We start from the raw sequence: 57,671 nt of genomic DNA on the forward strand, positions 1-57,671 counted from the left end.
ACGGTGCTGATGGGCATCGCCGTGGGCATCCCCTTCGAGCTGCCGGTGTGGCAGTTCTTCTCCACCGCGCTGGATCTGCCGGTCCCGACAGTGCGCGACTTCATGGTGAAGCTCTTCCCGTTCGCCCTCGTCGCCGCCCTCGCGTTCGTCCTCGTCGAGTCCCGCCGGCGCGGCACCGAACATGCCTGGTCGCTCAAGGCCGTCGACTCCTCCGGCACGAAGCCTCGTTCACGGCGCGCGGAGCTGGGCGACGCGCCCTGGTACGCGCTGCTCGCCCCCGCCGTCCCGCTCGTCCTCGCCCTGGGCTTCGAACTCGCCATCATCCCCTCGCTGTCGGCGGGCGTCCTGTACGCGCTGGCCACGACGACCCGGCCCGGCGAGATGAACAAGCGGCTGCTGCGCACCCTGTACGGCGGCTTCGAGGTGGCCGCCCCGCCGATCGCCCTGTTCATCGCCATCGGCATCCTGCTCGCGGCGGTGAAACTGCCCGGCACCGTGGACGCCCTCGAACCGCTCGTCAAGGCCGTCAGTCCGCAGCACCCCGTGCTGTTCGTCCTCGTCTTCACCCTTCTCGTCCCGCTGTGCCTCTACCGCGGCCCGCTCAACGTGTTCGGGCTCGGCGCGGGTATCGCCGGCGTCCTCATCGCCGCCGGCATCTATCCCGCGGTCGCCGTCCTCGGCATGGCCACCTCGTACAACCAGGTCTTCGGCGTCGCCGACCCGACCAGCACCCAGACCGTGTGGAGTGCCCAGTACGCGGGCGTCACTCCCCAGCAGGTCATGGCGCGCACGCTGCCGTACGTGTGGGCGGTCGCCCTGGGCGGCCTGTGCGTCACCGCCGCCACCTACCTCTGAGCGGACCTCTGAGCAGACCTCGGGGCCGACGGGACCCTTCCGGGCCCGCGGGGCTGCGTGAGCCGCGATCCCTCAAGTCATCGGAGCCCACCATGCACGAGCCACACCTCGACCGGCGGCTCTTCCTGCGCGCCGGCGCCGCCACCGGAGCCGCTCTCACCGTCGGTACCGTGCCGGGTGCCCAGCCCGCGGCCGCGGCGCCCGGCGGATTCCCCGACTACACCTACGTCCGCACTCTTCTGACGGCGTCCCAGCTCGAGTACAACCCCACCGGCGAGATCATCTTCCCCTGTGTCCGGGGCGTCTACGACAAGCTGAGCTCGCCCCTCGGCCGCTACTACCTGTACTACGCGCCGCACGACGCGCCCGGTGGGATCTGCCTGGCGTACGGCAACTCGCTGGAGGGGCCGTTCACGGAGTACCCGGCGAACCCGATCGTCTCCAACAAGTGGTCAGGGCACTACTCCGTCAGCCATGTCTCGTCGCCCCATGTGCTGTGGAACCAGGACGCCAAGGAGTTCTGGCTGTACTTCCACGGCGAGAACACCACGACCCGCCTCGCCCGCTCGGCCGACGGGATCCGCTTCACGTACGACAAGGTCGTGCTGTCGACGTCCATGCTCCCGGCGGGCACCACGGAGACGTCGTACGCCCGGGTCTTCCGCCACGACCTGCCCGCACGCGGCGCCCGCTACGTGATGGTCTTCATGCTCAACAACACCACCGACCACCGTGACATCCACTGGGGCTGGTCCGCCGACGGCCGCACCTGGAGCTACGACCAGCAGCCGCTGATCCGGCACGGCGATGTCGGCGCCGTCAACGTCGGCGGTCCGCACCTCCTCCACCGCGACGACAGCACCTATGTCGTCTACAACAAGGACAGGTCGAGCGGCGGCGACATCATGATCACCGAAGTCGGCAACGACTTCGGCATGCGCACCCACCTCGGCGTCTTCTACAGCTCACGCGGCGCCGCCCCGGAGAACGGGCGTGCCGCCGCACCCTCCTTCGGCACCGACGGCGGAGTCCCCTACATGATCTACGAGGCGGGAGAGCGGCTCGCGGGAGCCATCGCCGTGGCCCGGGGGTGACCCGACAGGTCGACTCGTGCCGGGCACCTCACCTCGGGACGGCCGACGAACGAGCGGGATGGACGGCGGGTTCGGCCCGCCGTCCGGCGCCCCGGTCAGGACGGCGGGGCCTGACCGGCGGCTCCGGGCGCCCCGGGCGCCCCGGCGCGCAGTCCGTCCATGACGAGGTCGAAGAGGCGGGCGGCACGCGGGCGCCAGTCGTCCGTGGGCGCCATCTGCCACAGGCCGCCGATGGCGAGGACCAGGTCGTCGGGGGTCATGCCCGGCCGGATGGCGCCCACCGCGTCGTTGGCGCGCAGGAGGAGTTCGGCCGCGTCGGTGACGGGGGTGTGCGCCGGCCTCTCGGGGCCGCCGGGCGTGCTGGTGGCAAGACGGATGGCGTCGGCGAGGCCGGCCTTGGTCATGGCGAACTCGGCCAGTCGGTCCATCCAGGCGCGCAGGGCCCGCTCCGGCGGCAGCCGGTCGAGCAGCTGGGCCGCGCTGTCGGCGACCTGGCGCATCTCGTGGCGGTAGATCTCCAGGACGAGGGCCTCGCGGTTGGGGAAGTTGCGGTAGAAGGTGCCCTGTCCGACGCCCGCCTTCTTGGCGATCGCGCTGAGCGGGGCGTCGGGGCGCAGCGTCAGCTCGGCGAGTGCCACCTCGAGAATGCGCTCACGGTTTCGCTGTGCGTCCGAGCGCAGGGGCGCGTCCTTCTTGTGCTGCACTCGACTCTCCTCGGGAGTGCGGGGCCGAACCCCACCCTTGCTAAGCGGACAGCTGTCCGTTAAGTTTGCCGGTAGCGGACGACTGTCCGGTTGGGTTCACCATAGCCCCGGCCGGGTCCGCGCGGGAGTCCGCGAACACCGTCAGCGCCGTCCCGTGCGCCCACCCCCGCCACCACGAACGACGCACCTCGGCAGTCGTCAGGCACCGGCCGCCGCCGCCCCAGGTTCCGGAAGCGCGAAAGAAGCTCTCATGGCCTTACCGACGTCCAGCGTCATCACCCTGCACATCAACGGCGAGCGGCACACGCTGCCCGTCGACCACCGCACCACCCTGCTCGACGCCCTCCGCGAGCGACTCGACCTCACCGGCACCAAGAAGGGCTGCGACCAGGGGCAATGCGGAGCCTGCACCGTTCTGGTCGACGGTCGCAGGACCGTGGCCTGCCTCCAGTTCGCGGTCGCCGCCGAAGGACGTGAGATCACCACCATCGAGGGCGTGGCGGACGGCGACCGGCTGCACCCGGTACAGCAGGCCTTCCTCGATCTAGACGGCTACCAGTGCGGCTACTGCACTCCGGGACAGATCTGCTCGGCGATCGGTGTGCTCACGGAGCACGCCGCCGGATGGCCGAGCGCCGTCTCGGCCGACGTACGGCCCGCGGCCGGACCACCACCCCTGACCGCGGACGAGATCCGTGAACGCATGAGCGGCAACCTGTGCCGCTGCGCCGCCTACCCCTCGATCGTCGAGGCGGTCACCCGCGCCGCGGAATCCGGGGCCGTGGCGCGCACGGGTGCCGCACCGGAACCGAAGGAGCCCGCGGCATGAGGGAGTTCGACTACCGGAAGGCCTCCGACGTACCGGGCGCCGTCGCGCTGCTCGGCTCCGACCCGGACGCACGCTACCTCGCCGGCGGCACCAACCTGGTCGACCTGATGAAGACCGGCGTCGAACGTCCGGGACGGCTGGTCGACGTACGCGGCCTGCCGCTGGACCGCGTCGAGCCGACCCCGGCCGGCGGCGTACGGATCGGCGCGACCGTCACCAACAGCGACCTCGCCGCCCATCCCCTCGTCCGCACCCGCTACCCGGTTCTGGCGCAGGCGGTGCTCGCCGGCGCCTCCGGCCAGCTGCGCAACATGGCCACCGTCGGTGGCAACCTGCTCCAGCGCACCCGCTGCGCCTACTTCACCGACACCACCGGACCCTGCAACAAGCGGACCCCCGGCAGCGGCTGTCCCGCCGTCAGGGGCGAGAACCGCAACCACGCGGTCCTCGGCGCCTCCACGCACTGCGTGGCCGTGCACCCGTCGGACATGGCCGTCGCGCTGGCGGCCCTCGACGGCGTGGTGCACTACGAGACCGCCGAGGGACCGGGCGAACTGCCCCTCGGCTGGTTCTATCTCCCGGTCGCCGACACCCCGCACCGCGAGACCGCACTGCCGCCGGGCGCGCTGATCACCGGCGTCACCCTGCCGCCCGCTCCGGTCGCCGCCCGCTCTCGCTACCGCAAGGTGCGCGAGCGCGCGTCCTACGCGTTCGCCGTCGGCTCGGTCGCCGCCGCGCTCGACGTCCGCGACGGTGTCGTGCGCGAGGTGCGCCTTGCGTTCGGCGCGGTGGCCTCCCGGCCCTGGCGGGCCCGCGCCGCCGAGCGGATCCTCACCGGGGCGCCCGCCGAGGCGGAGTCGTTCGCGGCCGCCGCGGACGCCGAACTGGCCTCCGCCCGGCCCTTGTCGCACAACGGATTCAAGGTGACCCTGATGCGCAACCTGACCGTGGCCGTGCTGAGCGAACTCGCCGAGGAGTCCGCCCGATGACGACGACCGAGGCGCCCCTCGCCGCCGTCCGCGCCGTCGGCACCGGTCACGTCCGCGTGGAGGGGCGGGACAAGGTCACGGGTGCGGCCCGGTACGCGGGCGAGATTCCCTTCGCCGAACTCGCCTACGGCTGGCTGGCGTTGTCCACCGTGGCGCGCGGCCGGATCCGGGACGTCGAGGCGGACGCCGTCCTCGCGCTGCCCGGCGTCCTCGCCGTGCTGGACCATCGCAACGCCCCGGCGCTGAAGACCGACTACGTCGGCCTGCTGGGCACCGTCCCGGACCCGACGTGCGCCGTCTTCCAGAACGACCGGGTGCCCCATCTGGGCTGGCCGGTGGCGCTGGTGGTCGCCGAGACGTCCGAGCAGGCGCGCGAGGCCGCCGAGGCCCTTGTCGTCCACTACGAACAGGACCCGCACGACGTCGGGTTCACCGGCGGCCACCCCGACGCCCACCCGTCCGACGGCCATATGCCGGCCGTGACGGAGAAGGGTGATCTGGAGGCCGAACTCGCCGCGTCCGCCGTCGTCGTGGACGCGACGTACACCACACCGGAAGAGCACCATCACCCGATGGAGCCGCACGCGGCCACCGCCCGCTGGGAGGCCGGCCGGCTCGAGGTGGTGGACTCCAACCAAGGCGCCACCTGGGTCGTCGCGGAACTCGCGAACCTCTTCTCGCTCGATCCCGCGTCGGTGCGGGTGCGTTCGGAACACGTCGGCGGTGGCTTCGGCAGCAAGGGCGTGCGCGCCCATCAGGTCGCCGCCGTGATGGCGTCCAGGACGGTCGGGCGTCCGGTACGGGTCGTCCTGACCCGCCGCCAGATGTTCACGCTGGCCGGCCACCGCAGCCCCACGATCCAGCGGGTCAGGCTCGGGGCGGACACCGACGGGCGCCTGCGCGCCCTGGACCACCGCTCGCTCAGCCGCACCTCCACCGTGCACGAGTTCGTCGAGCCCAGCGCCGGCGTGGCCCGGGTGATGTACGACGCCGACGCGCACCGCACGGAGAACCAGGTCGTACCGCTCGACGTCCCGAGCCCCACCTGGATGCGCGCGCCGGGCGAGGCGCCGGGGTCCTTCGCGCTGGAGGCCGCGCTCGACGAACTCGCCCACGGATGCGGCATCGACCCGATCGAGCTCCGGCTGCGCAACGAACCGGACCGGGGGCCCGTCTCCGGCCTCCCCTTCGCCGGCCGCAATCTGCGTGCCTGCTTCGAGGAAGGCGCCCGCCGCTTCGGCTGGGACCGGCGCGATCCGCGGCCCGGAGTGCGCCGCGAGGGGCGCTGGCTGCTCGGCACCGGTACCGCGGCGGCTTCCTTCGGCGCCGGGGCCGCCCCGTCCACGGCCTCGATCACCGCCGAGGCCGACGGCCGCTTCACCGTACGGATCTCGGCGGCGGACATCGGCACCGGCGCGCGGACCGCCCTCACCCTGGTCGCCGCGGACGCCCTGGACGTCCCGCCGGAACGCGTACGGGTGCGCCTCGGCGACAGCGCGTTCGGGCCCGCGATGATCGCGGGCGGTTCCATGGGCACCCGGTCCTGGGCATGGGCCGTCATGGCCGCCGCGGGCGAACTGCGCGACCGGCTCGTGCCGGGCGCGGCGATCCCGGCCGAGGGCGTCACCGTGCGCTCCGACACCACCCAGGCGGTCGCCGCCCTCGCGCAGAAGGAACGGCACTCCTTCGGCGCGCAGTTCGCCGAGGTCGCCGTCGACATCGCCACGGGCGAGGTGCGGGTACGGCACATGCTCGGTGTGTTCGCGGCGGGACGCATCGTCAACCCCCTCACGGCGCGTGGGCAGTTCACCGGCGGCATGATCTGGGGCATCTCCATGGCCCTGCACGAGGAAGCCGCGCGCGACGCGGCCTCCGGTGGGCCCGTCGGAGCGGATCTCGCGGGCTACCACGTGGCGACGCACGCCGACGTCTCGCGCGTCGAGGCGCACTGGGTGGCGGACGACGACCCCGACGACCCGGTCGGCATCAAGGGCATCGGCGAGATCGGGATCGTCGGCGCGGCCGCCGCCGTCGCCAACGCCGTGTGGCACGCGACCGGCGTACGCCACCGCAGCCTGCCCATCCGTCCCGACCGTGTCCTGGCGGGCGGCCTCGATGCTTGACCTCGCGCCGCAGCTGGGCGCGTGGCTGGCCGAGGGCCGCAAGGCCGCCGTCGCGACCGTCGTGTCCGTCGGCGGCAGCGCGCCACGCGGTCCGGGCGCCGCCCTCGCCGTCGACGGGGAGGGAATCGTCATCGGGTCGGTGTCCGGCGGCTGCGTGGAGGCAGCGGTCTACGACCTGTGCGCCCAGGCACTGCAGACCGGCGACAGTGCGCTGGAGCGCTTCGGCTACAGCGACGAGGACGCTTTCGCCGTCGGGCTGACGTGCGGCGGGGTCCTCGACGTCCTGGTCACCCCGGTCACGGCGGACGGTCAGGTCGGTGCGCTGCTGCGTTCCGCCCTGGACGCTTCGGCACAGGGCGGACCCGTCGCCCTCGTGAGGGTCGTCCGCGGTCCTGACTCTCTTGTCGGCGCCGCGATGCTCGTGCACGCCGACGGCTCCCGCGAGGGCCGGCTCGGCGGGCACGAGGACCTCGACCGCGCTGCCACGGCGCAGGCCCTCGCCGCGCTCGACACAGGCCGTACCGGCACGGTCGAGCTGTCGCAGGACGGCTCGCACTGCCCCGGCGGCCTCACCCTGCTCGTCGAGACGAGCGTGCCGCCGCCCCGGATGATCGTGTTCGGTGCCGTCGACTTCGCGGCGGCCCTGGTCCGGGCCGGCCAGTTCCTCGGCTATCACGTCACCGTGTGCGACGCCCGGCCCGTCTTCACCACCCCGGAGCGCTTCCCCGAGGCCGACGAGGTGGTCGTGGACTGGCCGCACCGCTATCTGCGGGGCACCCGGACGGACGCGCGCACCGTGGTGTGCGTGCTCACCCACGACGCCAAGTTCGACGTTCCGCTGCTGGAGGTCGCGCTGCGGTTGCCGGTGTCGTTCGTCGGCGCGATGGGTTCCCACCGCACCCACGCCGACCGGGACCGACGGCTGCGTGACATCGGCCTCCAGGAGCACGAGTTGGCGCGGCTGAGGTCGCCCATCGGGCTGGACCTCGGGGGGCGTACGCCGGAGGAGACCGCTCTGTCGATCACGGCGGAGATCGTCGCCGCCCGCCGGGGCGGGACGGGCCTGCCGTTGACCGGTTCGGACAGGCCGATCCATCACCGCCGCTCCGCCTGACGGGCGGCACGCTTCCTCGGCGGGGGCGCGCAGCCCGTCCGGTGGCCCCTTCCCCAGCGCGGACCGGGCCGTCGGGCGAGCCCGGACCCGGGCCGCGGCGGTCGTCCGGTACCGGTCGGCCGCCACCGGACCGGTGCGCCGGGCCGCCACGCCCGACGCGGACGGCCGCACGCGCCTGCCGGGGCTGCGGGACGATTCAGAGGCGCGTCGGCGCGTAGAAGGTGCTGATCCAGGCGTCGCCGGAGGAGTTGACCGCGACCATGGTCGCGTGCTGGTTGACGATGCCGAAGTAGTAGGTGCGGGTGGTGCCGGTCTGCGTCAGGGCACTGGTGACCGATACCGCTCCGGTGGCGTTGATCTTGTCGCGGGCATCCTGGAGGTACGTGGCGATCAGGCCGTTCACGCCGGCCTGATCGCCGGGAATCTGAGCCGTGGTGCGCAGGATGTGCTTGAGGGCGTGCCCGGCCAGGGCGTTGGGCGTACGGAAGTTGAGCCGCGCCCTCGCGGCCTGGATCGTCGGGGCGAATCCCGGCCGGTGGGTCTCCCAGTCCGCTTCCACGCCCAGCCGTACCGGTCCCGCGGCCGCGGCTGCCGGTGAGCCCACCGCCAGGGCGTACATCGCGTCCACCCGTCCCGGATACGTGTTCGCGTCGTAGGCTCCGCCGAAGTTGCTCACGGCGGCCAGGAAGAACGCGTGCAGCTGGGTGAAGTCGAGCACCGTGGCCGCCTGCTGCCGGTCGGCGAACGCCGTCCCGGCCGCGGCGACCACCGGGTTCGCGCCGCCCGGCTGGGACCTCGCGGACTCGTGGTACCGCAGCAGCGCGATCTGCTCGTCCAGAGTGGTGAAGCGGTCGGCGGCGAGCCCGAGGGCGGTGCGCGCCTCCGGTACGTCCGCCAGGTGACGGTCCAAGGTCACCCGCAACCTCCCGAGCGCGGCGGCGAACGTCCCGTCGGTCGCGGTCACCAGGGCGGGCAGCGCCCCGGCGACCCGGACCCCTTCCAGGAACGCGGGGTGCGCGCGGAAGGACTCGCCGTTCGCCCCCTTCACCGTCCACACAGGATCGGCCTGCGCGTACACGGCCTGCTGCGCGGTGAGTGCCTGCTTGAGCTCGTCCCACGGCATGTGCGTATCCCCCTCGGTGACATCCGCCCGCCTCTGCTGCCGCCGGGACTCTCCCCTGCCCGAACGGCTACGAACGGTCGCCAATCGGCGCGTCCCTCACTCTTTCGTGGCAAATCCGGCGTGCCAACCCGGCGGCCGGGGCGCGCGGGAGCAGAAAGGGCGCACGCAACGCATACCGACGGGGAGCCGGTACCTCCGAGCCGGCAAATCGGGCGGCCACCGCGATCACCGCGGGCGGCCACCGTCGCCGACCCGGGGCCGGTGCTGGTCGTCTGCACCGCCGTCGGGGGCGGCCCCGACGGCGAGGCTCCGACTGCTCGCCGGCCTGCTCGACACCCGCTGACCCGGGGCACGTTCCTCGTCCCGGTCTCCGGGCGGACGGAGCCGGCTCGCACCGGATCCGGGACGGCGCCGCGGGCGACCCGCGCCCGGCCACCGTCCCGGACCGCCTGGTGCCAGGCCGGTCAGGGACCGGTACGGCCCGGGAGATCGGCCGGATCCACACCGAGCGCCGCCAACAGCCGCACACTCCGGTTGTCCGGCTCGCTGAGCAGCCGGGCAAGGAGGTCGGAGGTACCGCCGGCCATCGTGTCCCTGAGCAGCTCCCGGGGCGGCACCGCGTCACGGCCGAGGTCGGTGCTCGCCATCACCGCGCCCATCTGTTCGTGTTCCACCCCGACCGCGACCAGGGCCTCGGCCCCGTCGTAGTCGCCCTTCGCGTCCTTCGTCAGGTGCGGATAGGCCCGCGCGACCGCGTACGTCCTCATCATGCCCAGGAGGACGTCGTCGGTGCGGACCTTCCCACCGTGCCGTCCGGCGAGTTCCCCGGCTTCCAGGCGCGCCCACAGCACCGGGTGTATCGCGGCGTTGAACGGGGCCGTCCGGACGAGGAGCGTCGTCCAGAACTGCCCGAGCTCACGCGGCTTGTAGCGGCGGCGGCCCACCAGGGCGTCGCGGGTGGAGCGCAGCTCCGGCGGAACGGTGTCCTCCTGGGCAGGGGGCTGCCCCGACCGTACGGCCTGCCGCAGTGCGATGACGTCGACCCCGGACTCGTTCAGGTAGCCGACCGCCCCGCTGGACGGGTCGCCCAGGAGGGCCGCCAGCAGATCGGCCGGCGTGCGCTCCGCGCCCTGACCGGTCACGGACGGCTCCTCCTGGCACCGGGCGAGCGCGGTCGCACCGGCCGTGCTGAGCGTGAGCGAGCGGTCCGCCTTTCCGGCCAGGGACACCTCGGCCTCACCCGACTCCTCGTCCATCGCCGCGACGCCCCTGCGGACCACCTGTGCCGTGAGGCCGTACGGTGCGAGGAACTCCTGGACCCGTGGGTCCTTGCTCACGCAGGCCAGCAGGTCATGGGTGTTGACGTGGCGGCCGGCGTAGACCGGGCGTAAGGCGGTGAGCAGGCTGTGGTCCGCGTGGAACTCTGTAGTCATGGGGAGATTCTGGCCGAGTCGCGGGGAGGCCCGCTGTCCAGGGCCGCGTGCGAAGTGACTCAGCCGTGCAGCGAGCGGTACGCCGCGACCGCGCCGGGGTGCAGTGCGATGCCGCCCGTACCGGTCAGGCTGCCGACGTCGAGGAACTGAGTGCCGACGGCGTTGCCGGGAACGAGGGCGCTCGCCCGCAGGACCAGCAGGCGGGTCAGCGCGTCGGCGACGCCGCGGGGGAGGTCGGGGCGGCACACCAGCAGGTTGGACACTCCGATGGTGCCGACTCCGCCCGCCGACCGGTACGCGCCCTGCGGCAGGGACACCTCCTCCAGGCCCGACCCGGCCAGGCCGTCGCGGCCGCCCAGCCGGGGCAGCAGACCGGCCAGCGGCAGGAACCGCAGGCCGACCCGGTCGTCGAGGTCGGTCAGGGTGGGCAACGGTACGCCGCCCGCGACGAGCAGGGCGTCGACCGAACCGGTCCGCATCGCGTCGGCCGCGTCGGCCAGCGGGAGGTGGCGCACGGGCGCGTCGGTGCCGGTGCCGGTGCCCGGGGACAAGCCCGCCGCGCGCAGGATCCTGTCGCCCAGTACGGCCGCACCTGATCCGGTGGCGCCGAGCGAGACGGTGTGTCCGGCCAGGTCGGACACCGTGCGCACGGGCGAGTCGGCGCGCACGACGAACTGCAGGTAGGTCTCGTACACCCTGCCGAGCGCGCGCAGGGGCACGGGGTGCGGGAAGAGGCCGGCGCCCTGGGCCGCCAGTGCGGTGTCGGTGAGGACGAGTGCGAGGTCGGCGCGCCGGTCGCGGAGCAGTTCGATGTTGGTGACGCTGCCCGCGGTGGTACGGACGTGGCAGCGCAGACGGGGATACGCCGCTTCGAGCTCCGTGGCGAGGAGGTGGCCGAAAGCCGCGTAGAACGCGGTGGGCTCTCCGGTCGCGACGCGCAGCACCCCGCTCGGGCCGGGCAGCTGCCGGGAGGCGTCGGCCGTGAGCGCGCCTCCGAGGACGGCGGCGGCCGCCGTGCCGAGGGCGGCGCGGAGAAGGGCGCGGCGGTCGACGGGACGGGTCATGGGGCGCCCCCGTCGCCCGGCGTGCGCGGCAGCACGGCCCTGGCCCGCAGTCCCCGCGGCCGCGCCGGTTCCAGCTCCAGTCGGCCACCCCGCCCCGCCAGCAGTTGTTCGGCGATGGCCAGGCCCAGTCCCGTACCCGCCGTGCCGTCCTGTCGTTGCCGGCCCGAGCGCCAGAACCTGGTGGTGGCCAGTGTGAGTTCCTCCGTGCCCAGGCCGGGGCCGTCGTCGGTCACCATGAGGACCGCCAGCGGGCCTTCGGTGGTGCAGCGCAGCGAGATCTCGGCGCCCGGGCCCGCGTACTTGATGGCGTTGTCCACGAGGATGTCCGTGATCTGGGCGAGTTCGCGGTCCGTGCAGGCGGCCATGGTCCGGTCCGCGGCGGCCCGGAGCGTGAGGCGGACGCCGGCTCGGTGGGCGACCGGCTCCCACAGACGGTGCTGGGCGACCGCCACGGCCGTGATGTCGCAGCGGGCGTCCGAGCCGTCGGTCACCGTCAGTTCCCCGGCCCGGTGCTCCGCGGCGGCGAGGGCCAGCATGTCGTCGAGGAGGGTCTCCAGGCGGTCGAGCTCGGTGGTGACCCCGGTGTAGGTGCGGCTCGCCGACGCGGGCAGGTGGGTGTGCAGGGCGTCGACGCGGAGCCTCAGCGCCGCCATGGGGTTGCGCATCTGGTGGGACGTGTCGGCGACGAGTCTGCGCTGCTGTTCCAGAGCCGCCGTGACCGTGCGCGCCATACGGTTGAAGCCGATCGCGAGCTGGCGCAGTTCGGGCGGGCCGCCGGCCCGGGTCTGTTCGGGCGGGAGTCCCGCGGCGAGCTGGCCGACGGCACGGTCGAGGCGGCGCAGCGGGCTGACGACCCAGCCCGTCGCGGCCCGGGCGAGGACCGTGCAGGCGACGGCGACCAGCGCGGCGCCCGCGAGGACGGCGGCCCAGCGCCGGGTGATGTCCTCGGCCGCGGTCCCGACCGAGGCCCGCAGTACGACGGCCCCGGAGACCCGGGTCCCGGTGCCCGCGGGCTCGGCGAACATCCGGGATCCCCGTGACCAGGGGCGCAGCGCCCCCGTGGGGTGCGCGGTCTGGTTGCGCAGCGCCGCGTCGAGCAGCCGCGCGACGTCCGGGTCGGCGGCCCGCATGCCGCCGGTCTGGACGACGGGGTTGCGGCGCGTGTCGGTGACGACGAGGGGTTCGCCGTACAGCTGTGTGTAGCGCCGCGCCTCGGCGGCGACGGCCGAGGTGTCGCCGGTCGACGCGGCCTGGTCCATGAGAGAGGCGAAGCGGTCGAGGTCGGCGCTGCGGGCGAGGACCAGCTGCTGGGTGCGGTCGGACGCGGTGAACAGCAGCAGCGGAACGGCGAACGCGGCCACCGCGATCACGACGAACAGCAGGAGTGCGGCCTGGACCCGGGTGCGCATGCGTCGTCCCCTCAGTCCTCGAGGTCCCCGAAGCGGTAGCCGAAGCCCCGGATCGTGGTGAGCAGCTCGGGGCGGCGCAGCTTGGCGCGCAGTTGCGTGAGGTGGACGTCGAGGGACCGGGACACGGCGTGGCGGGCGTCGCCCCACACCTCGTCCAGGACCTGTTCGCGGCTGACCGCCGTGCCCGCACGCCCGGCCAGCACGGCGAGGATGTCGAACTCCTTGGTGGTCAGTTCGACCTCCGACCCGGCGACCCGGACCCGCCGCGCGTCGAGGTCCACCTCGACGTCACCGGCACGGGCCGTCCGTGCCGAGGAGGCGCTCTTCGCCGCGTTCCGCCTGGTGACGGCGTCGATCCGGGCGAGCAGTTCGGCGAGGCGGACCGGCTTGACGAGGTAGTCGTCGGCCCCGAGCCGCAGGCCGCGCACGACCGAGCGCTCGTCGCCGCGGGCGGTGAGCACCACCACCGGCATGTCGCTCACCGCACGCAGGGCGCGCAGGACGTCCAGTCCGTCCGTGTCGGGCAGGCCCAGATCGAGAAGGAGCAGGTCGGAGCTGCGGTGGTAGGTCAGCACCTCCCGGCCGTACCGGACCCGCCGGGTGACATGACCGTGGTCGTACAGGACCTCGACCAGCGCCGCGGCCACACCGTCGTCGTCCTCGGCCAGCAGGATCTGCACCCTGACCACCTCCTTTCGGCCACTCCCGGCCACTGCCTCCAGCCGAATGTAGACCACACCGACCGCGCACCCGGCGGAGTGTTAAGGGGAGGTTAGTTCTGTGTTCGGCCCCCTCGTCCGCCGGTGCGGGGCGGAGCCAGGCTGCACGGCACCCAGCAGCCCGAGAAGGACGCCGTAATGATCATCGACTGTCACGGTCACTACACGACCGCCCCGCCGGCCCTGGAGGCATGGCGCCACCGGCAGATCGCCTCCCTGACCGACCCGTCGGCCGCCCCCGCCCGCGCGGACCTGCGCATCGACGACGACGAGCTGCGCGAGACCATCGAGCCGAACCAGCTGCGGCTGATGGACGAACGCGGCATCGACATGACGGTCTTCTCGCCCCGCGCGTCGTTCATGGCGCACCACGTCGGGGACTTCGAGACCTCCGCCGCATGGACGGCCATCTGCAACGAACTCTGCTTTCGGGTGAGCCGGTTGTATCCGGAGCGCTTCGTGCCCGCGGCGATGCTCCCGCAGTCGCCCGGTGTCGACCCCGCCACCTGCGTACCGGAACTCACCCGCTGCGTGCGGGAGTACGGCGCCGTCGCGGTGAACCTGAACCCGGACCCGTCGGGCGGTCACTGGACCGCGCCGCCGCTCACCGACCGCTCGTGGTACCCCGTCTACGAGAAGATGGCGGAGTACGACATCCCGGCGATGGTCCATGTCAGCACGAGCGTCAACCCCGCCTTCCACACCACGGGCGCGCACTACCTGAACGCCGACACCACGGCGTTCATGCAGCTGGTGCAGGGCGACCTGTTCGCCGACTTCCCGACCCTGCGCTTCGTCATCCCGCACGGCGGCGGCGCCGTCCCCTACCACTGGGGCCGCTTCCGGGGCCTGGCGATGGCGCTCGGGAAGCCTCCGCTGGAGGAACACGTCCTGGGCAACGTCTTCTTCGACACCTGCGTCTACCACCAGCCCGGCTCGGATCTCCTCTACGACGTCGTCCCGGCCCGCAACATCCTCTTCGCCTCGGAGATGATCGGCGCCGTCCGCGACATCGACCCGTGCACCGGCCACCACTTCGACGACACCCGTCGCTACGCGGAGGCGGCCGGGCTGCCCGCGGACGACCTGGCGGCGATCCAGGAGCACAACGCCCGCGCCGTGTACCCCCGCCTGGACGCGCTGCTGAAGCGCCAGGGGCGGTGACCCGCGTGAGTGCTCCCGCCCCCAAGTCCCCCGGCTGGCTGGACTGGTACCGGAACCCGTCCAGGCCTGCCTTCCGGCTGCCGCCGGGGGCCGTCGACACCCACTGTCACGTCTTCGGCCCGCAGGCCGACTTCCCCTTCGCGCCGGAACGGAAGTACACGCCCTGCGACGGCGGCAAGGAGGAGTTGTTCGCCCTCCGCGACCACCTGGGCGTCGACCGCAACGTCATCGTGCAGGCCACCTGCCACGGCGCGGACAACAGCGCCATGGTCGACGCCGTCCGAGCCGCGGGCGGCAGGGCGCGCGGCATCGCGACGGTCCGTCCGGACATCAGCGAGGGCGAGTTGCTCGAACTCGACGCGGCGGGCGTGCGCGGAGTGCGGTTCAACTTCGTACGGCGTCTGGTCGACAGCTCGCCCGAGGACGACCTGCACACGATCGCCAAGAAGGTCGCTCCGCTGGGCTGGCACGTCGTCCTCTACTTCGAGAGTGCCGACCTGCCCGAACTGGAGGGATTCTTCGGGTCGTTGCCCGTTCCGCTGGTGGTGGACCACATGGGACGCCCGGACGTGACCCAGCCGGTGGACGGGCCGCAGTTCACCCGGTTCCTGCGCTTCGTCGACGACAACGACGTCTGGGTGAAGGTGAGTTGTCCCGAGCGTCTCAGCGTGACGGGACCCGCCGCCCTGGACGGCGAACGGCACGCCTACACCGACGTCGTCCCCTTCGGCCGCCGCGTCGTCGAGGAGTTCCCCGACCGGGTGCTGTGGGGCACCGACTGGCCCCACCCCAACCTCACCGGCCACATGCCCGACGACGGACTCCTCGTCGATCACCTGCCGCGGGTGGCGGTCACCGAGGAGCAGCGGCACAAGCTCCTCGTCGCCAACCCGATGGGCCTCTACTGGCCCGGCGAGCACATCTGACGTCCCCGACTCCCCCGTACTCCCCTCCACTTCGACAAGGGCCGCTCATGAAACACGCCAACGCGCTGAACCGGCTGGACAGGCTTCCGGTCTCCCGGTTCCACAAAGTCACGCTGCTCGCCGTCGCCTTCGCCTACTTCTTCGAGTTCGCGGACATCAACAGCTTCGCCACCACCGCGCCGAAACTGATCAAGCTGTGGGGCCTGACGGTCGACCAGGTCGCCTACGTCACCTCGCTCTCGTTCGTCGGGATGTTCCTCGGGGCGATCGTCGCCGGGTCCATCGCCGACCGGTGGGGCCGCAAACGGGCACTGCTGTGGACGACGCTGTTCTTCGGGATCTCCTCGTTCGCGGCGGTCTTCTCCTGGGACCTCGTGTCCCTGGGCGTGTTCCGCGTGCTGACCTCGGCGGGGCTGTCGGCGATGACCGTCGTGGGGGTCGTCTACGTCAACGAGATGTACCCTTCGGCGATCCGCGGCAAGTACCAGGCGTACGCCATCGCCATCGGTATCTGCGGAACGCCCGTCACCAACCTCATCGCCAGCGCCGTCGTCCCGCTCAACGACTGGTCGTGGCGGCTGGTGTACCTCTGGGGATCCCTGGGCATCCTCCTCGTCCTGTTCACCCGGCACCTCAAGGAGTCGCCCCGCTGGCTGGAGAGCAGGGGCGAGCACGCCGAGGCGGACGCGGTCCTGAGGGAGATCGAGGCGAGCGTCGCCGCGGAGAAGGGCCCCCTGGCCGAGCCCGCGCCCCCGGTCGACGAAACGCCGTCGACAAGGGCGCCGCTGCGGCTGCTCCTCCAGAGGAAGTACCTGTTCCCGACGCTGCTGCTCACCGTGCTGTGGATGACACAGACCATCGGCTTCTTCGGCTACTCCAGCTGGGCGCCCACCCTGCTGGCCAAGGAGGGCTTCAGCGTCGAGAAGTCCGTCTTCTACGTGGCCCTGACCACCGTCGGCGCACCGCTCGGCTGCTACCTGGCGTCCCTGGTCACCGATCGCTTCGAGCGCAAATGGTGTCTGGTCGCCTTCGGCACGGTCATCGCCGCCTGCGGCCTGCTGTACGGGCTCACCTTCAACCCGGTCCTCATCATCGTGTTCGGCTTCCTGGTGAACCTCTTCGAGCGCGGCTACACCGCACTCGCCTACGCCTACTCCCCCGAGCTCTTCGACACCCGCAGCCGCTCCCTGGGAACGAGCGTCTCCTACGGCCTCGGCCGGCTGTCGAACGCCGCCGGTCCGCTGATCGTCGCCGCGCTCTACAACGGCCACGGCTACCGGAGCGTCTTCTACTTCATCGCCGGCACCTGGCTGCTCGGCGCCCTCGCCCTGGCCGCCTTCGGCACCCGCACGCGTTCGGCACGCCTCGCCGAGGCGGACCGGCACCGTGTGAGCGTCCCCGCCTGAGGCGGACCGGGGCCCGCACGCGCGGATACTGCGGGCTCAGGAGGGCCGTACTGCTGTTTCAGTAGGTGAAGTGTCGGCAGGCGCAGGCAGACGTGAGCGGCCCGAACGGACAGCCTGAGGAGGTACCCGAATCAGATGTGGAGACCTCCGTCCCGTGGCTGCTCTTCTCTACCGACTGGGCCGTACGGCCTTTCGACGACGCCGGCTCGTGACCGCCCTGTGGGTGGTCCTGCTGGGCGCCGTCGGGTTTGCCTCGACCATGGCGCCCGCGCCTCCCGACGACACCGCCTCGATGAACGGCATCGAAGCGCAGAGTGCCTACGACCTGCTGCAGAAGCGATTCCCCGGCACCTCCGACAACGCCGACACGGCATCGGCCAGGATTGTCTTCGTCGCTCCGAAGGGGCAGAAGGTCACCGCTTCCGACCACCGCGCCACGATCGAGAAGCTGGTCGACGAGGCCGGCGAGGGCAGTCAGGTCGAGAGCGCGGTCAGCCCCTTCAGGTCGGGTGCGGTCAGCAGGAGCGGTTCCACCGCCTACGCGATCGTCACCTACACGGCGAAGTCCAAGGACATCACCGACTCCACCGAACAGCACCTGCGGGCGGCCGTGGAGGAAGCCCGCGAAGCCGGTCTGACCGTGGACGTCGGCGGCCCGGTGCTCGCCGGTCAGCCCGCGGCCGGCGGTTCCAGCGAGGCGATCGGCATCGGCATCGCCGCGCTGGTGCTGCTCGTCACCTTCGGTTCCCTGACGGCCGCCGGACTGCCGTTGCTGACGGCCGTCCTCGGGGTCGGCATCAGCATGGTGTCGATCACGGCCCTCGGCAGCACGTTCGGGCTGTCCACGACGAGCAGCAGTCTGGCGTCCATGCTGGGCCTGGCCGTCGGCATCGACTACGCGCTGTTCGTCGTGTCCCGGTACCGCGAGGAACGGGCCAGGCACCGCAGCCCGCAGGAAGCCGCCGGTCTCGCCGTGGGAACGGCCGGTGCGGCGGTGGTGTTCGCCGGGCTGACGGTCGTGATCGCGCTGGCGGGGCTCTCGGTCGTCGGCGTTCCGACGCTGACGAAGATGGGTCTGTCGGCGGCCGGGGCCGTCGTGATCGCCGTCCTGGTCGCGCTCACTCTCGTCCCCGCGCTGCTGGGTCTGTTCCCCGACGCCGTTCTGGCCCGCCGGATCCGCAAGGGCAAGCAGAAGGGCGGCGGCACACAGCGCAATGCCGGAACCCGCTGGGCCCGGTTCGTACTGCGCCGCCCGGTTCCGGTGCTGCTGGCCTCGGTCGCGGTGCTGGGGGCACTGGCGCTGCCGGTGGCGGACATGCAGCTGGGCATGCCCGGGGACGAGTCGAAGTCCACGGCGACCACGGAGCGCCGGGCCTACGACGAGCTCGCCGAGGGCTTCGGCCCCGGCTTCAACGGTCCGCTGACCGTCGTCGTGGACGCGAGGGACGCACAGGACCCGGAGTCGGCGGTCGCGGCGATCACGGAGAAGATCGCCGACACCGCGGGAGTCGTGTCCGTCTCGACCGCGAGGTTCAACCCGGCCGGTGACACCGCCCTGTTCACCGCCACCCCCTCCACCGCGCCCACCAGCGAGCAGACCAAGGACCTGGTCCGCACGATCCGCGGCGAACGCGAGGGTCTGCGGTCCGCAACGGATGCGACGTTCCTGGTCTCCGGCACCACGGCGGTGAACATCGACGTCGCCCAGAAGATGCAGAGCGCGTTGGTCCCCTATCTGGCGGTCGTGGTGGGACTCGCCTTCCTGCTGCTGCTCGTGATCTTCCGTTCGGTGCTTGTGCCGCTCAAGGCCGCCGTCGGGTTCCTGCTGTCCGTGCTCGCCGCCCTCGGCGCGGTCGTGGCCGTCTTCCAGTGGGGCTGGGCAGCCGATCTGATCGGCTTGCAGCAGACCGGGCCGATCATGAGCACCATGCCGATCATGATGGTGGGCATCGTGTTCGGTCTGGCCATGGACTACGAGGTGTTCCTGGTCTCCCGGATGCGGGAGGCGTACGTCCGCGGGGAGCGGCCCGCCGATTCGATGGTCAGCGGGTTCCGGCACAGCGCCCGTGTCGTGGTGGCCGCCGCGCTGATCATGATCGCTGTCTTCGCCGGGTTCGTCGGGGCCGGCCTGTCCATGATCAAGATGATCGGTTTCAGCCTGGCCGTGGCCGTGCTGTTCGACGCCTTCCTGGTCCGGATGGTCTTCGTCCCGGCAGTCCTGGCCCTGCTCGGAGAGAGGGCCTGGTGGCTGCCGCACTGGCTCGACCGGCGCCTGCCCCACGTGGACATCGAAGGTGAGGCCCTCGCCGAGCGGAGGACCGGCACCCGGGAGCCGACCGCCGACAAGGAACCGGCATCCGCATCCGTGCCGGCACCGGCACCGGCACCGGCACCGGCACGGAACTGAACCGGCGTCTCCGTGCGCGGCCCGCAGGGCTTCCCCCGGCTTCACGGGAAGCCCTGCGGGTGTCGCGGCGCCGTGTGACCGATCATGGACGGAACACCCCCCGACCGGAGCACCTCATGACCAGCCGCCGGCAGCACTACGCGCAGAAGCATCCGCACGCCGTCGACGCGACGCTCGTCGCGGTGCTGTGCGTCCTTTCCGGACCCGTGGCCCTCTACAGCAGCGACAGCCGTGCCGAGGCACTGGGCTGGTGGTCCACCCTGCCCCTCGCCGTCGTGGCCTCCTGCGCCCTGCTGTGGCGGCGGGCCCGTCCCCGGACCGTGGTCGTCGCCACGGCGGTGTGCGCCGCCGCCGCCGGCGGAATCGGCTACCTGCTCACTCCCATGCTGCTGGCGCCGGTGATCGCGGCCCTGTACGAGCTGGCCGTGCAGGTTCCGCGCAGGACCGCCTACGGGTGGTGCCTCGCCATGACGGCGGTGATCGTGCTGCCGGTGGTCTTCGGTGACCGCTACGGCCATCCCTGGCACCTGGCCGTCGTCAACCCGATCCTGTGTCTCCTGCTGCCGGTGGCCCTGGGGACGGCGGCGCAGGCCAGGCACGCCTATCTCGATGCGGTCAAGGCGCGGGCCGAGTACGCCGAACGCAGCCGTGAGGAGGAAGCCCGGCACCGCGTCGCCGAGGAGCGCGTGCGTATCGCCCGCGAGCTGCACGACGTCGTCGCCCACCACCTGGCGCTCGCCAACGCGCAGGCCGGCACCGCCACCTTCCTCGCGCAGACCAGCCCCCACAAAGTCGCGCCCATGGTCGCCCAGCTCGCCTCCACCACCTCCTCGGCGCTGCGGGAGCTCAAAGCCGCCGTCGGATTCCTGCGCCGGCCGGACGACCCCGACTCGCCCACGGAGCCGACCCCCGGCCTGCGCCAACTGCCCGGCCTCGTCGACTCCTTCACCGCGGCCGGCCTCGAGGTCCAGGTCGTCGTCGACGGTGAGGAGCAGCAGTTGTCGCCCGGCGTCGACCTGACCGCGTACCGGATCGTGCAGGAGGCCCTCACCAACGTCACCAAACACGCGCCGAACAGCACCACGCAGGTCAGGCTGGCCTACGGCAGCGACAGGCTGACCGTCACCGTCACCAACGAGCCCTCCGCCCGCGAGCCGGCCCCGGCCGGTCCCGGCGACGGCTTCGGCCTGATCGGCATGCGGGAACGCGCCCGCTCCGCCGGCGGCCGCTTCGACGCCGGCAGACGGCCCGACGGCGGCTTCACTGTGACCACCGAACTGCCGATCCTCCACTGACTCCGGAGAGCACACACATCCATGACGATCCGCATCCTGCTCGCCGACGACCAAGAACTCCTGCGCACCACCTTCCGGATCCTCATCCAGGAGAATCCCGACATGGAGGTGGTCGGCGAGGCGTCCGACGGAGCGCAGGCCGTCGCCCTCGCCCGCACGCACCGTCCCGACATCGTCCTGATGGACATCCGCATGCCCGGCACCGACGGTCTCGCCGCCACCACCGCCATCTGCCGGGACCCGGACCTCGCCGCCACCCGCGTACTCATCCTCACCACCTTCGAGACCGACGAGTACGTCGCCCGGGCGCTGCGCGCCGGGGCCAGCGGATTCCTCGGCAAGGACGTCTCCGCCTACACCCTGCTGGACGGCATCCGCACGGTCGCCTCCGGCGAGGCCCTCCTGTCTCCGAGCGCCACCCGGACCCTCATCACCCGCTTCCTCACCACGGCCGACCCCCGTTCGGAGCCGCCGCCGGAGCTGACCGCGCTCACGTCCCGGGAACGCGAGGTGATGGCCCTGGCCGCGGACGGCAAGACCAATACGGAGATCGCCGACGACCTCGTCCTCAGCCATCTGACCGTCCGCACCCACATCCAGCGGGCGATGAACAAACTCGGCGCCCGCGACCGCGCGCAACTCGTCGTCATCGCCTACCAGAGCGGCCTCGTACACCCCCGGCCCCGGACGAACGGCGGCAGCGACGACCGGTAGCGGGACCGACCACTCCCCGGCCCCGAGGGCCTGTCTGTTCCTGTCGCGTCCGTCAGTGCGTCGCCTTCACCGCGGGACGCCTGTACAGCTTCAGCGGCACCCGGCTGAAGTTGGAATCCAGGGAGGAGCCGTTGCGCCCGTCGGCCCAGGTGACGTACGCGTACCCGTCGGCCAGGGCTATCCCCGACCAGCGGTCACCGGGAGGACCCATCTCTCCGACCGGCTCGGTCGCGTGGTTGACCTGCACCGGGGCACTGAAGGAGCGCCCGTGGTCGAACGAGACGACCGAGAACGCGTCGCCCGTGGTGGTGCGCCACATGACACCCAGATCACCGTTCGCGCCGAAGTCGATCGCCGGCCGCTGGGCGTTCGGGGTGGAGATCGCACACGGCCCGATCCAGGTCCTGCCGGCGTCCGCGGTGACGTAGACCTCCAGACCGGAGTCCCGGGGCACCATCACGGCGAACCGGCCACGGCGGGAGGGATCGGCCGCCACCCACGGGACGGGATCGGCAGCAGCGCCCAGCCCCGGAGTCGGCACCAGCGACCCGGTGCCGGCCGGAACGGGGGTTCCCCGGCGGTCGTTCACCGTCGTGTTCGTCCACGTCCGGCCGTCGTCACGGCTGACATGGAAGTTCACCGGCTTCCCCGCCTCCTGGGAGGCGGACACGAGGATCCCGCCGTACACGGCGATCTCGCGTCCCGGGTAGCCGCACACCAGTGGGATGCCCGGGGCCACCTGGATGCAGGGCATCGGGCCCGGGATCACCCGCGGCGGGCTGAAGGTGCTGCCGCCGTCGGCGCTGACGGAGACCGCGCTCGGGTACTCCCACACCTTCCCGGCGACCGCGTAGACGTTGCCCGTCGCACCGTCCACCCGCATCTTGGGGGCACCGCCGAGCAGCAGCGGCGTGGTCACCGGAGCGGTCCAGGTCCGGCCGCCGTCCGTCGACCTCGAGACCTGGTTGTGGTTCAGCAGGTTCGCCTCCAGGCCCGAGCTGACCTGGTTGTTGTCCACGTACACGGTTCCCTTCGCGTCGAAGGCCACGCTCGGCTCGCCGCACTTGGGCGCCGCGTCGCCCAGCGGCCAAGGCACCCGGGTCCAGGTGTCGCCCTTGTCGTTCGAGTAGGCCAGGAAACACCCGCCGTCGACCGGCTCCAGGCCCGGCGAAGGCGGGAAGACCGTCGCGACGAACACCAGGTTGTCCGGGTCTCTCGGGTTGACGGCGACCGTCGGCTGGCCCTCCTTGGTGGCGGGCAGGCCGGTGACGTCGACCTCGTGGACGGCCGCACGGTCCGCGTCGTACGGCGTCGCCACCGCGGCGGGTGAACCGCACAGCAGGAACAGCGCTGATAATGCCGCGGAGCTCAGCTTCTTCGACGAACTGATGGACTGCGCCATAGTGATCCCCAACTTCACAAGGCGGACCGGGCCGGCATCGCGGGTGCGACGGGCCGGGACCGTGGGTGTGTGTGAGCCATTGGAGAATGGCAGGACGTCAGGACGGACGGCGTCGTGCAGGTGCAGGCCGGTGAGTACTGCTCCGGCAGGCCACGGAGCGGCCCATCTCCTGCCACGGCAATATTGACTTGCTCGGCGCGGGACAGGCGGTGTTCGCGAGGCAGCGGGCGAAGCCCCAGGTACCGGCGGAGCCGCCGTTGGCGCAGATACAGAAGCATCTGTGCGCCGTCGTTCGATCGAGGCGTTCGCCAGCGAACCCGGTCGTGCAGGCTTACCTGTCAGCGAACCCGGTCGCTCTTCGGCCCGATGCCATCGGTCCTGGCCTGAGTTCCGTCCGGGGCGAAGGAGTGGTGGAAGGTGAAGGCGCGCGGCGCGGAGCCGTGGTCGTGCAGGTGTTCCAGCCTGGACACTCCGTCCTGCCAGGTGGGTATCACGCCGTCGGAGACCCACCAGCACACGTGATTCGGGTGTCCTGTCCTCTCGAACCAGTCGTAACGCCTGTTCAGCGCCGCACGGTGCAGGCCGGTGTAGATGGCGTCGAAGGCGGGGCGCAGGTCGGTCCAGAGGGAGAGGGTCGCGGCCAGGGCGGTGGTTTCCACCGTCCGGCCCTTGCCGTACCAGGTCGGTACGGCGAACTCTCCCCATGCACCCCAGTCCGCCTCGAAGAGCATGCCCGGGTCACCGTCTGCCACTTCGGCACGCGCGAGGTATCCGGGGTGCTGACCGATCTTCCGGTAGACGGCCTCACCGATGTCGTAGAACTCGCGCGTGAGAGGTGCGGGATCGACGAGAGGTGACTTCAGGACGCCGAATGTGTACAGAGCAAGGTGGGGCATGCGTCTCTCCCTGGTCGAGGCTGCCCGGCGTGGACCCGGCGACGTGTTCGCCGGCCTGCGCATGGGGGCGAGGGTTCGTGGGCAGGCCTAGTCATCCCGTCGCGGGTGGCTCGGCCTGAGGGAACTCCTGCGCGACCATGGGCGATCGCCGAAGACCAGGTGAAGGTAGCTGCCTCTGCGGGCCATGTCGAAGTTGCGTTTTCCCTGCCCAAGTGGCCTCGTGCACCGGTCGTTCCGGGGGCTGGGGCGGTGACGGGCGGGGCAGGCTGCGGGATACCTGATCCGCTTCGGCCGACCGGCTCACCGCGGCGTTCCCGAACCGGCCCCGGCCCGACGCCGGCCGGCCCCGAGGTCGGAACAGCCGGGGCGGCCGCCCGTACCCGGTGGGCGGCCGCCCCGGCTGTCACGCCGTGCCGTCCTTCTCCCCGGTGACGATGTGCCGGATCGTCTCCAGCGGCAGCTTCGGCGAGCCGTCGGGGAAGAGCAGACCGTTGGTCTCCTGCGCGGTGTCCATGAACTGCGTGTAGCAGAAGCCCGTGACGATCGGGCTCGCCCGCAGCGCGGCGAACAGGTCGCCCAGCAGCGCCGCGTACTGCGTGTCGGAGCTCGTCCGGGTGTAGGAGAAGTCGCCGTCGTCGGCGCGCAGCGAGAGCCCGCCGAACTCGGTGATCATCAGCGGTGCGTCGCCCGCCGCGTACCGCTCGACCTGCCGGTCGGTGACCGCCAGCACCCTCCCCTGCGGCCCCGGTCCGGCCAGCAGCGTGTCGAAGGCCGCCGCGTCGCCGTAGCGGCGGGTGAGCACCTCGGGGTCGGCCGAGTAGTCGTGGACGCCGAGGATGTCGCTGTCGGTGTGCTCCCAGCCCTCGTTCGACAGCACCGGCCGGGTCGGGTCGACGGCCCGGGTGAGGGCGGCCAGGGCGACGGAGTAGTTCCGCTGCGCGGTGTCGTGCGGGATGTCCGACGCGCCCCAGCTCTCGTTGATCGGCACCCAGGTGACGATCGAAGGATGGCTGCGGTCCCGTCGCACCAGGTCCAGCCACTCGCGGCTGAGCAGTTCCACGGCCTCGGCGTTGAACTCGTACGCCGCCGCGGTCTCCCCCCACACCAGCAGGCCGAGCCGGTCGGCCCAGTACAGGAAACGGGGGTCCTCGGCCTTCTGGTGGATTCGGACCGCGTTGAACCCCATCGCCTTGATCAGCTCGACCTCGCGGCGCAGCTCCGCGGTGCCCGAGTTCGCGAGCAGGGTCTGCGGCCGGTAGCCCTGGTTGAGCACCGAACGCACGTAGTAGGGACGGTCGTTGAGCAGGAAGGCGCCCCGGCCGACACCGGCGCTGCGCAGTCCGACGTAGCTGTCGACCGTGTCGACGACGGCGCCGCCGTCGGTCTCGCGCACGGTCACCCGCGCGTCGATCAGCGTGGGCCGTTCGGGGCTCCACAGCAGGTCCTCGCGGTCGATCCCGTTGCGCAGCGCGGGGACGACGACGTCGATGCGGCTGCGCGGGGTGCGCACCTCGGTGGTGCTCCGCGCCAGCACCTCGTCGCCGAGGCTCAGCACGATCTCCACGGTCAGTCCGGCGGCGGGCACCGCGGCCAGGGCGACCTCGGCCAGCACACCGCGGGCGGGGTCGGTCAGCCAGGCCAGGTCGGTGACGTGCTGGGCGGCCACCGTCTCCGTCCACACGGTCTGCCAGATGCCGGTGGTCCGCTCGTACCAGACCGCGTGCGGCCGAGGCTGCCAGTCCTGCTTGCCGCGCGGCTGCGCGAGGTCGGCCGGGTCGTCCTCGGCACGGACGACGAGCACGTGCTCGTCGGCGCCGGGCCGCAGCGCGTCGGTGACATCGGCGGTGAACGGGGTCTGCCCGCCGATGTGTTCGGCCACCGGCGTGCCGTCCAGCCAGACCTTCGCCCGGTGGTCGACGGCGCCGAAGTGCACCAGCGACCGGTCGTCGCCGCCGACCGCGAGGACCGCGTGCGGTATGCGGCGCCGGTACCAGACGACCCGGTGCGGCGCGGTCTCGCCGATTCCGGAAGCGGGCGCCTCGGGCGGGAACGGCACGGTGATCTCCCGGTCGAAGGCACCCGGGCCGACGCCCCCGACCGGCGCGAACCACGCCTCGCGTTCGCCCGAGCCCGCGTCGTCGAACGCGAAGTCCCAGACCCCGTCGAGACTGTGCCACCGCTCCCGCCGCAGGATCGGCCTCGGATACGTCCCGTCCTGCTCGCTCGCCCTCACGAAGCCTCCTTCATCCTTCTGCCGATACTCTGTCCGCATTGATCGCCTATGTCGGCTTTCTGTCATTCCGGCCTTCCGGCATCCCGGCCTTCCGGCATTCCGGTGTTTCCGTGGCCGGAAGCCCTGCCATCATGAGTGATCGTTTGCATCGATGCAAGACATCGGCAGGACGTGACGACCCGGCGGCACTGCCGGTGCGGCAGACTCCAGGGGCGGGTCGACGAACCAGCGAGCCGCGCGGAGCGGGGAGGAGCCCAGGGTGACCAGAGTGCGGATGCGGGACGTGGCCGAGCACGCCGGAGTCTCGGTACGGACGGTGTCGAACGTGGTCAGCGGCTACCCGCACGTGAGCCCGGAGACCCGGGCGCGGGTGCAGCGTTCACTGGACGAACTGGGCTACCGGATGGACTACCTGGCCCGCGGACTGCGTTCGGGCCGCACCGGGTTCATCGCCCTGGCGGTGCCGTACCTCGCCGAGCCCTACTTCGCCGAGCTCGCCCACACCGTCGTCCGGGCCGCGGGCCGGCGCGGGATCACGGTGCTGGTCGAGGCGACGGCGGGCGACAGCGCGGTCGAGCGGCACATCCTCGACGGCGGTCTCACCAATGTCGCCGACGGCGTGCTGCTCAGCGCCCTGACCGTGCCGGCCCTGGACGTCGCCGCCAAGGGCCCCGACTTCCCGCTGGTCATGCTGGGTGAGCACAGCGTCGGCGACCAGTTCCCGCGGGTCGGCATCGACAACGTGGCGGCGGCCCGGGTCGCGGTGGAGCACCTGCTGGAACAGGGCTGCCGCCGGATCGTCGCGCTCGGCCAGAACGGCAGCGAGAACGGCAGGCAGCGTACCGAGGGCTACCGGCAGGCGCTGTCCGCGGCCCGGGTGCGGCGGGTGAACTGGCTGGTCGAGCCGGTCGAGGACTGGAACCGGGACCAGGGGTACGCGGCCGTGCGGGAGCTGCTGGAAGGCGACGACGGCCCGCTGCCCGACGGGATCTTCGCGTACAACGACGCGCTGGCCGTCGGGGCGCTGCGGGCGCTGGGCGCGTCCGGCGTACGGGTGCCCGAGGACATCGCGGTGGTCGGCATCGACGCCATTCGGGAGTCGGCGTACACCCACCCGCCGCTCACCTCGATCGCCCCCGACCTGGACGTCATCGCCGAGCGTGCGCTCACCCTGCTCGAGGAGCAGATGCGGGAGCGGTCGGGGCGTCCCGCCGGCCAGGACGGCCCCGCGGCCCCCGCGGCGGCCGTCCAGGAGGCGACCCCCTTCCGGCTGGTGGTCCGGGAGTCCTCTCTCCGGCGCCCCGGACAGAGCTGACCGGCCGCCCGCCCGACCCCGCGGCCTGCTCGAAACGGCCCCGCACCCGAACGCAAGAGGGGTTTCCCGCCAACCTATTGCATCGATGCAAAGCATGTGCGAGGGTCTGCGCCATCGAGTTCACATCGAATTAACGAGGTGAATACCCCCATGAGCGGAGCGATGGCGCGCCGACGGTTTCTGGCCCTCGGCGGCGGTCTAGCCCTGTCCGGAGGGCTCGCGGCGTGCTCGTCCTCCTCCCCGCTCGTGTCCGGCCTGGCGGGAACCCAGCCGAACACCGCGGATGTCATCTTCTGGAACCTCTTCACCGGCGGTGACGGCGCCAACATGGTGCTGATGGAGGACGCGTTCCGCAAAGCCAACCCCGGCACCTCCGTCGAGGCGACGATCCTCGGCTGGGGCAACCCCTACTACACCAAGCTCGCCCTGGCCACCGCGAGCGGCACACCCCCGGACGTCGGCATCACCCATCTCTCGCGGCTTCCGCTGCTGGCCGCGTCCGGCCTGCTGGAGCCCATCGAGAGCACCGGTGTCGAGGACCTGGGCATCACCGAGGACCGGTTCACCCCGGCGGCCTGGCAGAAGTCCACCGTGGACGGCCAGGTGTACGCGGTCCCCCTCGACACCCATCCCTTCGTGCTCTATTACAACGTGGACCTGGCCCGCAAGGCCGGCCTCCTCAACGCCGCCGGCGACGACCTCGCCCCGCTCGAGGGCCAGGACGACTTCCTGGCCGCCGTGCGGGCGATGAAGGAGGAGGGCGGCGCCCCGTACGGGGCGGTGATGTCGATCACCGCCGACCCGTCCACCGCGTGGCGGTACTTCAGCATGATCTACTCCGGCCTCGCCGGACCGGTCGTCACCGACTCCGGCACGAAGATCGACGTCGACGAGGAGGCGATGCAGGAGACGTTCGCCTTCATGCAGAGCCTCACCGCGGACGGCCTGATGCCCAAGAACCTCAACGGCTCCGGCGCCAACGCGCTGTTCAGCACCGGCAAGGCCGGCTTCCTCTTCGACGGCGAGTGGCAGATCCCTTCGTACCGCGCGATCAAGGGCCTGGACTTCAACGTCGTGCCGTTCCCGGCGCTGCTCGGCCCCGAGCCGGTGGCCTACGCCGACTCGCACGCGCTGGTCGTCCCGCGCAACGACAAGCGTTCCGACGCCCGTACCCGGAACGCGGCACGGTTCGTCAAGTCCCTCCTGGAGGACAGCGCCGTATGGGCGAAGGGCGGGCACGTCCCGGCCTGGCTGCCGACCCAGCGCAGCAAGGCGTTCCTGGACCAGTCGCCGCAGCGCAACTACGTACAGGCGGCCTTCGACGCGCGGTACGACCCGGTCGCCTGGTACACCGGCGCGGGCTCGGACTTCCAGAGCACGGTGGGCGCGGTGGTCATCGACGTCCTCGCCGGGCGGAGCACGCCCCGGGCCGCTGTCGCCGCGATGCGCTCCGGCCTCAAGCGGTACACCACGTCCCGACCGCCGGTCACGATGAAGTGAAGCAGGAGGCAGCCACACCATGACGACCGTCGCCTCGACCTCGTCCTCGACCGGACCGGCGCCCGCAGCGCCCACCACGGCTCCGCCGCCCGACCGGCCGCCCCGCTCCGAACGCCGGGCCGGTGTGCTGCTCAGCACGCCCTTCCTCGTCATCTACCTGCTGTTCCTGGCCGGCCCGCTGCTCGTGGGCGTGGTCCTGAGCTTCTTCAACACCACCACCGTCAAGAGCGGCCCGGGCGACTTCGTCGGCCTGTCGAACTACTCCGAGGTGATCACCGACCCGCTGTTCTGGGACGCGATGTGGCACTCGGTGTTCTTCACCCTGCTGACCACACCGCTGCTGGTGGTCCTCGCGCTGGTCGTCGCCATCCTCGCCGCCCGCATGCCGCGCGGCCGGGTCTTCTACCGGCTGGCCTTCTTCGCGCCGTACGTCGTGCCGTCGTCCGTGGTCGCGCTGATCTTCCTGTGGATGTACACCCCGCAGATCGGACTGCTGCCCAAGCTCTTCGGGACCGTCGGACTGCCGGTGCCGGACTTCATCGGCAGCACCTCGGGCGGCTGGACCGCCGTGACGCTGATGACCCTGTGGTGGACCTTCGGCTTCAACTTCGTCCTCTACACCGCCGCGATCCAGGACGTCCCGCCGACCGTCTACGAGGCGGCGGCCATCGACGGGGCGGGGCCCTGGCAGCAGATCCGCTTCATCACCGTACCGATGCTCGGGCGGACCACGAGCCTGGTGCTGATCCTGCAGGTCCTCGCCTCGCTCAAGGTCTTCGACCAGATCTACCTGCTCCTGGGCGGCGGCCCCAACCAGTCCACCCGGCCGGTCATCGAGTACATCTACGACACCGGCTTCACCTCCTACCGGGGTGGCTACGGCGCTGCCGCCACCATGGTCTATTTCGTCATCATCGTCGCGATCTCGGCGGCCTGGTACGGGCTGCGGCGCCGACGCGCGACCAGCGCCCCGGCCTGAGCGGAGGACCTCATGACCACAACCACCCAGCCGCGGCCCCTCTCGAAGGCCGGCTCCGGCTCCGGCTCCGATCCCGGATCGCCCGCGGTCGACGGCGCGAAGCTCTTCAACCGGCTCTGCGCGGTCTGCCTCACCCTGTTCGCCCTGATCTGGCTGGTGCCCTTCGCCTGGGCGCTCGTCACCTCGCTGCGCAGGGACCCGGCGATCACCCAGGACCCGACCTCGCCGTTCGCCGGCGGCTGGTCCCTTGACGCCTACTCCTACGCCTGGAACAACTACCCGATCGGCAGCTGGTATCTGAACAGCCTGGTCGTCTCGACCCTCGCCGTGCTGTTCACGGTGACCTTCTGCTCGATGGCGGGCTTCGCGCTGGCGTTCCTGCGCTTCCGCGGCCGCCCCGTGCTGATGGGCCTGATCGCGGCGGGCCTGATGCTGCCGACCGAGGCGCTGGTGCTGCCGCAGTTCATCGAGTACCGGGCGTTCGGCCTGCTCGGCACCTTCTGGGCGCTGATCCTTCCCTCGATCGCCGCCCCGGTCTCCGTCTTCGTCTTCCAGGCGTTCTTCCGCGGCATCCCCATCGCGCTGATCGAGGCCGCCCGCATCGACGGCGCGAGCTGGTGGCGGATCTACGCGACGGTCTGCATGCCGCTGTGCCGCCCGGCCCTGTCCACCGTGGCCATCCTCACCTTCATCACCTCCTGGAACTCCTTCCTCTGGCCCCTGCTCGTTCTCAACCAGACCAAGTCCCAGACCATCCCCGTCGGTCTGGCCTCCCTGATCAACAACAGCAACATCCAGTACGCGGAGGTCATGGCCTCCTCGGTCCTGGGCTTCCTGCCTCTGATCGCGGTCTTCCTGGTCTTCCAGCGACAGATCACGCAGGGGATCGCCACGACCGGAATCAAGTAGCCGGAGTCCCGCAGGAGAACAGGAGAACAGGAGAACAGGAGAACAGGAGAACAGGGGCAGGAGAACAGGAGCGCCGGGGCAGCAGCGGCGGCCCACCGCGGCGGAGCCGGAGACCTGGAGCCGGTCTCGGTGCTCCGCCGCGATGGGCATCGATGCATGACGGCTACAGCGTCGAGCCGAAGCTCCAGTGCCCCGAACCGACCGCGTACACGGCCTCGGTGGGCGTGGAGCGCACCGGGCGCGCGCCGCGCGGGGCGGTGACACGGCCGTCACCGGTGGGGACGTGGATCTCCGCCGTGCTGCCGGCCGGCACCTGAACCGTCAGGCGGAAGCGGCCGTCCGTCCGGGCCCAGTCGGTGCGGGCCAGACCGTAGGGGGTGCGGTACGAGCCGGACGCCGAGGTCAGGTCGCCCTCGACGGCCGGGTCGATGAGCAGTTCCGCGTAGCCCACCGATTCCGGCGTCTGCGCGATACCGGCGACCCTGCTGGTGAACCAGGAGTCGATGGCTCCGAGCATGAAGTGGTTCTGCGACTGGCCGGGACCGCCGTCCCAGGACTCGCCGAGCGTGGTGTTGCCGGCGGCCACCTGGTAGCCGTAACTGGGGCTGGTGGTCCGGGTGGCGATGCGCTGGACGACGTCGTCGCGGCCGGCCTCGGAGAGGACACGGAACGCGGCGGGCAGGGAGATCTCGCCCAGCAGCAGGTGGTGGCCTGCGGTCTCGACGGCTCCGGTGAAGTGGGCCAGCAGGCGGTCCTTCTCCCCTTCCGGGTAGGCGCCCATGTCGAGGGCGAGGGCCTCCGCCCCCTGGCCGCCGCCCGCGAAGGTGCCGGTCGCCGCGTCGTAGTACCTGGCCTCCAGGGCCCGGGCGGCGGTGTCGGCCTTCGTCCGGTACTCCGCGGCCGCCGCGTCGTCGTCGAGGACGGTGGCGATGCGGGCGAGGGCGTCCACGACACGCCAGTAGCCGTACGTGCCGGCCACCGCGCGCGGGAAGGTGCGGTCCGGGGTGAACCAGTCGCCGAGGCCGTAGTCGAGGATGCCGTCGGCCACCTGGGTCTGGAGGAAGGCCGCGTACCGGCGCATGCCGGGGTAGTAGGTGCGCAGGGTGTCGGCGTCGCCGTAGGTCGTGTAGAGCTGCCAGGGCACCAGGACGAAGGCGCCGCCCCAGTTGGAGTCGTTGCGGTACGCGCCCGGCAGGCTCGTGTACTCGGGAACGGTGCTCGGGATCAGTCCCTCGGCGGTCTGCGCGTCGGCCATGTCCCGCACTATCTTGCGCAGTTGGGCCTGCATGTCGTAGTTGGCGGCGAGCGTGGGGAAGACCAGCTGGTCCTGTTCGAGCCAGCCCAGCTTCTCCCGGCTCGGGCAGTCGGTGAGGACGCTCATCATGTTGCCCTCGACGGCCCGGCGGATCAGGCCGTGGATGCCGTTGATCAGCGGGTCGGAGCTGGTGAACGTGCCGGCCGAGGCGTTGTCGGTGCGCAGCACCCGGCCGCGCACGGTGACCTTCGCCCCGTCGGGCAGGCCCTTCAGCTCCAGGTAGCGGAAGCCGTGGTAGCCGAAGGTCGGATGCCAGGTGGCACTGCGGGTGTCGCGGGTGGTGTAGCTGTCCCACAGGGGGCCGCCGACGTTGCTGATGGACTGGAACGCGTGGCCGTCCTTGAGACTCTCGGCCGGGTAGACGCGGACCTCCGTGCCGGCGGGCGCGCTGACGGTGATCTGCGGCCAGCCGGCGATGTTGCGGCCGAGATCGAAGACGCGGCTCCCCGCCGCTGCGTCGACCTCCTTGCCGGTGAGGGTCTGCACGACCCGGATCGGTTCGGTCTCGCGGGCGCTGAGTGCGGCCGGCGCGTCCGTGGTGCCCGGCGCGGTGACGGTGACCGCGCGGTCCCAGGAACGGCGGTCGCCCCGGGGCTCGTCCCAGTGCGGGATCTCGCGGCGGGCGTCGTGGTCCTCGCCGCCGTACCAGTTGCTGGAGGTGGTGGGACCGAGCGTGGTGCGCCAGTCGTCGCCGCTCGTCACGGTGCGGACGCTGCCGTCGGCGAGGGTGATCTCCAGCTGCGCGATGAGCTTCGGGTCGCTGATGTTGCCGTACAGCTTGCGGTAGCGGTCGGCGGTGCTGACGACGTTGGACATCCCGTTGCCCAGAGCCACGCCGAGGGTGTTGGCGCCCGCGCGCAGCCCGTCGGTGACGTCGTAGGTGGCGTACTGGACGCGCTCGCGGTAGTCGGTGTTGGCCGGCTCCAGCACGGCGTCGCCCACCGGCTCACCGTTGAGGGTGGCGTCGTAGATGCCCAGACCGGCGACGTACAGTCGGCCGCTGCGCACGCCTCGTGGCAGCGTGAAGTCGTCGGCGAGCAGCGGCAGTCCGGCCGGGAGGTAGGGCTTCGGCGGCTGCTGTCCGCCGACCGCGGAGACCCGGGTGTACGGTCCGCTCGCCGCGTCGGCCGTGGACAGGGCGTAGTCGACGGGGAAGTTCGGGACGCGGCCGTCGTCGGTGAGGACGTCGGCCCTCGGGTAGAGCGCCACCCGGTCGAAGGTCTTGGCCGACTTGAGGTCGAGGGTGAGGGTGACGGGGGTGGCCGAGGTGTCCGCGGAGCTGTGGGCCGCGCTGGAGTAGCCGGCGGCGGTCTGCAGGGCGCTGTTGGGCAGGCCGTCCACCGCGAGGGCGGGTTCGTAGGTCTTGCGGACGGTGGTCGTCTCGGAGGCGGTGACCGCTGCACCCTTGGCGAGCCCCGCCGTGGAGGTCGCCGAGTCCCGTACGTCGATCTCGCCGAGCTGGAGCCGCCAGGTGCGGGCGTCGACGCTCTCCTTCAGCGGCAGGCCGAGGCGGGTCACGTCGAGCCGGAGGTAACGGGCGGTCGTGCGGGGCAGTTCGACGACGACCGGCTCGATCTCCCGCTCGCTCAGCCGCCATTCGGGGTGGGTGATCCAGTCGGCCTGCCAGTCGGACGCGCGGGTCAGCCCGGTCTCGAAGACGGCTGGGTCGCTCCAGCCGGAGTCGCGGCCGGCCCCGGACCAGAGCATGACGCGCCAGTGGACGCGGGTGCGGGAGCCGAGGGCGCGGCCCGCGTAGGTCGTCTCCGGGACGGCGGAGGAGACCTTGCCGGAATCCCACAGGTCGGCCCGGCCCGAGCGCAGACGCTCGGCCGAGGTGGCCGCCTGGACGCGGTAGGCGCCCTGCAGGACGCTCGCGGTGCGGGCCGTGGTCCGCCAGCTGAGCACCGGGGTGGTGTCGTCGATGCCCAGCGCCTCGTCGAGGTGCTGGGTGCGCAGGTGCCCCGGGGTGAGGGTGCCGGCCGTCGCGGCGGAGGCCGGGAGGGTGCAGGAGACGGCTGTGACGAGGGCGGTCAGCGCGGCGGTCACCAGGAGGGCGAGGCGTCGGCGTCCGACGCGGGGTCCGGATCTGGGCATGGAGGTCCTTCGGGGAGTGGTTCCTTCGGCCGGGGGTGCGCGTCAGACGCGGTCGAGCACGGCGGTCACGCGGCGCCGGAAGCGCAGGCTCACCGGACCGAGCAGACCGGAGGGCAAGGGCTTGTTGCGCTCGTTGGACAGGGTGTTGGAGACGCGTACGGCGAGGCGGTTGTCTCCGGGGACGAGCAGACCGGTGACGTCCGTGACGAACGGCGCCCACAGCAGCGGGTCGAGTTCCTCGCCGTTGACCGTCACCCCGGCCACGTCCCGCACGTCGCCGAGGTCCAGCAGGACGCGCCGGCCGTCGAGGACGGCACGGTCCACGTCGATCCGTGTGGTGTAGGTGGCGCTGCCGGAGAAGAGCGGGGCGGTCGTGGTCCAGCTGCCGAGCGGGCCGGTGACCGGGGTGTCGCCGGCCCGGTCCAGGGTGAGCGTCCAGTCGCCGGTGACGGGGACCGGGGTGAGCGGGTCGTCGACGCGGACCGTGCCCCGGTAGGTGCGGCCGGAGTCCGTGCCGGTGAGCCGATGGGTGCCGGGCTCCGACGCCTCGACCGTGGCTCGCAGTTCGCGGCCGTGCCGCTCGACGGAGAGGACGTCCAAGGAGGCGTCCGTGAGGTGCGGCGGGGCCGTGGCGTCGCGGCGCACGACGACGATCCGGGTCTCGTACGCCTGGAAGGTCAGCGGTAGGTGCAGACCGCGCCTGCTCGCCCGGTGGACGGGCGCCGGTACGGTCTCGCCGGTCGCCGGGTCCCACAGTTCCGGGACGCCCTCGGCGGCCAGGACCGCGGTGGTCGTGACGGCCGTGGCGCTCTCGTTGTTGAAGAGGAAGGCGGTGTCGTCTCCCCGGGTGACGCGCAGGGCCCGGATCGTCTCCCGGGCGGGTTCCAGGACGGCGACCGCCGCCCCGGCGTCCCGCGCGGCCGCGCCCAGGGCGTCGGCGTCGGCGACGCGTACCGCGTGTCCCCGTCCGAGGGCACGGCTGCCGGGGACGCCGTCGCCGAACAGGTCGTCGAGCGCGCGGGTCAGGGAGCGGTCGTTGCCGTCGGCCTCGTCGGCGGGCAGTGCGCCCACGGCGACGACGGTGCCCCCGGCCCGGACGAAGTCGCGCAGCGCGCGGACGCCGGCCGCTGCCAGGGTCGGGACGACGGGCAGGACGACGAGGTCGTAGCGGGCGGCTCCGACAGCGAGGCGGCCGGACCGCACGCGGGCGTGCGCCAGCAGGTCCGGGTCGTCGGTGAGGGCGCCCTCGTGGAGGAGGTCGAAGTCGACCTGGGCGCGCTCCAGGGCGTAGGCGGCGTCGGCGAGGGCTCCGTCGATCCCGCCCTGACGGTCGGTGCCGGTCCACTGTTCGGCGGCCCGCTGCGGCTGGAGGATCGCCGTACGGGCGGCGGACGTGCCGCGGGCCGCCTCCATGACCCGGCCGATCCACTCGGCGAGCGGCCGCATGGACCACCACCAGGGGGCACGGGGGCCGAAGGGCGGCGGGAAGTAGACGACGGCCTCGTCGGTCCACAGCGCGTGCAGGACGGTCAGGTTGACTCCGCGGGCGGCCTGCGCCCCGACGGTCGCGTGCACGAAGCCGGGCGTGACCTGCCAGCCCATGTTGCCGAACATCTCCATCAGGGCCCGTTCCCGGCCCATCTGGTGGGCGACCGAGACCGGGTTGCGCGGCAGCATGGTCTGCTGCCCGGGCACGTACTCGGCGGTGATGATGTCGCCGCCTGGGACCTGTGCCCACTGGTTGACCTTGTGCAGGTCGCCGGTGGTGGGGATGCGCTTGGCGGGGGCGGCCTCGTCGTAGAGCGGGTTGGTGATCAGTGCGACGTCGCGCTCCTCGCACCAGCGGGCCTGGGCGCGGAAGTACCGGGCGAACCGGTTGGAGACGGCCTGCCAGTAGCGGCCGCGCGCGATCCGGCCGGTGCGGCCGAGGTCGTCGAAGGCGGCGGCGTAGGCCACGCCCGGCTCGACGTCCACCGCGCGCAGCGCCTTGTCGAGCGTCGGTGACCAGGGCAGCCGCTTGAAGTGGGCCTCGGCGGAGGCGAAGAAGGGCTCGTCGTCCCAGAATCCGGGGACGACCGTGCCGAAGTAGCGGCGGAAGCGGCGGTGGTACTCGCCGGGGACGATGTCGAGGAAGAGCCGTACGGGCTCGTCGTCGAGCAGGTCCACGTAACTGCGGCTGTAGCCCTGGGTGTCGTCGATCAGCGGAACACCGCCGAACAGGTCGATCTGCCAACGCCCCGCGGGGACCTGCCAGCTGCCGTCCTTCGTGAGCCGTGCCGTCAGGTCGACCACGTCGGACCCGTCCGCGGTGCCGGCCGGGCGGGCCGCGGCGGCGACGGCCGTGACACCGAGGGACTCCCGCTCGGGGAAGTCGCCCGCGGCGGCCGCGTCGTCGAACGTCGTCGAGTACAGCGTGGTGCCGTCGGCCGCGGTGACGGCGAGGCTGTCCCACAGGCCGCGTTCGTCACCGACCGCGCGCACTCCGACGCCTCCCGAGGGGTGGCGCTCGTCGGTCACCGAGCCCTTGTCGCGGCCGTCGAGGGTGATCGAGACGGTGGCTCCGCGGACGGTGACGGCGAGGGTGTGGTACTTGGTCTTGTTGAAGCCGTCGGTCCGGGTGCTGCGCAGCAGTTGCACGGGGGCGGAGTCCCGGCTCAGTCGCTGCACGGTGACGACACCGGTCTGGTCGAAGGCGACCGCGTAGCCGTCCAGGGCGTCCGCGGAGGCCCGCACGACGAGCCCGGCGGCGGTGTGGTCCGCCTTGGCGCTCGCGGTGACGGTCAGGTCGCTCCACCGCTCCCCGCCGCGCAGCACGGTGGCCCCGTCGAGGACCGCGGCGTCGGCGACCAGGTGGCCGGCCTCCACGCCCACGCCGGTGCTGCGGCGCAGGTCGGCGCGGGCCGGTCCCTGGACCACCGTGGTGGAACGCCACAGGGCCTTGAGCCGGAGGTCCGGGCGTGGCCGGTAGGTGCGGGCGCCGACGGTGCCGCCCTTGACGATGTACTCGCCGGCCCGGCCGCTCGGGAAGTGGTCGTCGTTGAACAGCCACACGCGCATACCGGTGCGCTCCGCGGTGCGCAGCACGTGCTCGACGATGGCGAACCAGTCCTCGGTGAAGAAGACGGGCCGCATGGCATCGTTGTCGAAGGAGAACAGGATCACCTCGTACATGCCCTTGTCCCGCAGGTCGGCCAGCTGCCGGTCGACGAGGTCCGCGGTCACGGGGCCGTTCCAGTACCAGTAGACGGTGGGGCGGCTGTCCCGGGGCGGGTCGGTGAAGCGCCGGGCGGTGAAGGCGGCGGGGGCGGTGCCCGATGACGGGTCCCGGGGCGCGGCGGAGGCTGCCGGTACCGCGAGGCCGAGACCGGGCAGGCCCGTGGCGACGGCGGTGCCGACGCTCGCGGCGGCGACGAATCCGCGTCTGGAGAGCGGGAGTTCGGGGGTCTGGCCGGGGGTGATGTCGGACATGCGTGAGCTCCTGCGGGCTACGGCGCGCGGCCGTGACGGATCGGAAGAGGGTGGTGCGGGTGCGGACGCGGGTGCGAAGGGGGTGTTGTGCTCAGGGGTGTTGTGCTCAGCCGGTCGCCAGCCGCGCCACGTCGGACGCGGTGAGGGCCCGGTTGTGCACCCGGAGATCACGTACGGCGCCGCGCAGATACGGATGGGTGCTGTTCTGCGAGCGCCCGAGAAAGCTGCGGGTGGTCCTGCCGAGCAGCAGCGGGCTCGCGACCATGGCGGGGTTGCGGCCCGCCTCGGCGCCGTCCAGATAGAGCACGCCGGTGCCGCCGCCCAGGGTGAGCGCGATGTGCGTCCAACGGCCCAGGGGCAGGGGGCCGGTCGCGTCGACGAAGTCCTCACGCTCCATGCCGGCGATCTTCAGCGCGGCACGGGCGCGCCCCGCGCCGGTGGTGGCGGCCAGGAAGAGATACGTGTCCTTGTGGTAGCCGAAGTCGAAGACGCGGGCCGAGGCGGCGAGGGCGTCGACCCGGACCCGGACGCTGATCGTCACCTCGTCCAGTCCGCTCAACAGGCCCGCGGGCAGGGCGACATGGCCGCCGCTGCCGTCGAGGGACACGGCCGGACCGGTGCCGTCGTCCTCCCAGCCGGCGCCCGGGGAGATCGTCGCGTCGGGGAAGGTCCCGGTGCGGTCGGCGGCGGCGCCCGTCGCCTCGTCGAACGGGTAGTGGGCGACGTCCCGCGCGCGGCCTCGGCGCGGGGTCACCGCCCAGTAGACGTTGTAGCGCTGGTGGTGCACTTCGTGGAACGGCCTCAGTGCCACGGACCGGCCGTCCGCGAGCGCGGTGAACCGGGTCGAGATGCCGGTGACGGGGCGCAGCGACCGCGGTCGGATCGTCGGGACCGTGGCGAGGTCGGTGTCGCCGTACTCGCCCGCCAGCACCAGAGGCCCGTAGGACAGCGACGCCACCTGAGGGTTGTCGGGTGCCGGGGTCCACACCGCCCGGCGCGGGAGGGTCAGTTCGAGCGTGTCCCCGGCGCGCCAGGAGCGTTCCACCGTGGCGTAGGCGCCCGGGCGGACCCGTGTGGCGAACGGATGCCCGTTGACCTTCAGCGCGGCGGCGTGTCCGGTGTCGGCCACCCAGGCGGGGATCCGGATCCGCAGCGCGAAGCGCCCCCGCCCCTCGGTGACGGTGAGCCGCGTGTGCCCCTCCGACGGATACCGCGTCTGCTGACGGATCGTCACTCCCCCTTGCCGCCAGCGGACTTCGGAGGGAATGAACAGGTTGACGTAGAGCGACGGCGACTTGTGGTCACGGGAGCGGAAGTAGACCGAGTCGGCGAACTTGGTGTGCGTCTCCAGGCCGGTGCCGTGGTCGCAGGAGAAGTTGTCGTAGTCGCCGCTGTAGCTGCCCGGGGCCGAGCCGAGTCCGCCCTTGGGTTCACGCCGGGAGCCGGCCCACAGACCGGTGTAGTAGGTGACGAACCCGTGCGCCGAGTCGGGGTCCTGCTCGGCCAGCATCTGGTTGTAGAGGGTCCACTCGTAGTGGTCCATGTACGGGGCGCGGTCGGGGCGGTGCATGAAGAGGTGCCGCCCCAGTTTCAGCATGTTGTAGCTGTTGCAGTTCTCGCAGGTGACCTCGGAGAGCCTGCTGACGATCTCGTCGGGCGGTCCGAAGAGTTCCTGGTTGGAGTTCCCGCCGATGGCGTACGAGTGGTGGCGTACGACGGTCGTCCAGAAGGTGTCCGCGATGTCCAGGTAGCGGGACTCCCCCGTGGCCTCGTAGGACGGGACCGTTCCGACGATCTTGGCGATCTCGGTGTTGGCGTGGCGGCCGGCGAGTTCGTCGCGGCCGGCGGCGAGCGGGGTGTACAGCTCCTCGTGGTCGAAGCGGCGGGCGGTGCGCAGGTGCGCGGGGTCGCCCGTCTCCTGGTACAGCCGCGTCAGCACGTCGTTCATACCGCCGAACTCGACCTTCAGCAGGTTCTGCATCCGCTCGTAGGACAGCGGCGCGGTGCGGGCCTCGGCCCACGCGGCCATCTCCCGCAGTACTTCCAGGGCTTCCCGGTTGCCGCTCAGCCGGTACTGGTCGAGCAGACCCGCCATGATCTTGTGAAGGGTGTAGTAGGGCGCCCAGGGCTTCCCGCCCGCCTCGAGCTGGTCGAAGACCGACTCGGGGAACGCCGAGAGGTAGCCGGGCGTGAACCCGGCGGCCGGGGCCGCCCGCTGGCACCGGGCGAGCGCGGTGACCAGCATCCCGCCCTTGTCCGCGTACGCGGAGTCACCGGTGGCGGCGTGCGCCTGGGCCAGGCCGCTGAGCAGATGGCCCATGGTGTGGCCACGGAGCTGGACGTCGGGAGCCTCCCACCCGCCGCAGGGCTCGGCGGTGGAGGGCAGGCCGACGGTCCGTCGGAAGGTGTGCAGAAGCCGGTCGGCGTCCACGAAGAGCAGATAGGCGCAGGTGCGGCGCATGTTGGCGAGGAAGGGGCTCTCCAGGAGCCGGACCTCGGACAGGTCGAAGTCGGCGAGGGAGGGGCGGGCACCGGCCCCTCCTGCGGCTTCGGCCGGGCGAGGGGCCGCTTCGGCGGCACGGGCCGCCGTGGCGGGGCCGGCCGCCGTGACGGCCACCGCGGTCGTGGCGGTGAACAGCATCTGACGGCGGGACGGGCCTGCGGTGTCGCGTGGTGCGGGCAACGTGCGGGACTCCCTTCGGCGGGACACGGAACGACGAGGCAGACGGACGCGGCTCCGCACCGACAGGCGCAGCGCCGCGCTGAATTGAATCGTTCTACTGTGCAGGCGCAGACGCTAGGCTCGACCATGGCGAGCGTCAAGACTTCTCACAGGGACGGATCGAAGGCGCTCAAGAGGAGGAGATGAAACAGCAGTTCACAGCCATACTTGCGCCTGCGACGGGAGGTTTCCCTTCGCCGCTGCGGCACGGCTTCCTCATCGGCGAGGGAATTGAAACGTTCAATTCCCTTGGATTCCGCGGGGGTTGAGGGCAGCGACATACAGGGGGTCACCCACGGCCGGGCCGCTCGCCCTCGCGGGGCACGAAGACAGCGGCGTCGGGGGGCGGCTGCGGCGGCGTCTGCGGTGTCCGAGGAAGCGTCGGGGGCGTCTGCGAAGGCCCGGCGGGGTCAGTCGCGGTGCACGTCGACGTCTCCGTTGACCGTCGTCAGCGCCATCGCCGGGCCCTGGCGGTCGTCGCTCGTGGGCACGCCCACCGTGGCCCGGCCGTTGTCCGTGGCGGCCCTGACCAGATACGCGGGGGCGTCGTGCGGAACGGTGACGCCGACCGAGCCGTTGGTGGTGGCGGCGGTGACGCCCGTCGGCGCGGTGGCGCACGCAAGGATCACGTCGCCGTTGGTGGTCGCCGCGCGCAGCCGGCCCGCGTCGAGCGCTGTCGCGTGCACCGAGCCGTTGCGGGTCGCCAGCCGTACCGGTGCGTCGTCCTTCCCGGAACGGGTCACCGTCACATCGCCGTTGACGGTCGTGACGTCCAGCGCAGCGGCGAGCCCCGCCACGTCCACGCCCGCGTTGCGGGCGCCGACCGTGACACTCACGCCGCCCGGGACCCGCACAGAGGGCATCCGGGGGCATGCCTCCTCGCCCCGTGCCCGCTCCCGGTCCGTGCAGGACAGGTCCAGGGTCCAGGTGTCGCCGTCGTGCGACCAGTCGCCGTCGGCGCGATCGTCCACGGTGACACGACGGCCGTCGGTGGGGCGCAGCAGCAGTCCGTTCTCGGTGGTGATGACGAGGTGGGTCCCGGATCGCGCGAGGGCGGGCGGTCCCGCCGCGGCCGGTCCTCCCGCTCCCCCGTGTTCCCGGCCGCCGCAGGACACGGCGAAAGGGAGGACTGTCAGCACGACGGTCACAAGCAGCACACGCCTTGCCGGCTTCGCCTTCATGCCCTCCGGGTGCCCCGAGTCCGCACCGTCATGACCCCGGTGGTTTTCGATACGCCGACGATATGTGGCGACTCGTACCCTCGGAGCATGCGAGTGCTGATCGTCGAGGACGAGCCCTATATGGCGGAAGCCATCCGCGACGGCCTACGCCTGGAGGCGATCGCGTCCGACATCGCCGGTGACGGTGACACCGCTTGGGAACTCCTGAGCATCAACGCCTACGACATCGCCGTCCTCGACCGCGACATTCCCGGCCCTTCCGGCGACGAGATCGCCGAACGCATCGTCGCCTCCGGCAGCGGCATGCCGATCCTCATGCTCACCGCCGCCGACCGGCTCGACGACAAGGCCTCCGGGTTCGGACTCGGCGCCGACGACTACCTCACCAAGCCGTTCGAGCTCCGGGAACTCGTGCTCAGACTCAGAGCACTCGACCGCAGACGGGCACACAACAGGCCGCCCGTGCGGGAGATCGCGGGCCTGCGGCTCGATCCGTTCCGCCGCGAAGTCCACCGCGACGGCCACCACGTCGCGCTCACCAGGAAGCAGTTCGCCGTGCTCGAGGTCCTGGTCGCCGCCGAAGGCGGTGTCGTCAGCGCCGAGGAGCTGCTGGAGCGGGCATGGGACGAGAACGCGGACCCGTTCACCAATGCCGTGCGCATCACGGTCTCGGCACTGCGCAAACGGCTAGGTGAGCCCTCGGTCATCGCCACGGTGCCCGGCGCCGGGTACCGCATCGACACGCATCCGGCGGCCGGCCACGCGGGAGAAGACCGTGGATAGGCAGCCCGGGTTCAGCGTTCGCTTCAAGCTCACCCTCAGCTATGCCGGATTCCTCATGTTCGCCGGCCTGCTGCTGCTCGCGGCGGTGTGGGTGTTCCTCCTGCGCTACGTCCCCGATCGCGCGATGCTCATCAACCCCGATGAGAAGCTCGAGGGCGTCTTTCCCGTCCGGTCCGTCCTCCTGAACGTCTTCGCTCCGAGGGCAGCCGCGGTATTGGCGTTCCTGCTGGTGTTCGGTCTCGTGGGCGGGTGGATTCTCGCCGGCCGCATGCTCGCGCCGCTGACCCGCATCGCGGACGCCACCGGCATGGCCACGAAGGGCTCGCTCTCCCACCGGATCCGGCTGCCGGGCCGCAAGGACGAGTTCCGTGAACTCGCCGACGCCTTCGACGCGATGCTCGCCCGTCTCGAAGCGCACGTGGCCGAGCAGCAAAGGTTCGCGGCCAACGCCTCGCACGAACTGCGCACCCCGCTGGCGGTCTCGCAGACGCTTCTCGACGTGGCCCGCAACGATCCGGCACAGGATCTCGGCGAGATCATCAACCGCCTGCACGCCGTCAACGCCCGGGCGATCGACCTCACCGAGGCGCTGCTCGTGCTCAGCCGCGCCGACCAGGGATCCTTCACCCGAGAACCGGTCGATCTCTCCCTGCTCGCGGAAGAGGCCACCGAGACACTGCTCCCGCTCGCCGAGAAGCGCGGTGTCACTGTCGAGACCTGCGGTGACGTCGCCCGTGCCTTCGGCTCACCGGCACTCCTGCTGCAGTTGACGACGAATCTTGTGCACAACGCGATCGTGCACAACCTGTCCGACAACGGCACGGTGCGCGTCGAGACCGGCGTCGGCCCCGCGGCCGTGGTGCTCACGGTCGAGAACAGCGGCGGGAAGCTCTCCCCCCAGTTGGTCTCGACTCTCACCGAGCCCTTCCGGCGCGCCACCGAACGTGTGCGCAACGACCACGCAGGCGTCGGACTCGGCCTGGCCATCGTCCGGCGGATCACCGAGGTGCACGACGGGTCCCTCACCCTCACCCCGCGCGCCGAGGGCGGACTCCGTATCTCCGTGCGACTGCCCGCACCACCACCAGAACTTTCTCCGAAGGACGTCTGACCAGTGAGTGAAGCACTACGAGAAGGTCCGCACACGCGACAGCGGGGCGACGCCGAGGAGCGCGCCGAGGGCCTGGACACGACCCGGGCCGGGCAGTGCGGCGCGGGTGGCGAGGACACCGGCCCGGGTTCCCGGCGCGCGCGTGTCCGCCGGGCGATACGCGGCCTCTCCGGGCCGGACCCGTGGAAGCGCGGTCCGGTGCTCACGGCGCTGGCGCTGATGCTCGGTCTGCTCATGCCGCTGCACGGGGAGATCACGGACGGGGGCGGTCTCGGCAGCCTGGTGGAGACGTTCCTGCCGTGGTTCGGCCTGTTCGTCCCGGTGCTCCTCGCCGGGGCGCTGTGGCGCCGCTCCGCCACGGCGGTGGTCGCGCTGCTGCTGCCGGTCGTGGCGTGGCTGAGCCTCTTCGGCGGACTGCTCGTCGACAAGTCGCGGCCGGGCGGCGACCTCACCGTGGTCAGCCACAACGTCAACGCCGAGAACCCCGACCCGGCCGGCACCGCCCGCGACCTGACCGCCTCCGGGGCGGACCTGCTGGCGCTCGAGGAGATGGCCCCGCAGGCCACGGCCGCTTACGAAAAGGTGCTGGCGACGGCGTACCCGTACCACACGGTGCAGGGCACGGTCGGACTGTGGAGCAAGCTGCCGCTGTCGGACTCCCGGCCGGTCGACGTCCTGCGGGGCAACGCCGGACCGCTGGCGGACACCCGGCGCGCCGAGGACCTCCCCGTGGACCCGCCCCGGGCGCTGCGCACCACGGTGGCAACGGACCAGGGGCCGCTGGCGGTGTACGTGGCGCACCTGGGGTCGGTGCGGCTGATGCCCAGGAACGGCTTCTGGACGGACTCGCGCGACGTCGGCGCGACCGCGCTCGCCAAGGCCGTCGCCGCCGAGCGGAACGAGCGGGTGGTGGTGCTCGGCGACATGAACGGCACCACCGACGACCGCGCGTTCGACGGCCTCACCTCGCAGCTGCGCTCGGCCCAGGAAGCGGCCGGGGACGGCTTCGGCTTCAGCTGGCCGGCGTCCTTCCCGATGGCGCGGATCGATCAGATCCTGGTCAGGGGCGTGGAGCCGAGGAGCTCGTGGGTGCTGCCGGACACCGGCAGCGACCATCTGCCGGTGGCGGCCGCCATCAGCTGGTGACGGCCTCCGTCGGCCGGTCCCGCGAGACCCGCGTCAGCGCTCGTCCTGCACCGCCATCTCCCCGAGCAGGGACCAGTCGTCCTGCGGGACGTTCACGTTCACGATCCTGGGGGTCTCGGCGAGGTACGACGGCAGTTCGGCGCAGGCCGCGGCGAAGTGTTCCGAGGAGACGTGGGCCGACCCGGCCGCGTCGTCGCGGAACGCCTCGGTCAGCACGTACTCGGCGGGGTCGTCGACGCTGCGCGACCAGTCGAACCACAGGCACCCGGGCTCGCCGCGCGTGGCCAGGGTGAAGCCACGGGTGATGTCGGGCCAGTCGTCCGCGTGTTGGGGAAGGACACGGAACCGGGCGGTGATGAAGATCATGAGCTGTCCTGGTGTCTCGTGGACGACCGGCGAGGGATGGCGACACCCCTCGCCGGACGTTCGGCGGTGGTCGGAACCGACGATGCCACGTCGGCGCATCGGCCCGCGGCGACGAGGCCTCATGGCTGGGGGCCGGTGAAGCAGCGGAACCCGCGCCTCCGAGCACCGGCCCCCGGCTCCACTCCGAGGGCGGCCGACCGGCGACCGGCGTCGGGCGCCCGGCGACCGGCGTCGTCAGGGCAGGATCGAGTCGATGTATCCCCCGTCGACCCGCAAGGCTCCGCCCGTCGTGGCAGAAGCCTGGTCGGAGCTGAGGTAGACGACCATGTGGGCGATCTCCTCGGGCTCGATGAGCCGTTGCAGGAGAGACTGCGGCCGGTGCTCGCGCATGAATGCGCGCTGGGCCTCGTCCCAGGGCAGGTCGCGGTCGACGAGTTCGTAGACGAAGTCCTCGACGCCGCCGGTGTGGGTGGGCCCGGCGATGACCGAGTTCACCGTGACCCCCGTGCCCGCCGCCTGCTTGGCGAAGCCGCGGCCGACGGCGAGAAGCGCGGTCTTGGACATGCCGTAGTGGATCATCTCGGCCGGGATGACGACCGCCGAGTCGCTGGCGATGTTCTGGATCCGGCCCCAGCCGCGTTCCGTCATGCCCGGCAGGTACATCCGGGTCAGCCGCACCGCGGCCAGCACGTTCACCTCGAAGTACCGCCGCCACTCCTCGTCACTGATCTCCAGCGGGTCGGCGGAACCGAAGATGCCGAGATTGTTGACGAGGATGTCCACCTCGGGCAGCGCTTCCAGGACACGCCGTGCGCCCTCCTCGTTCGCCACGTCCGCGGCCACGGGCACGAAGGAGGCACCGGGCACCTCCGCCGCCAGCCGCGCCACGCCCTCCGCGACCCGTCGCTCGTCCCGCCCGTTCACCCCCACGCGGGCGCCGGAGCGCGCGAGCCCGGCGGCGATCGCCGCGCCGATGCCCTGCGTCGAGCCCGTCACCAGAGCGGTGCGTCCCGCCAGGTCGATCTGCATGTGGACCCAGTCTCCTCGTGCGTCTGTCCGACCTGCGTGCCGGTACGTCTTGCCGTCAGCCTGGCGGCAGGGCGAACGGCTCGCCACTCCAGCCGATGCCGATGCCGATGCCGACGGCCTCGGCTGCGTGTGCCCACTCGTCGGCAGGTGACACGCGGGCCGGGCGCGTGTCGCGCGGAGGTCCGCCGTCCGCTCACCGGCTGAAGGGTGCCGCCGACCCGCTCACCGGCGAGGAGGCCACTCCGTCGTGGGTGGCCGGTCGGGCCGGACACCAGCCCGCTGCCGGGGCCGCTGACGCGCGGCCCCGGCAGTGGGTTCAACGGTGCGACGCGCCGTCCCTCCCTTGGATCACGGGAACGAGGTCACCTTCGACGGCACGGTGTCCGTCCCCGAGGTCGGGGCGCCGGTGTCGTTGATGACGTGGGCGTACTGGCCCTTGCCTCCCAGGGAGATCACCTGGAGGTTGTGCATCTTGACGCCCGCCTTGACCGGGACCTGGAAGCCGTGGCGCTGCACGATCGAGGGATCGGAGGTGAAGTTGCAGTAGCTGCCCAGACCCCACGCCTCGTGCACGGCCACCGTGTCGGCGACCTTGTAGGACGCCCACCCGACGATGCCGTCGTGCGTGATGGCGGCGGCGTTGGGGGCGTCGTACGCCTTCTCGTTCTGGAAGAAGATCGTGCGCCCCCTCTCACCGCTCCATACGACGTCGTACTTGTTGAAGTGCTCCACGAACAGGCCGGTGGCCAGGACGTCGTCGCCGTTGACCCGCAGTCCGTAGTCGGCCCGGTTGATCTCCCAGCCGACTCCTTCGCCGTGGTCGGCACGCCAGATCCAGGTGTGGTCGATGACGACGTCGTCGCTGTTCACCACCACGGAGTCCGTCGCCAGGCCGGGGCCCGCGCCGCCGATGCGGATGAACACGTCCTGCATGGTGGTCGGGTCGGCGGAGTGGTCCGCGGCCGCTCCGGCGGGACCGATCTGCAGCAGGGTGTCGGAGCGGGTGGCGCCGGCGTCGATGAGGAATCCGGCCAGCCGGACGCCGTCGACGTCCGCGACGTGCAGGGCGTCGACGCCCCCGTCGGGCACGATGGTCGCCAGGCCCAGCCCGAGCACCACGGTGTCGGCACGGGTGACGTTGATCGTCTGGTCGAGGTGGTAGACACCGGGCGTGAACAGCAGGTTCAGGCCCTGAGCCAGCGCGGTGTTGATGGTGGCGGCCGTCGCCCCGGGTTTGACGACGTAGAACTGGCTGAGCGGGAGCGAGGTCCCGGCGTTGGCGGGCCAGGACACACCCCGGGCGTCGGTGCGCTTGGCGGGGACGAAGACCTTGTAGTCGGCGCCGTCGAGGTAGAGGAACGGCTTCTCGCGCGAGATCGGGGTGGTGTCCAGCGTGGTGTAGGGGCCGGTGTCGAAGTTGCTCGCCGGGGCGCCCTGGACGCCGGTGAACGTCATGTTCCACACACCGTTGGTCCAGCCGCCCACGGAACTGTCACGGGTGTACCACTGCTGCTGCGAGTACGGTCCGACCGTGCCGTCGATCTTGGAGTCGGCGATGTAGCCGCCGGAGGCCCATCCGTAGCCGTTGGGGGCCAGGTTGAGGCCGCCCTTGACGTGAATGCGGCGGAACGGAGCGGCCTGGGCGACGGCCCAGCGGTCGGTGCCGTTGGACGGTGTGATCGCCAGGTTCTCCGCCGAACGCCAGAAGTTCTGTGTGGCGTTGCCGTTGAACCAGCCCGCGTCCACGGTGATGTCACCGTTGATCTGGGTGTCGTCGGGGTTCAGTCCGAGGCCTGAGATCGAGGTGTAGAAGCCGAGTTGGGCGTTGATGCCGTTGTACGTGCCCGGCTTGAGCAGGAACTGGTAACGCCCGGAGCCGAACTGCGCGGACTCCTGCTGGGTGAAGACCTGGTCGAACTTCTGCTGGAGGCCGGGTGTTGAGGGGTCGACGACGATCACGTTCGGGCCGAGGTCACCGCCGCCCTGGACCGGGCCCCCGGTGCCGCCGGACGTGGTGTGGACGGCGACCTCCCAGAGCGAGTAGCCGTAGACCGTGCCGCGAACCGTCCCGAGGACACGGACGTAGCGGCCCGTGCCGCTGACGTCGTAGGAGGCGCGGCCGCCGGTCGCGCCGGTGACGGTCTTGAGGGTGTTCCAGTTCTGGCCGTCGGCGGAGGCCTGGAGCTGGAAGTCCCTGCCGTACGCGGCTTCCCAGTTCAGGTCGATCCCGCAGATGTCCTGGGACGAGCCCAGGTCGACGCTGAGCCACTGCGGGTCCGAGGCCTGGCTGGACCAGCGGGTGGAGTCGCTGCCGTCGAACGCGGCGGACGCGGGGGTGCCGGCGTTCTCCGTCGAGGACGCCGAAGCGGTCTTGCCCCGCGCCGAGTCGGCGGTCGAGCAGGTACCGGGCTGAGGCGTTCCGCCGGTGGTGCCGAACACCTGGAACTCCCAGGCGGAGTAGCCCCATTGGGTCGCCCGGTGGACGCCCTGCAGCCGTACGTACCGACCTTGGCCGGAGACGGCGAGCGTGTCGGTGCCGCCGTCTCCGCCGGTGACCGTGCGCAGGTCGGTCCAGGCGCTGCCGTCGGACGAGGACTGGATCTTGTAGTCCTTGCCGTAGGCCGCCTCCCAGTTGATGACGACCTGACTGATCGTGGCGCCGGTTCCGAGGTCGACCTGGAGCCACTGGTCGTCGCCGGCGGCCGAGGACCACCGGGTGCCGGTGTCACCGTCGACCGCGTAGGCCGCGGGCGTGCCCGCGTTCTCGTTCGAGGATGCCGTTGCCGTTCTGCCCTGGGACAGGTTGACGTCGGCGGCCGAAGCCACCGGTGGCTGGATGATGGGCAGGGTGATCAGCGCTGCCGTGGCGGCGAGCGCGACACCCAGGGATCTGAGTCTCATGAAGGTCCCTGCGGGTGCGTCGGGAAAGAGCACGAGGGCGTCGGCAGCAGCCGCGGCGGCACGCCGAGGTCACTGCTACGACGCTTAGTTCACGTCTTGATTTAACTGATGAGTTGTAAGTCTCGGCAAGCCTTCGAAAGTTGAAATCTTTCCGGACTTACTTGTGCCGCATCCCTTGACACGTTGACGGAACGCGCTCGACGCCCCACGGCGGCAGCCCGTCCCCCTCCCCCGCCCGGCACCCCATGACGCGCTCCGCGTTCAAGTGTCGACGTCGTCCACCGCCGTGGCCCCGACACGGGAGCGCCGAAGCGCCCGCCGTCGCCGCACCCCGCGCACACCGAAGCGGCTTGCGGAGACCCCGTGTGCAAGGCAGGGCAAAACGAGGTGAACAGGTACAGCGTGTGGAGAGTGCGCGGAAGGTGAGCCGCCCAGCGGGTGGTCTGTGCGGTGACATCGGGGGCAGACGGCGGTGGATCGGCCCCGAACGCCTGCGGCCGACACCGCCGTATCACGCCGACCCGTGGGAGACCCGATGCCGACCGCCGCACCGGAAAGATCGTCCGAGCTGCCCGGCGAGCGACCAGAAGCCGCCCGGACCGGCCGCTCGTTCGCGCTGCCCCGGGGCACCGGCCGAACCGCCGCGCGTATCGGAGCCCTCACGGTCTGCCAGGGCGCGCTGATGGTGGGATTCGGGCTGCTGATCACCGGGCCCGCCCGTGGGCTGTGGCCGCTGACCGCCGAGGACGACGTCGACGAGGGCCTCGAACGCGCCCGGACCGGCACCCTCACCACGCTGTCGTTCCTCGGGTCGGAGGCCGGCAACACCCTCACGGTGATCGCCGTCACCGTCCTGGCGTGCGCGGGCCTGATCCTGATCCCCCGTCTGCCGATGTGGCGTCAGGCGGCTTTCCTCGCCGTCGCCGTGTCGCTCCAGTCGCTGGTGTTCCTGGTCATCACCGAGTCGGTGGACCGCCACCGCCCCGAGGTGCACCGCCTCGACGCCTCTCCGCCCACCTCCAGCTACACGTCCGGTCACACCGGGGCGGCCACCGCGCTCTACGGGGGACTGGCGGTGCTCGCGCTGTCCCGGCTCCGCGGGCCGTGGCGACGGATCGTGGGCGGTCTGCTGCTGCTCGTGCCGGTGCTGGTGGCCGTCGCCCGCCTCTACCGGGGCATGCACCACCCCACGGACGTCGTGGGCGGGCTGGTCAACGGCGGCCTGTCCCTGCTGATCGTCGGCCGTGCCCTGTTCACCGACGGGACCGTGACCGCTCCGGCCGGGGCGCTCCCCGTGCCGTCCTCCGCGAGCGTGGGGACGAGCCCGGGCGCACCGGACCCGGGCCGGACCGCGGTGGTCTTCAACCCCACGGTGACCGGTGAAGCCGACCGCGAGGCGCTGCGGGCGATCCTGGCCCGGCACGGTCACCGCGCACCGGTGTTCATCGAGACCACGGCGGAGGACCCGGGCACCGGTCAGACCGCCGGCGCGGTCCGGGACGGCGCACGGCTGGTCGTGGTCTGCGGCGGCGACGGCACCCTGCGGGCGGCCGCGGACGCCCTGGCCGGCAGTGGCATACCCCTGGCCGTCGTGCCCTGCGGCACGGGCAATCTGCTGGCCCGCAACCTCGGCCTGCCGCTGTCCCCCACCGAAGCGCTCGACGCCGCCCTGCGAGGCACCCCGCACCGCATCGACCTCGGCCGCGTCGAGGGTGACGGCCTCACCGCCGCCCACTTCGCCGCCATGTCCGGGGCCGGTCTCGACGCCGAGATCATGGAGCACACCGACGACCGCGCCAAGTCCGTCCTCGGCTGGCCCGCCTATGTGCTGGGCGGTGTCGGCGCACTGCGCACCCCGCGGATGCGCCTGACCGTCCGGCTCGACGACGCGCCCGCCCTGCGCCGCACGGCCCGCATGGTGCTCATCGGCAACGTCGGGACCGTGCAGGGCGGGACGACGCTCCTGCCGGCCGCCCGCCCCGACGACGGTCTGCTCGATCTGCTGATCCTCGACCCCCGCGGCGCCGGCGGCTGGATGCGCGCGCTGGCCACACTGCTGCGGGGTGGGGCCAAGGCGCCCCGGCCGTCGGCCGTGGCCACCGCCACCGCCACCGCCACCGCGCAGGAGGACGGCAGGAGCGGCGTACCGGTGGAGCTCTTCACGTTCCGCCGGGCCGAACTGACCTTCGACTCCACGCAGTCCCGAGAGCTCGACGGCGATCCGGTGACACCCGGCCGCCGGCTCACCGCCGAGGTCAGGCCCGGCGCGCTGACGGTGCTGCTGCCCGCAGGAGGTGCGTGACATGGGTACCGCGACCAAAGTCCCCGAGACCCGCGACATGACCGGCGACGAACTGTCCGCCGACGAGGCGCTGGCGTCACTGCGCCGCTACGGCCGCTGGGCCCTGCTGCGCGACTCCTTCGTCCGTTTCCGGTACGCCGACGGCTTCACCCATTCCCGCGCGCTCGCCCTGCAGACGGTCCTGTCGGTGATCCCGCTGGCCATCGCGTTCGTCGGACTCTCCACCACGCTGCACACCGAGAACATCGGCCGGATCGCCGAACTGACGATCCACCGGATCGCCGAGGGTCCCAGCGCCGACGTGGTCGACGACGCGCTGGAGCGCAGCCGCCGCACGGCGGGCGACGGCGCACAGGTCGCGCTCTGGTTCGGTCTCCTCTTCTCGCTGGTCAACACCACCACCGCGATGTGCCAGGTGGAGCGCGGCGCCAACCGGATCTACGGGAACGAGCGCGACCGCCCCTTCCAGCAGAAGTACCTGCGCGGTCTGGTGATGTCCGTCTGTGCCGGGCTGCCGCTCGGACTCGGGTTCATCGTCATGGTGGCCGGCGGAGACCTGGCCGCCGCGGCGGTGACCGTCTACCGGCTCGACGGCGGCGCCCAGACCGCCTGGGAGATACTGCGCTGGCCCTTCGGACTGCTGCTCGCGCTCATCTCGGCCAGCGTCATCTTCCGCCGGTCGCCCCGCCGCAGACAGCCCGGCTACACCTGGCTGGCCTTCGGCGCCGCCGTGTACCTGGTGCTGTGGACGGCGCTGACCTGGCTGCTGAGCCTGTACCTCGGGATCAGCGGCTCCTTCGACACGGTCTACGGCCCGCTCAGCGCCTTCATGTCGCTGCTGCTCTGGGCCTATCTGACCTCCATCGCCCTTTTCCTCGGGCTGGCGTTCGCCGCGCAGCTGGAGGCCGCGCGAGCCCTGCGGTCCGGTCCGATCGAACCCGATCCTGGAGTCTGAATGGTTGTGCGAGCCACGGTCCAGCACCTGCGAGACCGCCGTCGCCGGGCGGCCGACCGCAGGTTCGGCGCCCGGCTGCTGGGAGCGGCCGCCGTCGCCGCCGTCGCCGCCGTGCCCTTCGCGCTGCTGCTCGTCCTCGTCGAGGGCCGGTGGCCGCCGCTGCGCCGCCTGGACGCGGGCGCCGCTCAGCGGCTGCACCACACGGCCGTGACACACCCGGCGTGGACCGGCGTCCTGCGCTTCCTGTCCGACTGGGTCTGGGACCCGGCCGTCCTGCGCACGGCCGTCGCGCTGCTGACCGTCTGGCTGCTGTACCGCAGGGCCTGGCGGCTGGCCGCCTGGTCCGCCGTGACGGCCGTGGCCGGCGGGCTGATCGGGCTCCTGGTCAAGGTGGTGGTCGAGCGGGCCAGGCCCTCTCTGGAGGATCCGGTGGCGCACGCTCCGGGATTCTCCTTCCCGTCGGGTCACGCGATGACGGCCACCACGTCGTTCGCCGTCCTGTTGCTGGTCCTGCTGCCCTTGGTGCCGCGTGCCTGGCGGCCCCTGTGCTGGTGCGCCGCGGTGGTCTCGGTGCTCGGCGTCGGCTTCACCCGGGTCGCACTCGGCGTGCACTGGTTCAGCGACGTGGTGGGCGGCTGGCTGCTCGGCCTGGCCGTCGTCGCCCTCACCGCCTGGGCCTTCGAGGCCTGGCGCGCCGAAGTCGGCCGGGGCCACGCCGAGATGAGCGACGGGCTGGAGCCGGAACTCGTCGACGCCCGTCCCGAACCGTGAGGGAAAAGAAGGTGAGGTGAGCGGGGCAACCCTGCCCCCGCCTCATGGGTCACACACGCGCCACCTGTTTTCCCCTGGTCCGGAAAGGGCCCCACCCTCTGTGATGACTCGTACCCGGCTGACCGCGCTGGCCGCGACGGCCGCCCTCGCCGCGACCGGCGACCTGATGACCGCCGCCCCGGCCTCTGCGGCCGTCTCCTGCAACTCTCCCGTCTGGAGGGCTCAGTACTTCGGCAACACCACCTTCAGCGGTACGCCGAAGCTGACCGCCTGCGACGCGGCCGTCAACGAGAACTACGGGTACGGCGACCCGGCGGGCGTCACCCTGCCCAAGGACAACTTCTCCGTCCGCTGGTCCCTCACCCGGGACTTCGGCTCCGGCGGCCCCTTCCGGCTCTCCGCCGCCACGCAGGACGGCATGCGCGTCTACGTCGACGGCGTGCGGAAGATCGACCTGTGGAAGAACGTCTCCACCACCGCGCGCAAGACCGTCGACCTGACCGTCCCGGCGGGCAAGCACACACTCCGCGTGGACTACGTCGCCTGGAGCGGCCTCGCCCACGCCGGGTTCACGTACGCCCCGCGCACCGGGGCAGCCGTCGACACGGTCGAGCCGCTCGCCCCGACCGGCCTCACCGCCGCGTACGACCGGCAGACCACGAGGACCACCCTGCGCTGGGCCGCGAACAAGGAGATGGACCTCGCCGGTTACCGCGTCTACCGGCGGCTGGGCACCGCCGGGTGGACGAAGGCGAGCGGCTCGTCGCTGCTCACCTCCCCGTCGTTCGTGGACGCGACGCCCGCCACCGGCCAGACCTTCCTGTACGAGGTCCGCGCCGTCGACAAGGCGGGCCGCGAGTCCACCGGCAGCCTCGACGCCACCACGGTGACCGTGGACCGCACGGGCCCGGCGGCACCGGCCGGCGTCACGGTCGTCGGCGACGCGTGGTGGGCCACCCTGGCCTGGCAGGGGGCCGCCGACGCCGCGACGTACGAGGTGTACGCCGCCGCCGCGGCCACCGGCCCGTTCGAGCTGCTGGGCACGACGACCACGACGTCGTACCGCACCGACGCGCCCGTGAACACCGCCCGGTACTACCGGGTCCGCGCCCTCGACGCGCTCGGCAACCCGTCGGCGTACGCCGCCGTCACCGGCGACGGCGTCGACCGGACGCCGCCGAAGTCCCCGCACTCCCTCGGCTCCGTCGTCCGCCGCGGCTACACCGAGGTGTACTGGAAGCAGCCCGACGGCTTCATCGAGGACTTCTCCAACGGCGGGGCCTACCGCGTCTACCGCTCGCCCGGCAAGACCCTCGACCCGGCCGCGCTCACCCGCGTGACCTGCGCCGAGGAGAGCGACGAGACCAGCACCGGCGGCATCTGCCACGACGTGGACATGCCCGCGGGCACCTACGTGACCTACGCGGTCGCGGCGGTGGACCCGGCCGGCAACGAGTCGGCGCTGTCCGCCCCGCTCGTCGTCCGCACCGGCGACCGCGTCGCGCCCGGTCCGGTCACCGGCGTGAAGACCACCGCACAGGCCGACGGCGTCCTGGTGAGCTGGGCCGCCTCGACCGAGGACGACGTCGAGCGCTACGCGGTGTGGAACGGCACCCGGCAGGCCGACGGCACGGTCAAGTGGCTCAGCTCCACCTCCTGCCACGAGGGCACGAGCGACCCGCTCGCGGTGCTCTGCGGTGACCTGCCGGACGGCGAGACGCACGTGTACGCGGTCGTCGCCCTGGACCGCTGGGACAACGCGCTGCACCCGAGCGACCCGAGGGTCACGGTCGTCGAGGCCACCGAACTGGACGTGCGGCCGTCCGTGACGGTCACCCGGGACTGGGACCTCGGCAGCATGGGCTACGGCACCGTGATCGGCGGCCCCGACCAGGACGGGCCGTCCATCGGCTGGCGGTGCGACAGGACGGCCGAGTGCGACACCGTCGCGGGCTACCGGGTCAGCCGCTGGAACGCGGCCACGAAGGCGTACGAGCCACTGCACCCCGGGCTGCTGCCGGCGGAGACCCGCGCCTACACGGACACCACGGCCGCGCGAGGGGCCACGCACTTCTACACGCTGGAGGCGGTACGCGCCGACGGCAGTGTCGCGGGCACACATGTGTGGAACTGCGTCTTCCAGAACCGCGTCTGAGCTTGTTCCTCAACCCCGCGCTGTGACGGCCGGTCGCGCGATGACGCAAATTGCGATGCGCGCGGGCGGCCGACTGGTCAGACTCGCGGGCATGACAGCGGAGATCACGCGTATCAACCCCGAGCAGTTGCACAAAACGCCTGGCTACCACCACATCACCGTGGTGGAGGCCGGTCGGACGGCCTACCTGGCGGGGCAGTGCCCGCTCGACCGGACCGGTTCGCTCGTCGGACCGGACTCCGTGGAGGAGCAGGTCGATCAGGTCGTCGTGAACGCGCTCACCGCTCTCGCGGCGGTGAATGCCCGGCCCCGTCACGTGGTGCGTTCGGTGATCTACGTGCGAAGCGACGACAGAGACGTCCTGGGCGTCGCATGGCGTCGGCTCACCGACTCCGCTCTGGGGCCGGCCTTCACATCCGCCAGCACACTGCTGGGTGTCGCACAGCTGGGCTTCGCGGGACAACTGGTCGAGGTGGACCTCACCGTCGCACTTCCCGACTGATCCGCTCTCGCCCCTCGAACGACGTCTCGAACGGTTTCGCCCGCTCGGCCAGGTGCCGGACGCCGAGGCGCCCTCCGCCTGATCATGTGCTCCGACCAAGGACGCACGTGACCACGACGAGGGCCGTGAAGGTGAGTCCGTTGACTGATCACGCTCCGGGAGAAGCGTTCCGGCTACGAGGGAGAGTTCCGCAAGCAGGTCGCCCGAGCCGAACTGCGGCGCCAGTTCACCTCGGACGCGGCGAACGGACTCTTCGGCGAACTCACCGCCGGAACCAACCAGTCGCACCGGTCGGGCGGCCCGGGATGCCACTCACGTGGTGTCCAGGTCGGCGTGTACGAGGTTGTGGTCCGAGTGCGGGGTGGGATGCACGCCCTGCTCGAGCGGGGCGATGCCTCGCAGGAAGATGTAGTCGAACTTGCTCTGCCAGTCGGTGGTCGGCTTGCAGTCGCCGGTGTGCGGGGGACGGCACCGGGGGTCCGCGTCCGCGGCCAGTGCCCACATCTTGGTGAGTTCGGGGGTGTCCGGCACGGCGTTGAAGTCGCCGAGAACGATCGCGCGTTCGTGCCGGGCGACCTCCGCGGCGAGTACGTCGGTCTGGTCCGCCCGGACCGCCTCCTGGCGTCGTTCGGCAAGGTGGGTGTTGAAGACCCGGTAACGCTGGCCGCCCACAGTGGTGGTGACCGCCATGTACCCACGGTCTTCTGATCCGCCGTCGGGGTATTCCACGTTGACGACGTCCGTCATCGGCGCCGCCGAGAGAACCGCCTGCCCGTAGGCCCCCGGGTTCCACAGCGCTCCCCCGCAACGGCCCCAGTTCCGCAGAACCGTCCCGTACTCGACGTGGTAGACCAGCCCGTGGCGGCTCTCCAGATAGTCCCGGATCTTCTCGACGTCACGCACGCACGCTTCCTGCAGGCCGATGACCTGGGGCGCGTACTTGGCGATGTCCGCCGCCCGGTCGATGTTGTTCTCCTCGCAGGGGTTGCAGATGTTCCACGTCATGACCCGGTTCGGTACGGCCTCCTCGACCTCGACGGCTCTGTCGGGCAGTGACCCGGCGGAGGGGTCACCGCTCGGCGAGCCGCGGCCGACGAGCACCACGCAGGCCAGGATCAAGGCGCCCGCGACCACACGCATGCCCTTACCGAGCACCTCTGCCTCCTCGACGTGGAAGTCCATCTTGCCCGACTCACAGGCGCCGGCAGTCCGCCTCCGGGGCGAGAGTACGTCGCCGCCGAGGCCAGGCAGCCACGGACCGGACATTTCGGCCGACCGGAACCGCGCATGACGCGTACGTCGAGCCGCCACGGTGATCACGAAGGGCATCCGGACGCCGGTCGGCCGTATGTCGCACGTCACGTCACCAATACCTAGTTTCCACTAGGTATTGGCCGCATGATCGAGACTGCTCGGCTGAGCCTGTGGTCGGCGACCACACGGTGACGCCCCCGCATGCGACCACGAGCGACCCGTCCACCGGATTCACCGCACAGTGCAAGGAGCACACCCCCATGACACACGGCAGCCTGCCCGACACGTTCCTGTGGGGCGTCGCCAGCGCGGGGCACCAGAACGAGGGCGACAACAGCGCCAGCGACACATGGTTTCTGGAGCACACGACGCCCTCACTGTTCCGCGAGCCGAGCGGACCGGGGTGCCGCGGCTACGAGCGCTGGGAGACCGACCTCGATCTGGCCGCCGGGCTCGGACTCAACGCCTTTCGCTTCTCCGTCGAATGGGCCCGCGTCGAACCCGAGCCCGGCGTCGTCCGCGCCGAGGCGCTCGACCACTACGAGCGCATGATCGACGGCTGCCTGGAGCGTGGCCTCGCGCCCGTCGTGACGTTCAACCACTTCACCGCCCCGCACTGGTTCGCGGCAGCCGGCTCCTGGACCGCCGCCGACGCCCCCGCACGGTTCGCCGAGCAGTGCGACCGCGTCATGGCGCGCTTCGGCGACCGCATCGCGTACGGCATCACCCTCAACGAACCCAACCTCGAGCAACTGCTGCAGGCGGGCGCGAAACTGCCGCCCGAGGCGGAGACGCTCAAGACGCGGATGCTCGCGGCCGCCGCACGCGCCGCCGGAAGCGACACCTACGGCAGCGCCAACGTGATCCCCGCCCACCTGCAGGACGAGTTCCAGGCGGCGTTCACCCGCGCCCACCGCGCCGCCCGCGAAGCGATCAAGGCCCGCCGCGGCGACCTGCCCGTCGGCGTCTCCATCGCCATCGCGGACGAAGTGGCGATCCCCGGCGGCGAGGCGC

42 protein-coding genes (2 of these 42 only partly in view) are annotated in these 57,671 nt (G+C 71.8%); 25 read left to right on the forward strand and 17 right to left on the reverse strand.

Annotation, left to right across the window (positions count from 1 at the left end; genetic code table 11):
- Together ABT070_RS31000 and ABT070_RS31005 are read left to right on the forward strand one after the other, a co-directional pair.
- On the forward strand, positions 1-855 hold the 3' portion of the coding sequence (locus ABT070_RS31000; RefSeq protein WP_351765392.1) for a TRAP transporter large permease. Its footprint begins 435 nt before the window's first position; 855 of the gene's 1,290 nt are visible here — the last part of the coding sequence; its start codon lies beyond the left edge, outside the window; it ends in the stop codon at positions 853-855.
- A 92-nt stretch (positions 856-947) separates the two neighbouring features.
- Entirely contained in the window at positions 948-1,949 is a 1,002-nt protein-coding gene (locus ABT070_RS31005) for a hypothetical protein (RefSeq protein ID WP_351765394.1), read from the forward strand.
- Between the two features lie 95 nt (positions 1,950-2,044).
- Here the strand turns inward: ABT070_RS31005 and ABT070_RS31010 are convergent, their stop codons facing one another.
- Positions 2,045-2,653, reverse strand: coding sequence for a TetR/AcrR family transcriptional regulator (locus ABT070_RS31010; RefSeq protein ID WP_351765396.1), 609 nt, complete (start codon positions 2,651-2,653; stop codon positions 2,045-2,047).
- Positions 2,654-2,903: 250 nt separating this feature from the next.
- On the opposite strand from ABT070_RS31010, the gene ABT070_RS31015 reads away from it, so the two are divergent.
- Genes ABT070_RS31015 through ABT070_RS31030 form a run of 4 tightly spaced genes read left to right on the forward strand, consistent with a single transcriptional unit; the run spans position 2,904 to position 7,708 of the window.
- Positions 2,904-3,482: a (2Fe-2S)-binding protein gene (locus ABT070_RS31015; RefSeq protein WP_351765398.1), complete on the forward strand. Its 579-nt coding sequence runs from the start codon at positions 2,904-2,906 to the stop codon at positions 3,480-3,482.
- Positions 3,479-4,471, forward strand: a complete 993-nt coding sequence (locus ABT070_RS31020) for an FAD binding domain-containing protein (protein WP_351765399.1) — start codon at positions 3,479-3,481, stop codon at positions 4,469-4,471. Before ABT070_RS31015 ends, ABT070_RS31020 begins: the two co-directional genes overlap by 4 nt.
- Positions 4,468-6,594, forward strand: coding sequence for a xanthine dehydrogenase family protein molybdopterin-binding subunit (locus ABT070_RS31025; protein WP_351765400.1), 2,127 nt, complete (start codon positions 4,468-4,470; stop codon positions 6,592-6,594). Before ABT070_RS31020 ends, ABT070_RS31025 begins: the two co-directional genes overlap by 4 nt.
- Complete coding sequence (locus ABT070_RS31030) at positions 6,587-7,708, forward strand: XdhC family protein (RefSeq protein ID WP_351765401.1); 1,122 nt, start codon at positions 6,587-6,589, stop codon at positions 7,706-7,708. The genes ABT070_RS31025 and ABT070_RS31030 overlap by 8 nt, the downstream gene beginning before the upstream one ends.
- A gap of 196 nt (positions 7,709-7,904) precedes the next feature.
- On the opposite strand, the gene ABT070_RS31035 is transcribed toward ABT070_RS31030, so the two are convergent.
- The 5 genes from ABT070_RS31035 to ABT070_RS31055 all read right to left on the reverse strand — a co-directional run bounded on the left by ABT070_RS31035 (position 7,905) and on the right by ABT070_RS31055 (position 13,417).
- Positions 7,905-8,831, reverse strand: coding sequence for a hypothetical protein (locus ABT070_RS31035; RefSeq protein ID WP_351765402.1), 927 nt, complete (start codon positions 8,829-8,831; stop codon positions 7,905-7,907).
- Between the two features lie 464 nt (positions 8,832-9,295).
- Positions 9,296-10,264, reverse strand: coding sequence for a Clp protease N-terminal domain-containing protein (locus tag ABT070_RS31040; RefSeq protein WP_351765404.1), 969 nt, complete (start codon positions 10,262-10,264; stop codon positions 9,296-9,298).
- Between the two features lie 59 nt (positions 10,265-10,323).
- Positions 10,324-11,328 carry a TAXI family TRAP transporter solute-binding subunit gene (locus ABT070_RS31045; RefSeq protein ID WP_351765405.1) on the reverse strand — a complete coding sequence of 335 codons (1,005 nt, stop codon included), beginning with the start codon at positions 11,326-11,328 and terminating at the stop codon, positions 10,324-10,326.
- Positions 11,325-12,737: a sensor histidine kinase gene (locus ABT070_RS31050; protein WP_351765407.1), complete on the reverse strand. Its 1,413-nt coding sequence runs from the start codon at positions 12,735-12,737 to the stop codon at positions 11,325-11,327. Before ABT070_RS31050 ends, ABT070_RS31045 begins: the two co-directional genes overlap by 4 nt.
- An 11-nt stretch (positions 12,738-12,748) precedes the next feature.
- Complete coding sequence (locus tag ABT070_RS31055; protein WP_351765408.1) at positions 12,749-13,417, reverse strand: response regulator transcription factor; 669 nt, start codon at positions 13,415-13,417, stop codon at positions 12,749-12,751.
- Positions 13,418-13,594: 177 nt separating this feature from the next.
- Between ABT070_RS31055 and ABT070_RS31060 the strand changes: the two genes are divergently transcribed.
- From ABT070_RS31060 to ABT070_RS31085, 6 genes are all read left to right on the forward strand, one after another.
- Positions 13,595-14,620, forward strand: coding sequence for an amidohydrolase family protein (locus tag ABT070_RS31060; RefSeq protein ID WP_351765409.1), 1,026 nt, complete (start codon positions 13,595-13,597; stop codon positions 14,618-14,620).
- Between the two features lie 5 nt (positions 14,621-14,625).
- Positions 14,626-15,546, forward strand: coding sequence for an amidohydrolase family protein (locus ABT070_RS31065; RefSeq protein ID WP_351765411.1), 921 nt, complete (start codon positions 14,626-14,628; stop codon positions 15,544-15,546).
- Between the two features lie 47 nt (positions 15,547-15,593).
- Complete coding sequence (locus ABT070_RS31070; RefSeq protein ID WP_351765412.1) at positions 15,594-16,952, forward strand: MFS transporter; 1,359 nt, start codon at positions 15,594-15,596, stop codon at positions 16,950-16,952.
- Between the two features lie 154 nt (positions 16,953-17,106).
- A complete protein-coding gene (locus ABT070_RS31075; protein ID WP_351765414.1) occupies positions 17,107-19,359 on the forward strand; it encodes an MMPL family transporter in 2,253 nt (750 codons plus the stop codon).
- 116 nt (positions 19,360-19,475) lie between these two features.
- Entirely contained in the window at positions 19,476-20,654 is a 1,179-nt protein-coding gene (locus tag ABT070_RS31080; protein WP_351765415.1) for a sensor histidine kinase, read from the forward strand.
- A 21-nt stretch (positions 20,655-20,675) separates the two neighbouring features.
- Positions 20,676-21,368, forward strand: coding sequence for a response regulator transcription factor (locus ABT070_RS31085; protein ID WP_351765417.1), 693 nt, complete (start codon positions 20,676-20,678; stop codon positions 21,366-21,368).
- Positions 21,369-21,420: 52 nt separating this feature from the next.
- Here the strand turns inward: ABT070_RS31085 and ABT070_RS31090 are convergent, their stop codons facing one another.
- From ABT070_RS31090 to ABT070_RS31100, 3 genes are all read right to left on the reverse strand, one after another.
- Positions 21,421-22,770, reverse strand: a complete 1,350-nt coding sequence (locus tag ABT070_RS31090) for a sialidase family protein (protein ID WP_351765418.1) — start codon at positions 22,768-22,770, stop codon at positions 21,421-21,423.
- Between the two features lie 338 nt (positions 22,771-23,108).
- Positions 23,109-23,666, reverse strand: coding sequence for a DUF3291 domain-containing protein (locus tag ABT070_RS31095; protein ID WP_351765419.1), 558 nt, complete (start codon positions 23,664-23,666; stop codon positions 23,109-23,111).
- Positions 23,667-24,069: 403 nt separating this feature from the next.
- Positions 24,070-25,899 carry a glycoside hydrolase family 2 protein gene (locus ABT070_RS31100; RefSeq protein ID WP_351765420.1) on the reverse strand — a complete coding sequence of 610 codons (1,830 nt, stop codon included), beginning with the start codon at positions 25,897-25,899 and terminating at the stop codon, positions 24,070-24,072.
- Positions 25,900-26,158: 259 nt separating this feature from the next.
- Between ABT070_RS31100 and ABT070_RS31105 the strand changes: the two genes are divergently transcribed.
- The 4 genes from ABT070_RS31105 to ABT070_RS31120 all read left to right on the forward strand — a co-directional run bounded on the left by ABT070_RS31105 (position 26,159) and on the right by ABT070_RS31120 (position 30,602).
- Positions 26,159-27,214, forward strand: coding sequence for a LacI family DNA-binding transcriptional regulator (locus ABT070_RS31105; RefSeq protein WP_351765421.1), 1,056 nt, complete (start codon positions 26,159-26,161; stop codon positions 27,212-27,214).
- 150 nt (positions 27,215-27,364) lie between these two features.
- On the forward strand, positions 27,365-28,714 hold the full coding sequence (locus tag ABT070_RS31110) for an extracellular solute-binding protein (protein WP_351765422.1): 1,350 nt from the start codon (positions 27,365-27,367) through the stop codon (positions 28,712-28,714).
- Positions 28,715-28,733: 19 nt separating this feature from the next.
- A complete protein-coding gene (locus ABT070_RS31115) occupies positions 28,734-29,693 on the forward strand; it encodes a carbohydrate ABC transporter permease (protein ID WP_351765424.1) in 960 nt (319 codons plus the stop codon).
- Between the two features lie 12 nt (positions 29,694-29,705).
- Positions 29,706-30,602: a carbohydrate ABC transporter permease gene (locus ABT070_RS31120; protein ID WP_351765425.1), complete on the forward strand. Its 897-nt coding sequence runs from the start codon at positions 29,706-29,708 to the stop codon at positions 30,600-30,602.
- Positions 30,603-30,765: 163 nt separating this feature from the next.
- Here the strand turns inward: ABT070_RS31120 and ABT070_RS31125 are convergent, their stop codons facing one another.
- From ABT070_RS31125 to ABT070_RS31140, 4 genes are all read right to left on the reverse strand, one after another.
- Positions 30,766-34,011: a family 78 glycoside hydrolase catalytic domain gene (locus tag ABT070_RS31125; RefSeq protein ID WP_351765427.1), complete on the reverse strand. Its 3,246-nt coding sequence runs from the start codon at positions 34,009-34,011 to the stop codon at positions 30,766-30,768.
- Positions 34,012-34,053: 42 nt separating this feature from the next.
- On the reverse strand, positions 34,054-37,479 hold the full coding sequence (locus tag ABT070_RS31130) for a glycosyl hydrolase (protein WP_351765428.1): 3,426 nt from the start codon (positions 37,477-37,479) through the stop codon (positions 34,054-34,056).
- A gap of 106 nt (positions 37,480-37,585) precedes the next feature.
- Positions 37,586-40,162 (reverse strand): glycoside hydrolase family 127 protein, encoded by a 2,577-nt coding sequence (locus tag ABT070_RS31135; RefSeq protein WP_351765429.1) that lies wholly within the window; start codon positions 40,160-40,162, stop codon positions 37,586-37,588.
- Positions 40,163-40,611: 449 nt separating this feature from the next.
- Positions 40,612-41,358 (reverse strand): DUF4097 family beta strand repeat-containing protein, encoded by a 747-nt coding sequence (locus tag ABT070_RS31140; RefSeq protein ID WP_351765430.1) that lies wholly within the window; start codon positions 41,356-41,358, stop codon positions 40,612-40,614.
- 111 nt (positions 41,359-41,469) lie between these two features.
- Between ABT070_RS31140 and ABT070_RS31145 the strand changes: the two genes are divergently transcribed.
- From ABT070_RS31145 to ABT070_RS31155, 3 genes are all read left to right on the forward strand, one after another.
- Positions 41,470-42,165, forward strand: coding sequence for a response regulator transcription factor (locus tag ABT070_RS31145; protein WP_351765431.1), 696 nt, complete (start codon positions 41,470-41,472; stop codon positions 42,163-42,165).
- Positions 42,158-43,276, forward strand: a complete 1,119-nt coding sequence (locus ABT070_RS31150; RefSeq protein WP_351765432.1) for a sensor histidine kinase — start codon at positions 42,158-42,160, stop codon at positions 43,274-43,276. The genes ABT070_RS31145 and ABT070_RS31150 overlap by 8 nt, the downstream gene beginning before the upstream one ends.
- A gap of 219 nt (positions 43,277-43,495) precedes the next feature.
- Positions 43,496-44,422: an endonuclease/exonuclease/phosphatase family protein gene (locus ABT070_RS31155; RefSeq protein WP_351765485.1), complete on the forward strand. Its 927-nt coding sequence runs from the start codon at positions 43,496-43,498 to the stop codon at positions 44,420-44,422.
- Positions 44,423-44,455: 33 nt separating this feature from the next.
- Here the strand turns inward: ABT070_RS31155 and ABT070_RS31160 are convergent, their stop codons facing one another.
- The 3 genes from ABT070_RS31160 to ABT070_RS31170 all read right to left on the reverse strand — a co-directional run bounded on the left by ABT070_RS31160 (position 44,456) and on the right by ABT070_RS31170 (position 48,718).
- A complete protein-coding gene (locus tag ABT070_RS31160) occupies positions 44,456-44,788 on the reverse strand; it encodes a putative quinol monooxygenase (RefSeq protein ID WP_351765433.1) in 333 nt (110 codons plus the stop codon).
- A gap of 234 nt (positions 44,789-45,022) precedes the next feature.
- Positions 45,023-45,817 carry an SDR family NAD(P)-dependent oxidoreductase gene (locus ABT070_RS31165; RefSeq protein WP_351765435.1) on the reverse strand — a complete coding sequence of 265 codons (795 nt, stop codon included), beginning with the start codon at positions 45,815-45,817 and terminating at the stop codon, positions 45,023-45,025.
- A gap of 348 nt (positions 45,818-46,165) precedes the next feature.
- Positions 46,166-48,718 carry a pectate lyase-like domain-containing protein gene (locus tag ABT070_RS31170; RefSeq protein ID WP_351765436.1) on the reverse strand — a complete coding sequence of 851 codons (2,553 nt, stop codon included), beginning with the start codon at positions 48,716-48,718 and terminating at the stop codon, positions 46,166-46,168.
- A gap of 535 nt (positions 48,719-49,253) precedes the next feature.
- Between ABT070_RS31170 and ABT070_RS31175 the strand changes: the two genes are divergently transcribed.
- From ABT070_RS31175 to ABT070_RS31195, 5 genes are all read left to right on the forward strand, one after another.
- A complete protein-coding gene (locus ABT070_RS31175; protein WP_351765437.1) occupies positions 49,254-51,020 on the forward strand; it encodes a bifunctional phosphatase PAP2/diacylglycerol kinase family protein in 1,767 nt (588 codons plus the stop codon).
- A 1-nt stretch (position 51,021) separates the two neighbouring features.
- Positions 51,022-51,975, forward strand: a complete 954-nt coding sequence (locus ABT070_RS31180; RefSeq protein ID WP_351765438.1) for a YihY/virulence factor BrkB family protein — start codon at positions 51,022-51,024, stop codon at positions 51,973-51,975.
- Entirely contained in the window at positions 51,976-52,746 is a 771-nt protein-coding gene (locus tag ABT070_RS31185; protein WP_351765439.1) for a phosphatase PAP2 family protein, read from the forward strand.
- A 103-nt stretch (positions 52,747-52,849) separates the two neighbouring features.
- A complete protein-coding gene (locus ABT070_RS31190; RefSeq protein WP_351765440.1) occupies positions 52,850-54,901 on the forward strand; it encodes a PA14 domain-containing protein in 2,052 nt (683 codons plus the stop codon).
- A 91-nt stretch (positions 54,902-54,992) separates the two neighbouring features.
- On the forward strand, positions 54,993-55,403 hold the full coding sequence (locus ABT070_RS31195) for a RidA family protein (protein WP_351765442.1): 411 nt from the start codon (positions 54,993-54,995) through the stop codon (positions 55,401-55,403).
- Positions 55,404-55,715: 312 nt separating this feature from the next.
- Here ABT070_RS31195 and ABT070_RS31200 read toward each other — a convergent pair whose 3' ends face one another.
- Positions 55,716-56,585, reverse strand: a complete 870-nt coding sequence (locus tag ABT070_RS31200) for an endonuclease/exonuclease/phosphatase family protein (RefSeq protein ID WP_351765443.1) — start codon at positions 56,583-56,585, stop codon at positions 55,716-55,718.
- 332 nt (positions 56,586-56,917) lie between these two features.
- On the opposite strand from ABT070_RS31200, the gene ABT070_RS31205 reads away from it, so the two are divergent.
- A protein-coding gene (locus tag ABT070_RS31205) for a family 1 glycosylhydrolase (RefSeq protein WP_351765445.1) crosses the window boundary here: on the forward strand, positions 56,918-57,671 show its 5' portion. It continues 503 nt past the right edge of the window; 754 of the gene's 1,257 nt are visible here — the first part of the coding sequence; it begins with the start codon at positions 56,918-56,920; its stop codon lies off the right edge, out of view.

It is taken from the genome of Streptomyces sp. NPDC002884 (assembly GCF_040295245.1).
Lineage (GTDB): Bacteria > Actinomycetota > Actinomycetes > Streptomycetales > Streptomycetaceae > Streptomyces.

What these genes read in the sequence shown, in the direction of transcription:
- ABT070_RS31005 (WP_351765394.1), top strand. Translation starts at nt 948, where the DNA reads ATGCACGAGCCACACCTCGACCGGCGGCTCTTCCTGCGCGCCGGCGCC.
- ABT070_RS31015 (WP_351765398.1), top strand. Translation starts at nt 2,904, where the DNA reads ATGGCCTTACCGACGTCCAGCGTCATCACCCTGCACATCAACGGCGAG.
- ABT070_RS31020 (WP_351765399.1), top strand. Translation starts at nt 3,479, where the DNA reads ATGAGGGAGTTCGACTACCGGAAGGCCTCCGACGTACCGGGCGCCGTC.
- ABT070_RS31025 (WP_351765400.1), top strand. Translation starts at nt 4,468, where the DNA reads ATGACGACGACCGAGGCGCCCCTCGCCGCCGTCCGCGCCGTCGGCACC.
- ABT070_RS31030 (WP_351765401.1), top strand. Translation starts at nt 6,587, where the DNA reads ATGCTTGACCTCGCGCCGCAGCTGGGCGCGTGGCTGGCCGAGGGCCGC.
- ABT070_RS31035 (WP_351765402.1), bottom strand. Translation starts at nt 8,831, where the DNA reads ATGCCGTGGGACGAGCTCAAGCAGGCACTCACCGCGCAGCAGGCCGTG.
- ABT070_RS31040 (WP_351765404.1), bottom strand. Translation starts at nt 10,264, where the DNA reads ATGACTACAGAGTTCCACGCGGACCACAGCCTGCTCACCGCCTTACGC.
- ABT070_RS31045 (WP_351765405.1), bottom strand. Translation starts at nt 11,328, where the DNA reads ATGACCCGTCCCGTCGACCGCCGCGCCCTTCTCCGCGCCGCCCTCGGC.
- ABT070_RS31050 (WP_351765407.1), bottom strand. Translation starts at nt 12,737, where the DNA reads ATGCGCACCCGGGTCCAGGCCGCACTCCTGCTGTTCGTCGTGATCGCG.
- ABT070_RS31060 (WP_351765409.1), top strand. Translation starts at nt 13,595, where the DNA reads ATGATCATCGACTGTCACGGTCACTACACGACCGCCCCGCCGGCCCTG.
- ABT070_RS31070 (WP_351765412.1), top strand. Translation starts at nt 15,594, where the DNA reads ATGAAACACGCCAACGCGCTGAACCGGCTGGACAGGCTTCCGGTCTCC.
- ABT070_RS31080 (WP_351765415.1), top strand. Translation starts at nt 19,476, where the DNA reads ATGACCAGCCGCCGGCAGCACTACGCGCAGAAGCATCCGCACGCCGTC.
- ABT070_RS31085 (WP_351765417.1), top strand. Translation starts at nt 20,676, where the DNA reads ATGACGATCCGCATCCTGCTCGCCGACGACCAAGAACTCCTGCGCACC.
- ABT070_RS31090 (WP_351765418.1), bottom strand. Translation starts at nt 22,770, where the DNA reads ATGGCGCAGTCCATCAGTTCGTCGAAGAAGCTGAGCTCCGCGGCATTA.
- ABT070_RS31095 (WP_351765419.1), bottom strand. Translation starts at nt 23,666, where the DNA reads ATGCCCCACCTTGCTCTGTACACATTCGGCGTCCTGAAGTCACCTCTC.
- ABT070_RS31110 (WP_351765422.1), top strand. Translation starts at nt 27,365, where the DNA reads ATGAGCGGAGCGATGGCGCGCCGACGGTTTCTGGCCCTCGGCGGCGGT.
- ABT070_RS31115 (WP_351765424.1), top strand. Translation starts at nt 28,734, where the DNA reads ATGACGACCGTCGCCTCGACCTCGTCCTCGACCGGACCGGCGCCCGCA.
- ABT070_RS31120 (WP_351765425.1), top strand. Translation starts at nt 29,706, where the DNA reads ATGACCACAACCACCCAGCCGCGGCCCCTCTCGAAGGCCGGCTCCGGC.
- ABT070_RS31125 (WP_351765427.1), bottom strand. Translation starts at nt 34,011, where the DNA reads ATGCCCAGATCCGGACCCCGCGTCGGACGCCGACGCCTCGCCCTCCTG.
- ABT070_RS31130 (WP_351765428.1), bottom strand. Translation starts at nt 37,479, where the DNA reads ATGTCCGACATCACCCCCGGCCAGACCCCCGAACTCCCGCTCTCCAGA.
- ABT070_RS31145 (WP_351765431.1), top strand. Translation starts at nt 41,470, where the DNA reads ATGCGAGTGCTGATCGTCGAGGACGAGCCCTATATGGCGGAAGCCATC.
- ABT070_RS31155 (WP_351765485.1), top strand. Translation starts at nt 43,496, where the DNA reads ATGCTCGGTCTGCTCATGCCGCTGCACGGGGAGATCACGGACGGGGGC.
- ABT070_RS31160 (WP_351765433.1), bottom strand. Translation starts at nt 44,788, where the DNA reads ATGATCTTCATCACCGCCCGGTTCCGTGTCCTTCCCCAACACGCGGAC.
- ABT070_RS31165 (WP_351765435.1), bottom strand. Translation starts at nt 45,817, where the DNA reads ATGCAGATCGACCTGGCGGGACGCACCGCTCTGGTGACGGGCTCGACG.
- ABT070_RS31170 (WP_351765436.1), bottom strand. Translation starts at nt 48,718, where the DNA reads ATGAGACTCAGATCCCTGGGTGTCGCGCTCGCCGCCACGGCAGCGCTG.
- ABT070_RS31175 (WP_351765437.1), top strand. Translation starts at nt 49,254, where the DNA reads ATGCCGACCGCCGCACCGGAAAGATCGTCCGAGCTGCCCGGCGAGCGA.
- ABT070_RS31180 (WP_351765438.1), top strand. Translation starts at nt 51,022, where the DNA reads ATGGGTACCGCGACCAAAGTCCCCGAGACCCGCGACATGACCGGCGAC.
- ABT070_RS31185 (WP_351765439.1), top strand. Translation starts at nt 51,976, where the DNA reads ATGGTTGTGCGAGCCACGGTCCAGCACCTGCGAGACCGCCGTCGCCGG.
- ABT070_RS31190 (WP_351765440.1), top strand. Translation starts at nt 52,850, where the DNA reads ATGACTCGTACCCGGCTGACCGCGCTGGCCGCGACGGCCGCCCTCGCC.
- ABT070_RS31195 (WP_351765442.1), top strand. Translation starts at nt 54,993, where the DNA reads ATGACAGCGGAGATCACGCGTATCAACCCCGAGCAGTTGCACAAAACG.
- ABT070_RS31200 (WP_351765443.1), bottom strand. Translation starts at nt 56,585, where the DNA reads ATGGACTTCCACGTCGAGGAGGCAGAGGTGCTCGGTAAGGGCATGCGT.